Source organism: Marinifilum caeruleilacunae, assembly GCF_013141825.1.
Taxonomy (GTDB): domain Bacteria; phylum Bacteroidota; class Bacteroidia; order Bacteroidales; family Marinifilaceae; genus Marinifilum; species Marinifilum caeruleilacunae.
Genome location: NZ_RZNH01000038.1, coordinates 1 through 51,252, shown reverse-complemented (window position 1 = coordinate 51,252; position 51,252 = coordinate 1). Strand labels below are relative to the sequence as shown.

The window sequence follows — 51,252 nt, the reverse complement described above, 5'->3', positions numbered from 1 at the left end:
TTTTTCATCAATGGAAAAAGTAYGAGCCCYTGCGGCTTGAGCAGTTATTGGCATCCTTTCTTTTMTCCTTAGATGAGAAAAGAAACAAAAGAATCAAGCCAATCGGATGCTGCTCGCCTTTTCATGGCATCGGTCTGCCCCGCATCGCGCCCGATCGGCACCTCCCGCTCGAAATTTATCYCCTAAGATTCATTAAATGTTATTTATAGAGAAGGTCGTCTCTTAAAAGCTTGCAGTCTCATCCGGGCATTGGAAGTTCAGAGCAATTAGGTGCAGTAAACTATTAGTAAGGAGGGGAAGTTTCGAACTTGCTTCGAAAATCACCCCACCGCACTTATAGTTTTCAAGAATAAGTGATTTGAACTTACACGCCCTAGATTTTTTGCTTACTTTTTCATCAATGGAAAAAGTATGAGCCCTTGCGGCTTGAGCAGAAGTGATAATCTTTCTTTTCTCCATAAATGAGAAAAAAACAAAAAAAGCCCGATCAATCGACCGGGCTTTTCAATATCTGAATTTTCAATTATTCTTTTCTATAATCCAATCCAAGCTCAACCATTTGCTCATCGGCAATGGTAGAAGGTGAGTCGATCATTACATCGCGTCCCGAGTTGTTTTTAGGGAATGCAATTACATCGCGAATGGATTCGATTCCTGCAAACAATGATGCCAAACGGTCGAAACCGAAAGCAATACCACCATGAGGAGGCGCACCATACTGGAATGCATCCATTAGGAAACCAAACTGAGCTTGCGCTTCTTCGTCGGTAAATCCAAGATGCTTGAACATTTGTGCCTGCAATTCTGTATCGTGAATACGAATAGAACCACCACCAATTTCAACACCATTAATAACAAGGTCGTAAGCATTGGCACGTACTTTTCCAGGATCGCTTTCCAACATGTGGAAATCGCTCGCTTTTGGAGAAGTAAATGGGTGGTGCATTGCGTGGAATCTTTTTGAATCCTCATCCCATTCCAATAGTGGGAAGTTCACAACCCACATTGGCTTGAATACCGAGTTATCGCGTAAGCCCAACTGAGTACCCATTTCCAAACGCAACTCGCAAAGCTGCGATAAAGTAGCCGATTTGTCACCTACCAAAACAAGGATCAAATCACCCGGCTTCGCATTACAAGCTTCTGCCCATTTCTGAAGATCTTCGGCGCTGTAAAACTTATCTACCGATGATTTAAATGAACCATCTTCGTTGTATTTCACATACACCAAACCTTTGGCTCCAATTTGCGGACGCTTCACAAAGTCGGTTAATTTATCCAACTGCTTACGTGTGTAAGTTGCACATCCTTCAGCACAAATTGCACCAATGTATTCAGCTTCGTCGAATACTTTAAAGTCGTTTCCTTTTGCGATCACACTAAGATCTACAAATTTCATATCGAAACGAATATCTGGTTTATCGCTACCATACCATTCCATTGCATCGGCATACTCCATGCGTGGGAATTTGTAGTCGATATCCACATTTTTAAGTTTTTTGAACAAGTGCTTGGTCAATCCTTCGAAAGTATCAAGGATATCGTCTTGCTCTACAAATGCCATCTCGCAGTCAATCTGTGTAAACTCAGGCTGACGGTCGGCACGTAAATCCTCATCGCGGAAACATTTTACAATCTGGTAGTAACGGTCGAAACCCGAAATCATCAGCAATTGCTTAAACACCTGTGGAGACTGTGGCAAAGCATAAAACTCGCCCGGATTCATTCTCGATGGAACGATAAAGTCACGTGCTCCTTCTGGAGTCGACTTGATCAATACAGGAGTTTCCGTTTCGATAAAGTTCAACTGGTCAAGATAGTTACGAACTTCGATACCCATTTTATGACGCATCACAAGGTTTTCGCGAACGCAAGAACGACGCAAATCAAGGTAACGATATTTCATTCTCAACTCATCACCACCATCGGTATCATCTTCAATTGTGAATGGAGGCAAAGCAGATTTGCTTAACACATCAAGTTTTTCAGCGATAATTTCTACATCACCAGTAGCTATTTTGCTGTTTTTGCTTTCTCTTTCGGCAACTTTACCTGTAATCGCAACAACGAATTCACGACCCAGTTTACGAGCTTGCTCGCACAATTCAGCATTTGTTTCCATATTGAAAACAAACTGTGTAATTCCGTAACGATCTCGAAGATCGACGAAAGTCATTCCACCCAAATCGCGTGCTTTTTGCACCCAACCACTTAATGTTACCGTTTCGTTTACATTCTCAATTCTTAAATCTCCGCAAGTATGAGTTCTGTACATCTTATACCAATTAATGAATTAAACTAGCTTATGGCCTTTAGCCAATAGCATTTAGCATTAAAATTCTACACCAGTTATTTTAAATCCTGTGCTCAATTCGTGAATCGAGTTCATTCTTTGTCACTGGTTTTGTTAACTTTGCGAAAATACTAACAATTTGTGAAACTGAATAGCTTTCATTAACAGATTTGTAAAAAAGATTTTCTATGAATTCGACCGATGCAATTACACCATTTTCTGATGAATATTTTATGAAACAAGCCATGCAGGAGGCCTACAAAGCCTTTGAGGCCGACGAAATTCCTGTGGGAGCTGTAATTGTAAGCAATAATCGAATCATTGCCCGATCGCACAACCTTACCGAGCGCCTGAACGATGTAACTGCCCATGCCGAAATGCAAGCCATTACAGCAGCAGCCAACTATTTGGGTGGAAAATATTTAAAAGATTGCACCCTTTATGTAACATTGGAACCTTGCAACATGTGTGCAGGTGCTTTGGCATGGTCGCAAATTACCAAAATTGTGTACGGAGCCGGCGACGAAAAAAGAGGTTTTTCGAGATTTTCGCCCTCTCCCCTTCATCCACGTACCGAAGTAATATCAGGAATACTGGAAGAAGAAAGTGCTGAACTCATTAGAAGTTTCTTTGCAAAAAAAAGAAATTAGGTTCAAAAAATCCAAACAGATCATAAGCCATTTACAAAAAAAGATTACTTTTGTTCTCGATTTCAAGATTTCGGGCAAATTAAATTTGCCCCTAAAGAATTGAAAGCAACTACTTCCAACCAATTTTAAAATCCATTCTCTTTTTTTAGAAAGCGAGTAAAGCGTAATGCTACTACTGTGTAATTATAATTATGCAGAAAACTGTTATCTTTATTAGTAAATATTTAAAAGAGGATATACCATGAGTGCACACAACGAAGCAAAAATGGGCGAAATTGCCGAAACTATACTTTTACCAGGCGATCCATTACGAGCAAAATACATTGCCGACAACTTTCTGGAAGATGTTGTTTGTTACAACAAAGTAAGAAACATGTTGGGTTTCACAGGAACTTATAAGGGGAAAAGAGTATCGGTTCAGGGAACAGGAATGGGAATTCCTTCGATCTCTATCTACACTCATGAGTTGATTAACCAATATGGTGTTAAAAACCTAATTAGAATTGGTACTTGTGGTTCTTTTAACCATGATGTTCACGTTCGCGATGTAATTTTATCGATGACTTCGTGTACCGATTCTTCTATCAATAAGAATATTTTTAAAGGAATGGATTATGCTCCTTGTGCTGATTTTGGCTTGTTAAGCGATGCACACAAGGCTGCTGTTGAAAAAGGTGTGAATGTTAAAGTTGGATCTACTTTAACTTCTGATGTTTTCTATCACGATCTTGACAACAATCCTGAACCATTTAAACTTTGGGCAGATTACGGAGTATTGGCTGTAGAAATGGAAGCTACTGCTTTGTATACTTTGGCTGCTCGTCATAATGCTAAAGCTCTTGCTATTATGACTGTAAGCGACCATATCCTTACAGGCGAAGAAACAAGTGCTGAAGAGCGCCAAACCACATTGAATACAATGATTGAAATTGGTTTGGAAACTGCAATTAGGCAATAATTTAGATCAGATACATTTTTATGTACGGGATGGAGGAGCTATCGGGGCTCCTCTTTCTTTTTTTACCCCTGCTCTCAAGAATTTAAAATCACAAAAAAGCCCATATCTTTTCAGACACGGGCTAGCTTTATATTGAATTAATTACTATTCTTTGATAGTAAATCCTAATTCTTGCATCTGCTCCCAAAAATTCGGGTAGGATTTTTTCACCACTTCCGGATCATCAATGGAAACATCATCTCTTAGCATTGCCACGGGTGCAAATGCCATGGCCATTCTATGGTCGTGATAGGTTTCGATCACAATCTTCTCATCCTCCTCTTTTCTTTCACCATCCCAGGCCAACTCACCTTCTGCCGGTTCGTGAAGCACGTAACCCAACTTGCCCAGTTCAGTAATCAAGGCATAAATTCTATCTGTTTCTTTAATCTTTAGGGTTTCTAAACCTTTAAAATGGAAAGGAATTCCTTTCAGGCAGGAACAAACTGCAAAAGTTTGAGCCAAATCGGGCATTTGCAAGAAATCAAAAACCAACTTTTTGCAATCGCTCTCTTTTTTCTCAATAAACATTCCTCGTTTCGAGAATTGCGTTTTCACACCCAATTTTTCGAATACTGGCACCAAGCCCGAATCGCCCTGGAAACTTCTTCTTCTCAATCCATCCAAATACAATTTACCTTCGGCAGCCAGGGCCATAAACGACCACCAGTACGATGCACCCGACCAATCGCCCTCAACCGTATACGGAATGCAGTTGTAGCTCTGCTTGGCAACGTAAATTTCCTGACCTTTAAACTCCGATTTCACACCAAACTCCTCCATAATATTCAGGGTCATTTCGATGTAGGAACGCGAAACAATATCTCCCTTCAGCTTAATGCGCAAACCACTTTCCAATGTTGGTGCAATTAATAAAAGAGCCGAAATGTATTGCGAGCTGGTATCTCCTTTTAGCTCTACTTCCTTACCGGTGATATTGGAACCAAAAATCTTTAGAGGCGGATATCCCTCTTTTTCCAGGTAAGAAATTTGTGCGCCCAAAGAGTTCAGCGCATCCACCAAAACACCAATGGGTCTTTCCTTCATACGATCGGAACCGGCTAGGGTCCATTCTCCTACAATTTTCGACAAATAAGCCGTAAGGAAACGCATGCTTGTTCCCGCATGTCCAACATCAAAAGTATTGGTATTCGATAACAAGATTTTTTGCATGACTTTCGAATCGTCGCAATCCGAAAGGTTTTTAATCGACTCAAAACTATAGCTCAAGGCATTAATAATCTGAACTCGATTCGAAATACTTTTCGATGATGGAAGTACAACTTTTCCTTCCAGAACTTTATTGGGTTTAGAAATGGAGTATTGCATTTTCTATTGCTTTCCTGGTTAAAAAAATAGGCCAACAATTAAAATGATTGTTGGCCGACATATCATTAAAAGTACAATACTTTAAAAATGGAATAAAGAATCTACTTCGAATTCGGTATTTAGCTTATCGCGACCTTTTAGGAAGTCAAGCTCTACAAGGAAATTTACAAAAGCTTTGTTCACGCCACATTTCGATAGCAGGTTGATAGAAGCTGCTGCTGTACCACCAGTTGCCAACAAATCGTCGTGCAACAATACCACATCGTCTTCGTTCAATGCATCCTGGTGGATGTGAATTTCGTCGGTACCATACTCTAAGGTATATTTTTCGGAATAAGTGGCTGCAGGAAGCTTACCTGGCTTACGAATTGGTACAAAACCAGCATTTAATTTGTATGCCAATACAGTTCCCAAAATAAAACCACGACTCTCCAAACCAACTACTTTGGTAATTCCCCTGTCCTTATATTGTTCGTATAATGTTTCTACCAATGTTGCCAAATGCTTTTCATCTTTCAACATTGTAGTAATATCTTTAAAAACGATTCCTTCCTTTGGGAAGTCAATCACATCTCTGATTGAATCTTTTGCTTCTTGAAGTCTTGCTTCCATTTTTAGTTATTTTTCTTAGAGTAAACGCTCTTTTCCGCATTATCGACAACACGCAACAATCCGGAAGGAGTGGAACATTCACCCCCTCATCACTTAATTATTCGAAATATTTACTTGATAAAGTGTGGGATAATCCCGGGTAAAAATAGAAAAGTCCGTTTAAATAAACATGCTAAAATGAAAAAATCGTTCAATCTTTTTACAGATATTTAATTTCACACTATCAACTACATTCCTGAATATATTTTTCCTCCTCTTCTTGCCTGATATTTATTAGTTCTTACCTTTGAATTAGAATTCGAATTACACCTACAGCATATGACAATCAACAATCAAAATCGCGCAAGCTGGATCAAACTTTTTTATTATCTGGTTACATTTTCGTACCTGGCCAGCATTGTTTTGCTTCTGTATTTGAACATTAACAAACCTTTTATCACCATAGGAATTATAAGCGTAGTATTCTTTACTGTCATCATTTTTAGCCTGCATCTCAACTTCAACTACATTATCTATAAGGAAGGCGACGATAAAGTCATTCTTAGGTATTATCCGCTTCATCCTTTTCACGATAATTTCAAATCCATAGAAATTCCGAAAAACGCTTTGGCAAAGTTCGAAATCGAAAAGAAGACTTTTGGCTTAAAACCAAATCTTACCTTGTTTCAAATTACAGATAGAGGAGTTGCCAAGTACCCGGCGGTTTGTTTGTCGGCACTTTCAAAATCCGAAAAGGAGAAAATAATCGCCTCTCTTTCGAGATCAAGCGTAGAAAAATAGTTCTCGCGCACACTAATACATACATTATATCGTTAGTCAAACGATTAACAAATACGATTAAGATGAAACGAGCATGATTATTTTGATCTTGCGACTTCCATCTGGCAAAAAGTAAGAAAATTATAAACAGATGAAATTAAAATCTCTGATAGCAGTTTTGCTATGCACATTATCCTTGCAGACCATTGCTCAAGACAAGGATCTTAGATTAAACATTGGTATTCCTTTGGGGAAATATGGCAAATTTGACCACAACTTTGCAGGTTCAGATGAAAGCAACTCCCCTTCCATATTAATACAGCTTGAAAAAGAGTGGAAAGATAATTTAAGTATTGGTGCCTATATTGGCTATGCGGGCCAGAAGCATGAGTACAATTTTGGTCACAGCGAAACAAGTTTCAATTTCTACAGATTTGGGAGTGTACTTACCTATGAGTTGAACGATTGGTTGAACGATATGAACATTTCTACCGGCTACGATGTTGACTTGTACACTTCGGTAAAAGCGGGATTAACCCTGGAACACAAAAAGTTTGAAAACCTGGAGCCCGATGCGAGTTCGAATCCTGTTTATTCCGATAACACTTCCAACGATTTGTTGTTCGACCTGGGAATTGTGCTGGGTGCGCGTTACCATTTTTCCAACCAGTTTGGCTTGTTTACAGAGCTTGGATGGGCCAATGCCGGATTTTTAACCATCGGAACCACTTTTACTTTATAAATATTTTGTAAATTCAACTCCATACAATTGTATTCCTATATAATAATGTATGGACAAAATTTATAAACTAGCATTAAGTTTTATCAATGGCTTTGGTCCGGTTACCATTAAAAAAGCCATTGCCTATACCGGGAGTTTGGAGGCTTTCTTTAGCGAAAAGAAACAGAATCTCACCAAAATTCCCGGAATTGGCCATGCAATTATTCAGAAACTAGATAGAAAATCAGCTCTTCTTCATGCCGAGGAAGAGCTTCGCTTTATCGAAGAGAACGAAATTGAACTGGCTTTCTACCTCGATAAAAATTATCCACAACGATTACTCAACTGTTACGATTCTCCTTGCATACTATATTATAAAGGAAATGCAGATTTTAATGCCAGCAGACAAATTAGTATTGTAGGCACCAGAAATGCCAGTGATTACGGCAAAGAGCAATGCCTGAAGCTAGTAAAAGACTTGTCGGCCAAATCGGTAAAAACAAGCATTATCAGCGGATTGGCCTATGGCATAGACATTTGCGCACACAAAGCGGCTATGCAAAATCAGCTTCCCACCCTGGCAGTGGTTGGGCATGGTTTTCACCAGATGTATCCTGCACAGCACAAAAAATACGCCGAGGAAATCATTCATAATGGTGGTGCCATAATCAGCGAGTTTCATTCGAAAAGTAAATTCGATCCCAAAAATTTTGTACGTCGCAACAGAATCATCGCAGGCATGTCTGACGCATGCATTGTAATCGAATCGGCACGAAAGGGAGGATCGCTGCTTACTGCCGAAATTGCAAACTCCTATAACAGGGATGTTTTTGCCTACCCCGGGCGATCTGGCGACAGGTTTTCGGAAGGCTGTAATTTCCTGATAAAGACCAACCAGGCACACCTAATGGATACTTGTAAAGACCTCGACTATGTTTTGGGTTGGGAAGATGAACCCAAGGCAGCACAAGGGATACAGGCCAAACTCTTTGTTGATTTAAGCGAAGAAGAGGAGGCAATTATTGCTGTTCTGAAAAAATCAGAAAAAACATCCATCGACATCATTTGTGTGGAATGTTCATTCCCGATGAGTAAGGTGTCAAGTTTGCTCTTAAAATTAGAATTTGATGGCATTGTTTCCTCTCATCCGGGAAAAATCTACTCCCTAAATCCATGAAAATTGTCATTTTTTACGCCTTCATGTTGTAGAACAGAAGTCTTCAGTTTGCATCTACCTCATTTTCTGCACTTTAAAATTTACGAAAACGTTGTAAAAAAAATAAGCATTTAATTTGTGGTTCTTAAAATTTGTATACATTTGACACCAAGAACTAATAATTAAAACACAACAAACAATTTTAATTTCATAACAAGTTTGGATATGGAAGCAAAAATAATTGAATTCATGGATAGCCTTAAGGCTACAACTCCAGGTGAAGCGGAGTTCCATCAGGCAGTACAAGAAGTAGTAGAAACTGTATGGGAAACTTATGATTCTAACCCTAAGTACAAAGCTGCTAAGATTCTTGAAAAAATGTGTGAGCCTGAGCGCGTAATCATGTTCCGTGTACCATGGATCAACGACAATGGCGAAGTAGAAATCAACCGCGGTTACCGTGTTGAATTTAACAGTGCTATCGGACCATACAAAGGTGGATTACGTTTTCACCCTTCGGTAACTTTAAGTGCGTTAAAATTCTTAGGTTTCGAACAAACTTTCAAAAACTCATTAACTACTCTACCTATGGGTGGTGGTAAAGGTGGTTCTGACTTCAACGCTAAGGGAAGATCAGATAACGAAATCATGCGTTTTTGCCAAAGCTTCATGACTGAACTTTGTAAGCACATTGGTCCTAACACTGACGTACCTGCTGGTGATATTGGAGTTGGTGGTCGTGAAATCGGTTACATGTTCGGTCAATACAAGAGAATCCGTAACGAATTTACTGGTGTATTAACTGGTAAGCCACTTGAGTTTGGTGGATCATTGATTCGTCCGGAAGCTACAGGTTTCGGTGCTGTTTATTTTGCTCAGCACATGGTTGCAGAAAACAACGAAACTTTAGAAGGTAAAACTGTTGCTCTTTCAGGTTTCGGTAACGTAACTTGGGGTGCTGCTCTTAAATTACACGAGCTAGGTGCTAAAGTTGTTACTGTATCAGGTCCTGACGGATATGTATACGACAAAGAAGGTTTAGATGCTGAGAAGATTGAGTACTTATTGGATCTTCGTGCTTCAAACAACGACGTTGTAGCTCCTTACGCTGAAAAATTCGGTGCTGAATTCTTCGCTGGTAAGAAGCCTTGGGAAGTTAAGTGTGATATCGCTTTCCCATGTGCTATTCAGAACGAGTTGAACGAAGAAGATGCTAAGCAACTTGTTGCTAACGGTTGTAAATACGTGGTAGAAAGTTCTAACATGGGTTGTACTGCTGAAGCTCTTGCTTACTTGGTTGAAAATGCTGCATTTGCTCCTGGTAAAGCTGCTAACGCTGGTGGTGTTGCTGTTTCTGGATTGGAAATGTCTCAAAACTCATTGCGTTTCAACTGGTCAGCTGAAGAAGTTGATGAGAAATTGGGTCGTATCATGAAAGATATTCACGATACTTGTGTACGTTTCGGTAAAGAAAACGGTCACATCAACTACGTTAAAGGTGCTAACGTTGGTGGATTCGTTAAAGTTGCTGAAGCTATGCTAGCTCAAGGTTGCGTATAATACAAAATCACGCCTAAAACCTGAGTTCGATTTAAAATATTCGACACAGAAAGTCATATTTGTTCAAGGTTTGATTTAAAAATTATAAAAGAATACTGGTGTATTTTGCAGAATTTTTAAAGCGAAAATTGAATGAAGATGACTTCCTAACAGGTTTCTCGATTTTTTGCATAAATCGCTTCATATTTTTTTGAATTATCCCGATAGTTCTTCAAAAATCTGAATCAATTTCTACTAAAAAATCATAGAATCTGTGTACATATTTTAAATCGATCTCAGGTTCATATATAAAGAAGCCGGCTCTGCCGGCTTTTTTTTCAACCAATTGGCAGGTGTAAAAAGCAAAATCCCCTCTCCCGCGAACATTCGACTACACTCAATCTTTGATTCCCTTTGTATTCCAGTTTCGATTCAATAAGTTTGCACAAAAAGTAAAGAGCATGAATCTAATCGATACACATTCACATATCTATTCCAAGGAATTCAATGGCGACATTCAGGAGATCATTGAGAATTCGAAAGAGGCAGGAGTTGAAAAAATTCTTCTTCCCAATATCGATTCCGAATCTATTGAACCCATGCATGCATTGGAGGAGATGTTTCCGGGATATTGCATTCCGATGATGGGCTTGCACCCAACCTCGGTAAAGGAGAACTATGAAGAGGAGCTTGCGCTTTGCAAAAATTGGTTGGAATCAAAAAAATACTGTGCGGTTGGAGAAATTGGCATCGATTTGTATTGGGACAAAAGCTTCGTAAAGGAACAGCAAATTGCGTTCGATACCCAAATCAATTGGGCACTGCAATACAATTTGCCAATTGTGATTCATTCCAGGGAATCTTTCGATGAAATTTTCGAAATCCTGGATAATTACAAGGATTCACAATTAAAGGGAGTATTCCATAGCTTTTCAGGAAATATTGAGCAGGCCAATAAAGCAATCGAATTGGGTTTCTTACTTGGAATTAATGGCATTGTTACATTTAAAAACTCGGGCTTAGATAAAACTGTTGCCCAGGTTCCACCCGAAAAGCTCATGTTGGAAACCGACGCACCTTACCTGGCTCCGGTTCCAAAAAGAGGAAAAAGAAACGAAAGCTCCTATGTGAGATATACAGCCAATAAAATTGCCGAAATTTATCAGACCGATATCAGTAAGGTAGCTGAAATCACTAGCCGAAATGCTAGAAATTTGTTCAAACTATAACACGATTACCCATGGACAAAAAACAAACTTCTATACTAATACTATATACAGGTGGAACCATTGGAATGGTGAATGATCCTGAAACAGGTTCATTAATTCCATTCGACTTCGACCACATTTTAAAGCAAGTTCCTGAATTGAAAGAATTCGGGTACGAACTTACCTCCATTGCTTTTGATCCTTTAATCGATTCTTCAAATTTAAATCCTGAAGTATGGGTTAAAATTGCAGAACTGATCAAAGAAAATTACCAAAAGTATGATGGATTTGTCGTACTGCACGGAACCGATACCATGTCATTCTCGGCATCGGCCCTAAGTTTTATGCTTGACAATTTACAGAAGCCTGTTATTTTAACCGGTTCGCAATTGCCAATCGGAACCTTGCGCACCGATGGAAAAGAAAATTTAATTACCGCCATCGAAATTGCTGCTGCCTATAAAAATGGCCAGGCCATGGTACCCGAAGTTTGTATAGTATTCGAGAACCAGTTGTTCAGAGGCAATCGTACCACAAAACACAATGCAGAACACTTTAATGCATTCTATTCGTACAATTATCCTGATTTGGCAAAAATCGGAATCAATATTAATTACAATTATTCGGCCATCCATTACCCGAGCCATCCGCAGGATTTGGAAATAAGTACCGATTTTGATACCAATATTGCCATTTTAAAAATATTCCCTGGAATTACAAAACAGGTAGTAGATTCCATTTTAAATATTGATGGATTAAAAGGAGTTGTAATGGAAACTTATGGCGCAGGAAATGCTCCTACCGACAAATGGTTTATCGACTCCATTAAAACTGCCATCGATAAAGGCATCATTGTATACAACATTACCCAATGCGCTGCAGGAAGCGTAGAAATGGGGCTGTATGAGACAAGTTTAGAGCTTCTTAACGCAGGAGTAGTCAGTGGTCACGACATCACCACTGAGGCTGCAATCAGCAAACTCATGTTCATCCTGGGCAAGAAGTTAAACATAGAACAAACCAAATTGCTTTTAAATAAATCTTTAAAGGGCGAATTAAGCCAGTAGAATATTTGTTTTTCACATTTTTTTTGTAATTTGGTGCACTGTTTAAAGCTTTCTATATTACATAAATCCCAAAACAGGGGCCTTTGAAAGCATTGAAAACAGAATAGTTTTAAAGAATAATATACAAACAACTAAGAAATTAGTTGTTTATGAGATCGCAATCGTTTAATTTTGTAAAAAATAATTTCGTTAATTAAAATTTGAAAAACAGACTATGAAAAAGTTATTTGCATTTATAGCAGTTATCGGGATGCTATCATTCAATGTAGTTGCTCAGGACGAGACAGCAGAAACTACCGTAGATACAACTCAGGTTGCAGAAGAAACTACTGTTGAAGAGCCTGCAGCTCCAGTTATGGAAGAAGAAGCTATCGAAAGCACATCTTTCCACAAAGTTGTTAAGAAGCAATTCATCCAAGGTGGTGCAATGTTTATGAGCTTCGTATTGTTAGCTCTTATCTTAGGTCTTGCTTTGTCTATTGAAAGAATCATTTACTTGAACCTTTCAACTACAAACACTAAGAAATTAATTGCTAACCTTGAGGATGCATTAAACAACGGTGGTGTTGAAGCAGCTAAAGAAGTATGTAGAAATACTCGCGGTCCTATCGCTAGCATTTTCTACCAAGGTCTTGACCGTATTGATGAAGGTATCGAAGTAGTAGAAAAATCAGTTGTTTCTTACGGATCTGTTCAAATGGGTCTTTTAGAAAAAGGTCTTTCTTGGATTTCTTTGATGATTGGTTTGGCTCCTATGTTAGGATTTATGGGTACAGTAATCGGTATGATCGGTGCATTTGACTCGATTCAGTCTATGGGTACTATTTCTCCAGCAGCTGTAGCAGGTGGTATTAAAGTAGCCTTGATTACAACTGTATCTGGTTTGATCGTAGCTATGATCCTACAGGTATTCTATAACTACTGTACTGCTAAAATTGACAGTATCGTAAACAACATGGAAGATGCTTCTATCTCTCTTCTTGATATCCTTGTAAAGTACAACATGAAAAAATAATTATAGACTATGTCAAATACATTGAGTAAATATTTAAATATTCTTACCATTGTAATGCTTGGTCTTACTGCCGTATTTGTGGCCATGTTTTACTTTGGTGGAGAAATCCCAAATCAGGCGTATCCAACTCCTGTATACAGTGATCTTTTGATCAACTGGGCGAAGATTCTTTGCTTCGCAACTGCAGGTTTATCAATCCTTTTCCCAATTATTCAATTGGTAACTAACCCTAAGGGTGCTGTTAAAGGTTTGATGGGATTGGTATTGCTAGGATTAGTTGTTCTAGTATCATACAGCATGTCTGATGCTACATTGTTAGATTTACCTGGTTACACAGGAACTGACAATAACCCTGCTTCACTACAGTTTGCAGATACAGTTTTATACACCATGTACATTTTAGGTGTTGGCACGGTTCTTGCAATTGTAGCAACTGAAATTATTAGAAGATTACGTTAAGAATATGATCCGGATTTACGGATTCGGATCGCAATACCTTTATTATGGCAAGAAAAACACCAGAGATTAACTCAAGTTCGATGGCCGATATTGCATTCTTGTTGCTTATTTTCTTCCTAGTATCAACTACGATGGATGTGGATACTGGTATCTATAAAAAGTTACCTCCTATCCCAGAAAAAGATCAAGTTGAGGATGATGTTAAGGTTAAGAAACGTAATGTTTTAGCGATATTGGTGAACCGTAACGACGAGTTGTTGGTGAATGGTGAACTACTTGATATTTCACAATTGCGTGAAAAAACCAAAGAGTTTATCTTGAATCCAAACAACGATGAAAATCTTCCTGAGAAACAAATTAAAACAGTTCCTTATTTTGGAGATGTTCCTGTTTCGAAAGGTTTGGTTTCATTGCAGAACGACCGCGGTACGAGTTACGAAATGTATATTAGAGTTCAGGATGAGCTTGCAATTGCTGCTCGTGAATTGAAAGACGAAAAAGCAATGCAAAAATGGAGCAAGAAATACAGCGAGTTGGATGATGATCAACAAGATGCTGTGAAGAAATATGTTCCTATGGCGATTTCTGAGGCTGAACCTAAAAACGTAGGAGGGAAAAGATAATGTCAAAATTTAGAAAAGACGGTGGGAAAGAACTTCCTGCAATTTCAACGGCATCCCTTCCTGATATTGTATTTATGCTTCTATTCTTCTTCATGGTATCAACTACCATGCGTGATGTAGAATTGAACGTAAGCTATGTACAGCCGCAAGCGAAGGAGCTAACTAAGTTGGAGAAAAAAGACTTGGTAAGTAACATTCACGTTGGTGTTCCTTTGAGAAAGTTCCAAAAAACTTTTGGTTCTGAATCAAGAATCCAGCTAAACGATCAGTTTGCAACTGTTGACGATATTCAACAATTCATTGCTTCGGAAAGAGAAGCAAGAAAAGAAGAGTTACGTAACAAGTTGACAACTTCTCTTAAAGTTGACAGATACACTAAAATGGGTATCATTGTTGACATTAAACAAGAGCTAAGAAAAGCAAGTGCTTTGAAGCTGAACTACTCAGCATTACAAGGCGCAGAAGAAAACTAAAATTTTCGAGCTTAAGATATAAAAAGGAGTCCTTTAGGGCTCCTTTTTTTTTATGCCTTTATTCGCCGACCTTTAGACTTTTAGACCTTTAGACCTTTAGACGATTCGACTTTAAACAAAAAAGGCCCGGAATAACTTCCAGACCTTTAGTGATCCCGGCGGGATTCAAACCCACGACCTTCAGAACCGGAATCTGACGTTCTATTCAGCTGAACTACGGGACCATTATGAGCACAAATTTAAAAAATTATTTTGTTCTCCATTCCTACTCCATTGCACAATATAAAATTGATTTTCACGAACTCTCCTAATGTACTACTAACCAATTTTTAATAATAATCTGAGTTCACTCAAAAACACCGCTTTTATTTCTAAACTTTTACTAATTTTGCGGACTAAATACATTGAGGTAATCATATTTTATTAAAATATTACAATGGAGTACACATTTAAAGAAATAGAACAAAAATGGCAGAAGTACTGGAACGACAATAAAACCTATAAGGTGGATGTCGATGCAGACAAGCCAAAATTTTATGTGCTTGATATGTTCCCATACCCATCAGGAGCGGGATTACATGTTGGTCACCCACTCGGATACATCGCATCTGATATCTATTCCCGTTACAAAACCCTCAAAGGCTTTAATGTACTCCACCCAATGGGATATGATGCATATGGTTTGCCGGCTGAGCAGTATGCGATTCAGACCGGGCAGCATCCTGCGATTACAACTGAGCAAAACATTACACGATACAGAGAGCAATTAGATAAAATTGGATTCTCTTACGATTGGGACAGAGAAGTTCGCACTTGCGACCCTGAATATTACAAGTGGACACAGTGGGCATTCATTCAAATGTTCAACCACTATTTCAATAACGAAACAGAAAAAGCTGAATCAATTTCGGCATTGGTAGAAAAATTCGAGGCTGAAGGAAATGCAAACGTAAATGCAGCTTGCTCAGAAACTGAAATTTTCACTGCAGAAGAATGGAAAGCTTTATCGAATACAGCACAACAGGAAATTCTTTTGAACTATCGATTGGCTTATTTGGCCGATACCATGGTAAACTGGTGTCCTGAATTGGGAACCGTGTTGGCCAACGACGAGGTAAAAGATGGATTCTCTGAACGTGGAGGTCACCCTGTTGTTCAAAAGAAAATGCGTCAGTGGTCTCTTCGTGTATCTGCTTATGCAAAAAGATTATTGGATGGTCTTGACAATTTGGAATGGACCGATTCATTAAAAGAAATTCAGAAAAACTGGATTGGTCGTTCTGTCGGTGCTGAAGTAAACTTCGGCGTGAAAGATTCAGACATCAAGATGGAAATCTTCACCACACGTCCTGATACCATTTTCGGTGTTACCTTCATGGTATTGGCACCGGAAAGTGAATTGGTGGATACCTTAACCACCCCGGAGTGCAGAGAAAAAGTAGATGCTTACATCGAAGCTACCAAGAAAAGAACTGAAAGAGAACGTTTGGCCGATGTGAAAACCGTTAGTGGTGAATTCACGGGAGCTTATGCAGTTCACCCTTTCACAGGAGAAGAAATTCCAATCTGGGTAAGCGATTATGTATTGGCAGGATATGGAACTGGTGCAATTATGGCCGTACCAGCTCACGATAGCCGCGACTATGCATTTGCGAAGCATTTCGAATTGCCAATTATCCAGGTGGTTTCTGGTGGCGATATTTCTGAGGAATCATACGATGCCAAAGAAGGAAAATCGATGAACTCGGATTTCCTAAACGGATTAGATGTGAAAGATGCCATTGTAAAAGCCAACGAAGAGGTTGAAGCAAGAGGCTTAGGAAAGAAAAAAATCAACTATCGATTGAGAGATGCAATCTTCTCTCGTCAGCGCTATTGGGGAGAACCATTCCCAGTTTATTTCAAAGAGAACATGCCATACATGATGGAGATGGATCACTTGCCTTTGGAATTGCCAGAAATCGATAAATATTTACCAACCGAAAGTGGAGAACCACCTTTGGGACGTGCTAAAGACTGGACCACAGCAGAAGGTCACCAAATTGAATTGAACACCATGCCAGGTTTTGCCGGATCATCGGCTTATTACCTACGCTATATGGATCCACGCAACAACAATGCATTGGTATCGAAAGAAGCAAACGAATACTGGCAGGATGTTGACTTGTATATTGGTGGTACCGAACATGCGACGGGTCACTTGATCTACTCTCGTTTTTGGAACAAATTCTTGTTCGATATCAACGAAGTATGTAAGGATGAGCCATTCAAGAAGTTGATTAACCAGGGAATGATTCAAGGTCGTTCGAACTTTGTATACAGGGTAAAGAACAGCAATAAATTTGTTTCTTACGGTTTAAGAAAAGAGTACGATACAACAGCAATTCACGTAGATGTAAACATCGTGAAAAACGACGTATTGGATACAGAAGCTTTCAAGGCATGGAGACCTGAATTTAAGGATGCAGAATTCATTCTTGAAGATGACAAATACATTTGCGGATGGGCCGTTGAAAAAATGTCGAAGTCGATGTTCAACGTTGTGAATCCTGATGTAATTGTAGAAGAATATGGTGCTGATACACTTCGTTTGTACGAAATGTTCCTTGGACCATTGGAAGCTCACAAGCCTTGGGATACAAATGGTATCGATGGTGTACACAAATTCCTGAAGAAATTATGGAGATTGTTCCACAATGGTGAAACATTCGAAGTTTCTGAAGCAGATGCAAGCAAAGATGAATTGAAAGTGCTTCACAAAACCATTAAGAAAATCCAGGATGATATTGAGAGATTCTCTTTCAACACATCCATTTCGGCTTTCATGATTTGTGTGAACGAATTAAGCAGCTTAAAGTGTAACAACAAGTCGGTATTGGAAGACTTTCTGAAACTATTGGCTCCTTTCGCTCCTCACATTTCTGAAGAACTTTGGAGTCTGTGTGGAAATAGCGAGAGTATTACCAAAGCAAGTTTTCCTGAGTTTAATGAAAGTTTTGTAGCAGAAGACACACATTCATACCCAGTATCATTTAATGGTAAAATGAGGTTTAAGTTAGAGTTATCATTAAGTATGAGTAAGGATGAGATTGAACAGGAAGTTCTAAATTGTGAACAAGCTCAAAAATGGATTGATGGGAAAACACCTAAGAAAGTGATTATTGTTCCTAAAAAGATCATCAACATAGTAGTATAAGCAGAAAACAAATAGTTTAAATAACACAAAAGGCTTCGTTTTCTTGGTAAAATGAGGCCTTTTTTCTTACATCTAAACACTAACACATCAATGAAAATATCAATTTCTGAAATAAAATCGTACGCGATTATTACTTTGGGATTGTTCATCTACAGCTTTGGATGGACAGCTTTTCTTATTCCTTCTGAGATTGTAGCAGGAGGCGTTGGAGGTATTGGTACCATTATTTATTATGCCACAGGAAAAGCAATCCCTGTAGGTTATTCATTTTTTGCCATTAATTCGGTTTTGATATTAATTGCACTCCGTATTTTGGGAAGTAGGTTTGGAATCAAAACCATATTTGCCATTGTTGTAGGCTCGGTTCTCTTAGCATTACAGCAACGTTGGATTACCGAGCCTTTAGTCGACGATAAATTTATGGCCAGTATCATTGGTGGTATTCTGGCTGGTGTTGGTGTTGGCATCACGATCACGCAAGGTGGAAGTACAGGAGGTACGGATATTGTTGCCATGATGATCAACAAATACAAAAACGTTGGCCCGGGTAGAATTATTCTTTACATCGATATTTTCATTATTGCATCGTCGTATTTTATATTTAAAGACATTTCAACCATCGTTTATGGGTATGTTGAAATGGCAATTGCTGCTTATACCATCGACATGATGATTTCCGGTTCAAAGCAATCGGCTCAACTTTTTATCATATCCCAACAACATGAAGATGTTGCTGAGAAATTGAGCGAAGTAACCGGTCGCGGACTTACCATGGTACATACCACTGGTTGGTATACCCGCGAAGAAACCAAAATGTTGATGATTGTTGTTCGAAAACATGAAACACAGCATGTATTCAAGGTAATTAAAGAAGTAGATCCGAAAGCATTTATCTCCATGGGAAGTGTAATGGGTGTTTACGGATTGGGTTTTGAAGAAATTAGAGCGTAAAACAGAGAAAATGGCGAATCAAAAAATCAGTTTATCAGAAAACATTCGTACCTATTTTATTATTACGGTAGGATTGCTAATTGGTGCATTGGCCTGGACCGGTTTTATTATCCCGGCAGGGATTGTAGGTTCGGGAGTAAGTGGTATTGCTACCATGATTTATTTCGTGACGGGAATTAAGGTAGGTTACAGTGTATTTTTAATCAATACGGTTTTCTTGCTGGTATCCTTGCGTGTTCTTGGTTTCTCTTTTGGAATCAAAACTCTGTATGGCATTACTGTCATCTCTTTTTTCCTTTGGTTGTTCCAGTCTATTATTACCGAACCCTTAGTTTCCGATCGGTTTATGTGTGCCATTATTGGTGGAATTATGGCTGGAGCAGGTGCCGGAATGATTTTATCGCGTGGTGGGAGTACAGGCGGAACAGATATTCTGGCCATGATGATCAACAAATACAAAAACTACAGTCCTGGTCAGTTGCTTCTCACCATTGATGTGATTATTATCTCCTCTTCTTACTTTTTGGAACAATCGATAGAGCAGGTAGTTTATGGTTTTGTTACCATGGGGGTGAGTGCATATTGTGTGGACATGATTATTGAAGGAAGCAAGCAGTCAGTTCAGATTGTTATTTTTACCCAGAAACCTGAATTGATTCGCAAAGAAGTAATTCATGGTTTGGATCAAGGCCTTACCATTATTAATGCAACTGGTGGATACAGCAAGGAAGATGTAAAAATTCTGATGGTATTGGCTAAAAAGCGCGATTCGCAATCCATCTTAAAAATGATCAAACTTGTAGATCCTGATGCATTTATTTCCCTTGGAAGTGTGATGGGTGTTTACGGGCAAGGCTTTGATAAAATCAAATCTTAACAATCAGCCTAAATTTTAATTATTAAAAAAGCTTAAATAGTAGAATTGATCGCCTCTTTCAGTTGTATGACTATAAAAATAGTTATACCTTTAGGCTCGAATTCAAAAAAGCCAAGATGAAAAAGTTCTTCAACTATAAAACACTTCTTATTGCAGGTGCCGTATTAGCAGGTCTAATCTTATTTAAAAAATTCAAGTCTGATGTTCCCGAAGAGGTAAAATCGGAAAGTCACCAGGCAATTGATTCCACCGAATTGGTTCCTGTTAATATGAAATACGGCTTTCCAATTGATGAGTTTGATGTTGAAGAAAGCAAAGTAAAAAGAAACCAAAGTCTCTCTACCATTTTAAGACAGTACGATGTTTCTTTTGCTGCCATCGATAAAATCGCAAAAAAGGCAAAAAAAGTATTCAATGTTCGCAGAATTAAATCGGGACGCGAATACTCGGTACTTTTTACCAAAGACAGTTTACAAACACCGGAGTATTTCATTTACGAAAATACACCTGTAGAATATATCGTATTCGATTTGCGCGATACTCTTCATGTTTACAAAGGAGAAAAGGAAATCGTTTACAAACGCAAGCAAATTAAAGGCACCATAGAAAGCTCGCTGTGGAATGCCATGGTTGAGGCCAAAGCCGATCCGGTCTTGTCTATCGAATTGTCGGAAATTTACGCCTGGACCATCGATTTCTTTGGCATTGGGAAAGGCGACGAATTCAATATTATTTATGAAGAAGCGTTCGTAGATGATGAACCCATTCATGACATCACAGTAATTGCGGCAAATTTTATTCACCACAAATCGGACAATTATGCATTTGCCTTTAGCGAAGGCGAAAAGGATGGCTTTTTCGATGAAGAAGGAAAAAGTCTGCAAAAAGCATTTCTAAAAGCACCTTTGCGTTATTCCAGAATTAGTTCAAGATTTTCGAACCGACGTTTTCACCCGGTATTAAAAAGATACAGGGCGCATCATGGTATCGATTATGCAGCGCCAACCGGAACTCCTGTTCACACCATTGGCGATGGTCTTATCATTAAAAAAGGATACCAGAAAAATGGTGGTGGCCGTTACCTTAAAATCAAGCACAACAGTGTTTACACAACCACCTACATGCATTTATCACGATTTGCAAAAGGAATGAAATCGGGAGTAAGAGTAAAACAAGGCCAAACCATTGGATACGTAGGTTCATCAGGACTTTCAACCGGTCCACATCTTGACTTTAGGGTTCATAAAAATGGATCGCCAATTAATCCATTAAGAATGAAATCGCCACCAGTTGCACCGGTAAAAGAGGAAAACAGGGCTCAATTTGAAACACTAAAAAACAAATTGATGCTGGAATTAAAGGGATTCGATGATATTCCTGAACAATTCCTACAGGATTCAGTTACCAACAATCTGGCAATTCAATAAAAAATAAAATGGAGCAATTACTTTAAAGTAGTTGCTCTATTACTTTAGGGAAGTGCTCATATTCCAGTTTGTGAATTTTCTGAGCTACATCTTCGGGAGTATCCGAACTTTCCAATGCACATTTGGCCTGGAAAACAATTTCGCCCTCATCGTATTTTTCGCTTACCATATGAATGGTAATCCCCGATTCCTTCTCCTGGTTGGCAACAACAGCCTTGTGTACATTCATTCCATACATTCCTTTCCCTCCGTATTTTGGCAATAAAGCAGGATGAATATTCACAATACGATTGGGGAACATTTGAATTAAATTTTCAGGTAATAACCATAAAAATCCGGCAAGCACCACAAAGTCAACTTTCATTTCTTTAAGGTAATCAATCACAATATTTGATTCCTTAAAGTCCTTTTTTGAGAAAATAAAAGAAGGAATTTGCAATTTTTCAGCTCTTTTTATCACATAAGCATCGGAATTATTTGTAAGAAAACAAACAATCTCAACATCTGTTTTCTCTTTAAAATATAAGGCAATATTTTCAGCATTAGTTCCTGATCCCGAAGCAAATACGGCAATTCTATTCATGGTAGTTTAGTTGTTTATTTTGTGTACCCAAAGGTATATAAAAGGCATTGGATGTAAAATAATTTCGCTGGAAAAGGAAAAAGAATTACATTTGTCCCCAACTTTGTGAAAAAGATTTGAATTATTTCAAGTAAATTTATTTCTTTGCACAGTTGAAAATTAATTAGTTTAATATTAATCATTTAAATTTTAAAGTTATGTCTGATATTGCATCTAGAGTAAAAGCTATCATTGTTGATAAGTTGGGTGTAGACGAAACTGAAGTAACTCCAGAAGCTAGCTTCACTAACGATCTAGGAGCTGACTCATTGGATACAGTTGAGCTAATCATGGAATTCGAGAAAGAATTTAACATCGCTATTCCAGATGATCAAGCAGAAAACATCGGTACAGTAGGTGACGCTGTTTCTTACATCGAAGAAAACGCTAAGTAATTATTAACCAGACCCTTTTTTATGGAATTTAGAAGAGTAGTAGTAACTGGGCTCGGAACAATTAACCCAATCGGTAATAGTATTGCCGAATATTGGGAGAATTTGGAGAATGGAGTAAGCGGTGCCGGAATGATCACTCATTTCGATGCTTCGAAATTCAAGACTCAGTTCGCCTGCGAGGTTAAAAATTTCGATGCTAAAGAGCATTTCGATCGCAAAGAGGTTCGCAAACTGGATTTATACACTCAGTATGCACTAGTAGCTGTTAAAGAAGCTATGGCTGATTGCGATTTAAATCTTGAGTCGGAAGATTTAACAAAAGCCGGAGTAATCTGGGGTTCTGGTATCGGCGGTATTAAAACTTTCTTAGATGAAGTTAAAGGATATGCAAACGGGGATGGAACTCCTCGTTTCTCTCCGTTTTTCATTCCTAAGATGATTTCGGATATTGCTGCCGGCCATATTTCGATGAAGTATGGATTCCAAGGACCAAACTACGGTACAGTTTCTGCATGCGCCTCCTCTTCACACGCTATTATTGATGCGATGAATTACATCCGTCTTGGTAAAGCTGATATCTTTATCACGGGTGGATCTGAAGCATCAGTTAATGAAGCAGGATTAGGTGGTTTTAATTCAATGCAGGCATTGTCTACCAACAACGAAGAGTATGCAACTGCATCTCGTCCTTTCTGTAAATCTCGTGACGGTTTCGTTATGGGTGAAGGAGCAGGCTGTTTAATTCTTGAAGAATACGAACACGCTAAGGCACGTGGAGCAAAAATTTATGCTGAAGTCGTTGGTGGAGGAATGTCCGGTGATGCTTATCACCTTACTGCAACTCACCCAGAAGGTAGAGGAGCCATTAACTCAATGACAATGGCTTTGAATGACGCAAACTTGAAACCAGAAGATGTCGACTATATTAACGTTCACGGAACATCAACTCCAGTTGGTGATATTCCTGAGACTAAGGCGGTACAATCTGTTTTCGGCGAGCATGCATATAATTTAAACATTAGTTCTACAAAATCGATGACAGGACACTTGTTAGGTGCTGCTGGATCTGTTGAAGCAATTGCTAGTATCTTAGCAATCAACAACCAAACAGTTCCTCCTACCATCAATCACAAGGAGCAGGATCCGGAAATCGATGAGAAACTAAACCTTACACTTCACAAAGCTCAAAAGCGCGAAATCAGAGCTGCTTTGAGTAATACTTTTGGTTTTGGCGGACACAATGCATCCGTAATTTTCAAATCATTCAGTAAATAATTTGTGATTAAGTCTATTATTCAATCCATAAAACTTTTTTTCTTTCCTAGAAGGGAGTTTTATGGATTGTTATTTGATTTTTTAGGGTTTTATCCCAATAAACCCGACTTGTATGAACTGGCTTTCATACACAAATCGGCTAGTATCCCAAAAGACGGTTACAATATGAATAATGAGCGCCTGGAATACCTTGGCGACGCAATTCTTGGTGCCGTAATTGCCGATATCTTATACAAGTACTTCCCAAATAAAGATGAAGGATTTTTAACACAAATCCGCTCTAAAATTGTGAGCAGGGAATCCTTAAACAAGCTTGCGCTGAAGTTAGGCCTGGATCAACATGTGGTGTCCAATGTAAATATGAACAACAACAAACATATTTACGGAGATGCTTTCGAAGCCTTAATCGGAGCAATTTATCTTGACCAGGGTTACCTGAAAACACGCATTTTTATCGAAGATAAAATCTTTAAGAAATACATTAACCTTGAAGAAGTAGTAACTGTTGAAACCAATTTCAAGAGTAAACTTATTGAGTGGGCTCAAAAGAACAAAAAAGATGTTTATTTTGACACACAGGAGGATGGTGTTGACAAAGCATTGCGTTTGCCTTTGTTTATTTCTGAAGTAGAAGTTGAAGAGGTAAAAATGGGTAAGGGAATTGGTACTTCCAAAAAAGAAGCACAACAGAAAGCAGCACGTGAGGCGCTAAAAAGAATCAACCAGAAAGAGCTGGCTTCCTAATTTCAATTGTTTTATTAATTACACCGTATGATTTAGGTTTGAACAAACCTGAACTGGGCTTGCTATATGCAATTCGAAGATAATTTTGGTGACTTAGAGGCACAAAAAAAAGGACGGTAACCACAACCGCCCTTTCATCTAACTATTAACCAAAATTTTTAATCAAGGAGATTGTTCCTTATAGATTCGCTCTCCGATAGCAAATATAGTATCAAATTATAAATCTCAAATAGCTTTTCAGTAAAAATTTGTTAAAATACCGATTTTTTGCCTTAATTATAATCAATCCTAATTTAGAGAAGCCTAAATCCTTAGTTTTTTTCCTAATAACAGACTTAATTTCCTGAACAGTAACAAACTTACACATCTTGTGTGTTAAAGATTGTTAAGTCATAATACTGGCATAATGATTTTTTTATCTTTGTATACATGAATCAGAAGTACATTTGGTTGGTTACGGTTGTTTTGTGTATCTCTTTATTTGGATTGATATTGGTCCAGATAAAATACTTTCAATCGGCATCAAAAATTAAAGAGGAACAGTTTAGCCTGATGGTGAGCAAGGCCCTGGATCAGGTCGTTTCAAAATTAGAACATGACGAAAAGGTTCAAACCATTTTGAAAGGCAACGGGTCAACCAATAGAGGAGATATTTCAACTTTCAACGAAAGTTCTACCATTTCCTTTAATATGGATGCAAAGCATCACAGGGCAACGGTTAGCATTTCGCACGAAAATAAAAACATCAATATTGCCGAAGGACCACTTAAGGCCGGCGGACTGGGATTAATTCCTGAACAATTTAACAAATCGCTCTCAAGCAGCAATCCCGGCATTAGTCAGTTTGCCGCAAAACTGCACAACGAAGGTCTGAAGTTGAGCGATCGTATCGATTTGAATGCCTTGCCAAAAATCATTGAGCAAAAATTGAAAGACAATGGCATTAAGTTGAACTTTGAGTATGCCATTAAGGTAACCAACGGAAAATTTGAGGCTGCGTCGAAAAATTATTTCAGAAATCCATCGGCACATCGAATTACGAAACCATTGTTCCCGAACGATTATTTCGCGAATTCCAATGTTCTGCATGTTTATTTCCCCGGACAGCAAAGGTATATGGTACAATCCTACTCTATGTTATTGCCATCTTTCTTCCTGACCCTGGTTCTGATTTTGTGTAGTGCCTTTACCATTTTTATCATTTTCCGTCAGAAGAAATTGTCGAAAATCAAGAATGATTTTATCAACAACATGACACATGAGTTCAAAACTCCAATTTCGACCATTTCGCTGGCATCGCAAATGCTAAAAGATAACAGTGTAACAACAACTCCTGCTTTTATCGATCACATTTCAAAAATTATTAACGACGAAAGCAAGAGACTGACCTATCAGGTTGAAAAAGTATTGCAAATGGCAATTTTCAACGAGGCCAGAATGAAATTGAAATTAAAACCAATTAATGTTCATAAAATAATTCAAAATTTATTACCTAACTTTACTATTAGAGTTGAAGATAAAAGTGGTAACATGTATCAAAATCTGGATGCCAGCAACGATTTAATTATGGCCGATGAAGTGCATGTTAGCAACGTTATCTCAAACCTGTTGGATAATGCAATTAAGTATTGTAAAGATACGCCCGAAATTAGCATTAGCACGAGGAACAAAGACAAGGGTGTTGTTATTTCGATTACCGATAATGGAATTGGGATCTCGAAAGAAGATCAGAAAATGGTATTCGAACGTTTCTTCCGTGTTCATACAGGAAATGTGCACAATGTAAAAGGCTTTGGACTGGGTTTATCCTATGTGAAAAAAGTAGTGGATGCACACCATGGTGAAGTTAATGTTGATAGTGTTCTCGAAAAGGGATCAAAATTTGAAGTATATCTTCCTCTAAAAAAATAGACGCAATGGAACAAGTTAAAATCTTATTAGCCGAAGACGATGCAAATCTAGGCCTTTTGCTTAAAGAATATTTAATCGCTAAAAATTATAATACCACGCTTTGCGAAGATGGCGACAAAGCTTACGACGAATTCTTAAAGAATCCATTCGACTTATGCATCTTCGATATCATGATGCCTCATCGCGATGGTTTCACTTTGGCAAAAGACATCAGATTAATCAATAGCGAAATTCCAATTATCTTCCTTACTGCAAAATCGATGAAAGAAGATGTTTTGGAAGGCTTTAAACTGGGTGCTGATGATTACATGACCAAGCCATTTAGCATGGAAGAACTTTTGGTGAGAATCGAGGCTGTTTTAAGAAGAACTGCTGGTGTAAAACCAGAAAACAACCAGGAAGAATTCAAACTTGGACGCTATACTTTCGATGCCAAAAAACAATACCTGGTAGATGGTGACAACACCATTAAACTAACTACCAAAGAGTCGGAGCTTCTAAAACTTCTTTGCAACAATGTAAACAAAGTATTGGAGCGTAACCTGGCTTTAAAAACCATTTGGTCTGACGATAATTATTTCAATGCCCGTAGTATGGATGTTTACATTACCAAGCTTCGTAAACACCTAAAAGAAGAGCCTAGCATCGAAATTATCAATGTACATGGTAAAGGATACAAACTGATTATGTAATTGCCTTATATATCAAAAAAAAGCTGCTTTTTAAGGCAGCTTTTTTTATAGGAATGAATTTCTATTCTTTTTCCTTTTTTGTCTTTTTCCTCTTGATCTTTTTCACCTTTTTTCCATCCTTCTCTTCTACTTCCACCTCTACTTCAACTTCCACATTATGGTCGCCCGAAATTTTTTCGATCCAAACATTATCATCTCCTGAGCTCTTGATCTTAATAATTTTCACGCCATCCTCTTCGCTAATTTCAACATCGTCGTCGTCGTTAATAATGATCACCTTTTTCCCTTTTCCCCCGTGGAATGGCATCACACGCATTTTGTGCTTGCCACCATGTAGCATTTCGATGTGGATATCTTTGGAAATACATGAATCGCCCGAATGAAAGAATACATTTCCTTCCTTATCCGAAAACTTAAATTTCTTCATCATTTTCTTTACATCTCCATCGAATGTAGAATCGGTACTAAACACAAAACTTTCGATTTTTTTGGAATGCGTTCCGTGCTTCTTGTCATCGCCCGAAAACCAAACCATATGCTTTCTCATTAATGAATCAGGCACACCTTTTAATTCAATAATTTTCATGATTTCATCATGATCTTTGTGCTCATGAAAAATGGTATCTATTACAGTTTCTTTTCCATCTTCAATAACTTTTACCTTAACATGTACTTCATGCTTTTCCTTTTTCTCATCTTTTTCCTGAGCCTGGCTACTTTGTGCCACAAGTAAAAAAGCAGAAAACATCATTAATAAGAGTGATAATCGTTTCATAATAGTTGTATTTAAATTTGACCTTTATTATCTATTTTCAAAATTATCATACAACTGAAAAAAAGGCAGTTAAGCTTTAGCTAAAAAGAGTTAAAGAAAGGTTAAAGTGTTTAGATAAAAGTTAGAAGGAGAAAGGCAAAAGCAACAGTTGTAAATTATATTAACACCTATAATCTGGACCTATTGCATAAAAAAACTGCCCGAAAATTCGAGCAGTTTATATCTTATATCATAAGGCATTTTGCTTTTGGCTAATACCTATAAGCTTATCTTAGTCTAATTTCAGAACCGCAAGGAAAGCTTTCTGTGGTACTTCTACATTACCCACCTGCTTCATACGCTTCTTCCCTTTCTTCTGCTTCTCTAAAAGTTTACGCTTACGCGTGATATCACCACCATAACATTTTGCAGTTACATCCTTACGAACGGCTTTAACAGTCTCTCTCGAGATAATCTTAGCTCCAATCGCACCCTGAATGGCAATATCGAACTGCTGACGTGGGATCAACTCTTTCAGCTTCTCACACATTCTTCTACCAAATGCCTGTGCATTGTCGAAATGAATCAAAGTAGAAAGGGCATCTACACCTTCACCATTCAACAGAATATCCAGTTTCACCAATTTTGCCGGACGGAATCCGATCTGGAAATAATCGAAGGAAGCATATCCTTTCGAAATACTCTTTAGCTTATCGTAAAAATCGAATACAATCTCGCCCAAAGGCATTTCGTAAGTCAACTCTACTCTATCGCTGGTAAGGTATTGCTGATTGGTCATGATACCACGTTTGCTCATACAAAGTGTCATCAACGGACCAACAAATTCCGATTTAGAAATAATTTGTGCACGAATGAAAGGTTCTTCGATAAAATCCAATGCATTCGGATCTGGCATATCCGAAGGGTTGTGCATCTCGAACTCATCTCCTTTCTTGGTATGTGCAATATACGATACGTTAGGAACTGTTGTAATCACGTTCATATCGAACTCACGATCCAAACGTTCCTGTACAATTTCCATGTGTAACAAACCAAGGAATCCACAGCGGAATCCAAAACCAAGTGCCAATGACGATTCAGGCTCAAAAGTAAGCGAAGCATCATTCAACTTCAGTTTTTCCATGGCAGCGCGCAAGTCTTCGTAATCTTCCGAATCGATTGGGTAAACACCTGCAAATACCATTGGTTTTACTTCCTCGAATCCTTCAATTGCCGAATCGCACGGATTGGCTTTGTGTGTAATGGTATCACCCACTTTTACCTCGGTAGAAGTTTTAATACCTGAAATAATGTAACCTACATCACCAGTCTTCAGAACTTTTCTTGGTTCCTGGCTCAATCGTAACACACCAATTTCATCGGCCTGGTATTCTTTTTCGGTATTTACGAATTTTACCAAATCACCTTTGCTGATTTCTCCATTCAAAATTCGGATGTAGGTAATAATTCCTCGGAAAGAGTTGTATTCCGAATCGAAAATCAAAGCCTGAAGTGGTGCATCAGGATCTCCTTCAGGAGCTGGAACACGCTCTACAATGGCTTCCAAAATTTCTGGTACACCTTCACCGGTTTTACCACTGGCAGCCAAAATCTCACTCTCGTCGCATCCCAAAAGATCTACAATCTGATCTTTTACATCTTCAGGGTTTGCATTTGGCAAGTCGATCTTGTTCAGAATTGGAATAATTTCCAAATCGTTCTCAATCGCCAAATAAAGATTTGAGATGGTTTGTGCCTGAATTCCCTGGGTGGCATCAACAATCAAAAGCGCACCTTCGCAGGCTGCAATCGATCTTGATACTTCATAAGAGAAGTCAACGTGACCCGGGGTATCAATCAGGTTTAAGGTGTACTTTTCTTTATCACGCATGTAATCCATCTGGATGGCATGACTCTTAATGGTAATCCCACGCTCGCGCTCCAAATCCATATCATCCAATACCTGAGCTTGTTTCTCACGATCAGAAATGGTGTTGGTAACGTCTAACAAACGATCGGCCAGGGTAGATTTCCCGTGGTCGATGTGGGCTATGATGCAAAAATTTCGAATGTTCTTCATTGTCAATTACGAATTACGAATTAGAAATTACGAATTGTATATCACAAATTACGAAAGCTTTTCGGTTCTATTCGCAATAGGTAATTATAAATTCCTAATTGAATCCGCAAAGATATTTAATTCCTTGGACTTTGGAAAGTTGATTTGCGAAATCGCATCGAAGAAATTGGGAATTAAGAAAATGTGATGATTCCCAGCAAAAAAAGTAGCAAATTAAAGCTTGAATGCAGCATGACAAGCATGAAAAAATACATTCTCTCCTCTTGCTTTAAAAAGGTAGTAAATAGATTATCGCGCCATCCACGCACCCAATAACTCGCCAAATTCGAAAACCTGCATGCCTACAAAGGTCATCAATGCTAATAGACAGGTCAACTCTTCCTTGCTTAATTTTATTCTCTTCATCGTATTCTAATTTTTTAATTTCTTTTTTAAGTATTTTCCCATAAGCAATAAGCTTATTCCAATACTATTGCACAACAATCCCATTATTATAAACACAGGGTCTGCACCTATTAATATTCTTGTAATTAGGTATACGCCTAATAAACACAACAGTGCAGATAAAGCATGTATAAAAATAATGGTATACTTCATATCTGAATATCTATTTAGACTTTAGTTTGATACCACTTACCATTAATACTGTGGCCAACAAAAAAAAGTATAACCAAATTAATATTCTTACTCGTAGAAATTGATAAAAAGCTATATTCCTGTGTTTTCACCGACAAGATTGTATCGAAAAAAAACACCAGGCATAGTGTTCCCAGTAGGAAAAATATGTTGGTGATAAATTTAAATTTTTTCATTTTAAAACTGCTTTATAAACAATTGTAAATATCCTTTAAAGCTATTCATTAATACCCTAAAATGACAAAAGGTAACCATTAATTAATGTTAAATATTCTCATTTTTTTCATTTCCAAGGCACAACACCTCTATTTATCAGTAATTTATAAACATATTTTTTTTATCGTTGCTGTGAACAGCTTACAATTGATTCAGTTCTAAAAAAATTAAACTTTTTTGTAGGGTAACATTCCCCAACATCGGTTCATGTATAAACGAGCTCAAAAAATAAAATTTAGAATTGAAAAATTAACGATCACGAAACGAGCAAGTGTAATCATCTATAACTCCTACAAAGTTTGATGATTTGAAAAAGCCGCTTTCGTGTAGCAACTAAAAAAAATTACATCTTATGAAAAAACTATCATTTATTCTGTTAGCTGGATTAGCAGTTTCATTTTTCTCTTGCGACAATCACGATGACATTGACGAAATTAAGCCCGAGGAACAAGTTGTACTCAACAACGATATTGAAACCGTAATTTCTACCGAAGAAGCTTCGGAGGCAGTAATGGAAGTTGCAGATTACGAAGTAGATCTGTTTTCGTTTATGCAGAGTGAATACACCGAACCTACAAGCACAAAAGAAGGTAACGGCAACTACTATGGAAACTACTGCAGAGAGTGGCAACGCTATATGAGTGAAAAAATGCCTGAGGTAACAGTAGAATTTGGCGAAGACGGAAGATTCCCAATGACCATTACCATTGAGTATGATTCAATCGAATTGACGAATGAAAAAATTATCGATGGTATCATAAAAATTGAAATGACAGCTGCTCCTTGGACTGATGGTGCTGTTCGCGAAATTACCATGGATCTTGTAATTGATTCGGTTGAAATTAATGGAGAAAAACGCGTTGAGTTTACAGGTGAGAAAGGTGTTTCTAAAAAATGGGAAATTACCAGCGAAATTACTTTCACTTATCCTGATGGAACCGAATTGTTCCGCTCTGCCGAAAGAACCAGGGAATGGATTGCCGGATTGGATACCAAATGGGATTTAAGCGACGATAAGGTTCAAATTACAGGTAATGTTACTTGTGTTGACAGCGAAGAAAACGAATACACCAAAGAGATTGATGAAGAAAATCCGCTAATTAGAATTGGTACATGCAGACTAATTGTGAGTGGAACGGTAATTTTCTCTCAGAATGGTGAACAATTTGCAACTTTCGATTATGGTGATGGCGAATGTGACAACATTGCAACTTATACCTACATCGACGAAAATGGTGAAGAAGTGACCAAAGAAGTTGAAATTGGCAAGCACAAAAGAAACAAGAAGAACAATAACGATTAAGCATAAAATAAGTAGGTTATAAATGCAATGGGTGCAGGAAAGATATTTTATCACCCTGCACCCAAAATTCGCACAAAACCATTATTTTTACCCTAAACCAATCCTCTAGCCTTGACACAAGAAGAATTTAAAATCTTATTTGACAAGCACTTCGACAGCATCAGGAACTATATTTACTATCGTTCGGGTGATGAAGAATTAGCAACTGACATTGCTCAGGAAAGCTTTATGAAAGTGTGGGAGAAGGATCTGTCCTACGACGAAAAGCCCATAAAATCGTTATTGTATAAAATAGCCAGCGATATTTTTATCAGCAAATACCGAAGAGATAAGGTCGCTCAGAAATACCTGGCAAAACTGGAACCTTCGATCGATAATCATTCGCCCGAAGAACAAATGCAATACGAAGAATTAAAAAACAAATACGAGCTGGCACTAAGCAGCTTATCCGAAAAACAACGAACGGTATTTTTAATGAGTAGAAACGAAGGATTAAAATACCAGGAAATTGCAGACAGACTGGAACTTAGTGTAAAAGCAGTAGAGAAAAGAATGACTTATGCATTGTCGTATTTAAGAAATGCTTTAGGAAGATAATGGAAAACAATCATAAAAATATCACCCCTGGTTCGGATATGGATTTTATCAATTCACTTCCGAAAATTGATGTGAAATACTCAAAATCAAAAGAGGAGGTTTGGAAAGAACTTTCGGCAATGACTTCTGCTCAAAAGCCAAAGGCCAAAACCATCAGACTTTCGTGGATGAGATATGCAGCAGCAGCTTGTATTCTATTGCTGCTTGGCTTTGCAGGATTCACCTATTTCTATACCAGTACCACTTATTGCCCAAAAGGCAAACATTTATGTGTTACCCTGCCCGATAACTCAAAAGTAGAATTAAATGCAAATTCGAGCCTGAGCTACAAGCCTTACATGTGGAAATTTACCCGCAAAGTAAAGTTTGAAGGAGAAGCCTTTTTCGATATCACAAAAGGAAGCAAATTCGAAATTGAATCGAAATATGGAAAAACCTATATCCTGGGAACCAGCTTTAACATCTACGCAAGAGGCAACGATTACAAGGTAACCTGCTATACTGGGAAAGTAAAAGTGGTGTCTACCCTTACCTCCGATAAAATACTACTATTGCCAAACGATCATGCTTTTATTACCAAAAATGGGAAACTAGAGGTGTACAAAGATGAAAAGGCAAAGGAAAAAGTATTATGGCGCAATCACTTCTTTTTATTTACCGATACTCCTTTGAAACATGTATTTGAAGAAATTGAGTTGCAATACGATATAAATATTGTGGAAAAAGGTAAATTTGATGAGATTTATACCGGTAACTTTGGTAAAGGAATGACCGTAGAACAAGTTTTGTATAATGTTTGCAAACCCAATGGTCTGGAATTTGTTAAAGGGCCACGCAACAATTATATTATAACTTCAAACAGCCAATAAGTGAGAAAATGTATCGCCCTAATCTTTTTTTTCGGACTATTAATAACGAATGCACTTGCTCAGAAAATTGAAATTAAAGCCAATAACAAGGCTTTAAGCGATATTCTTATTGAGCTAAGGGACCGATACAACTATCAATTCTCATACAATTCCGAACTTTTATCGAGTTATCAGATCAGTCTGGATAAAAGTTTTCCCAACAAGGAGAAGGCAATTGCTCACTTGTTGAAAAAATTTCCATTGAATTATGAGATATCCAACAATGTGTACCTCATATTTCCTGAAGAAAAAATTTACCAATACCGAATTTTAGGTCAGATTCTGGATAAGGAAAACCTGGAACCTCTGCCCTTCTCGCATATCACCATTAACGATCATCCCATGGCTACCGACGAGCTTGGGAATTTTTCGTTTACATCTACCACCGATAGCACCTTTAGAATTTTAGCTTCCCATTTGGGATATTTCATTCACGATACCATTGTTTCGTACGATCAAACTCACCAGCTTTTGCTTACCGCTGCCAGTACCGACCTGGAGGAAATTACGGTGACCGATAAAATTGTACAAACCTTTATCAAGGAAAGCAACCAGGCTGGAAATTTAAAGCTAAATCATAAAATTGCCGGTTTTTTACCTACCAATAACGACAATTCGGTTTTTGAGCTTTTGCGTCTGCAACCGGGAATTCTGGCTGCCGGGGAACAAAAAGATTACTTGATTATCTGGGGATCCTACGAAGGAGAAAGCCAGGTTTTATTTGATGATATCACCCTATGGGGATTGAAGAATTTTTATGAAGATATTGGTGCGGTAAATCCTTTGGTGGTAAAAAATATTGAAGTATTAAAAGGAGGTTTCGATGCCAAATATGGCGACCGTGTTGGTGGCATTGTCCATATCACCGGTAAGGATGGAAGTAAGGTAAAACCTACCTTAAACCTCGCCCTGAATAACATTACCGCAAGCGGATCTTACGAACAGCCCATAGGTAAAAAATCTTCATTACTTTTTGCTTTTCGCCACACTTATTACAATTTATTCAAAGATGAGCAAATTAAATATGCCACTTCGAATGTAAACACCGATGAATTAAACGAAATTATTCCTGATTTTATCGATTTGGATGTGGCTCCGGATTATCGTTTTAGAGATGCCAACCTGAAATTCTCTACCAAATGGGACAATGGTGATCAGCTAAACATTAGCCTACTGGCAGGAGAAGACAGGTATTCCTACGATATTACCAATGATTTTCTGACCACTTCGCGACGACATGTATTTGAAGGCTCCTACCAGAATGGTGGTTCGTTGAAATACAATAAGGTGTGGAAAAACGGGAACTCCAGTTCCATCTCTGTTTCCAGATCGGAAATGGACAAAAATACCACGGAGCAAACCTTAATCGAAAGAATCAGAATTGATGAGATCAATGTGCGTAGAGACGATAGATCCTACAACAATATCAGGGAATACAATGCAAAATTCCAAAATCGATTTACCCTTAGCGAAGATCAGATTATCGAGGCCGGATTGCATTATACCAACAACGCGGTTGATTTGCAGGAGGACTCTTTAGGCATCAACATCCTGCACATGGATTCGAAACTGGACAAAGTGGGAGGTTATTTTCAGAACATCCTGAATGTGAGCAATGGTGTGAGTATTAAAGCGGGTTTCCAGGTAAATTACCCAATTAACCTGCAGAAATTGTATTGGGAACCCCGAATTTCGATGAGTGTAAAAGTTACCGATGAACTTTCGTTTAATGGCGCCTGGGGATTGTACAAGCAGTTTATTTCTAAAAGTTCGGTGCTAAGTAGAACAGGGAAATACCGATACATCTGGGTAGGTGCCGATGAAGATACCGTACCAGTCCTGGAATCGATGCACAATGTGCTTGGCGGTTCCTATCATAAAAATGGCTTTACTTTTAGTTTGGAAGCCTACCACAAAAGAACCGACGGACATACCCGTTACTACCGTTGGAGAAACGAAGGAAACATATCGCTCGGGAAGAGTAAAAGTTATGGACTCGATTTTTTCGCCAAAAAGGACTTTGGCGAGCATACTTTCTGGATATCTTACACATTGAGTAAAACCACCGAAAACTTCGACTATTTCAGGGAAGAAGGAGAATACATCAGGGCATTGCAGGACCAAAGACACGAAATTAAAACCGCTGGTCTTCTGGCTTTAAAACCATTCTACCTTTCGGCCAATTACATTTACGGTTCCGGTTTTCCGGAATATTTGGGATACAATAACATAGTTGCCGAACCCAACTATCAGCGGTTGGATGCAGCTTTGATCTACAAATTCTCGCACAAAAAAATAAAATCTGAACTGGGTGTACTTTTCCACAATGTTTTGGATCGAAAAAATACCACCTACGAATCTTTCGAGAGAATACCGCTGAGTCAGATCAACAGCATTAGTGTGTATACCGAATCGGTTCCGTCCTCCATACGATTGTATTTTAAGATTACAATTTAGGGCAAAAAAATACCATGTTGAATGAACATCCAACATGGCAATCACAACTAAATATTAAAACATAATCAAAAAGATGGTCAAAATCAGGAAACCATTTAAGTTTTGCCCTTTCATGATACTAACATGATATTGGCAGAAGGTATAACAAGAAGAATCTAAGCGTTCTGATAAAACATTGAATGTTTCTTAAAAAAGTATAATCACACCTAACTTACTTTTAAACTACTAATTCTAACGGATTGGTTTATTTGTTATCCAAACAAGCCAAAAGAAATCAATTTTTCATCGCTCTACCGTCACAACTTAGCTTCTTCATGTTGGTTAATAGTCAGATCCTTAAAAGCACAAGGGGGATAGTGCTTCTAGTTCACTGTCTGAAGTAATTGAGTTAACAATTACAAATGGTTTCAAAGAACAGTATCACCGGAAACTTCTTCGAAACAACTCTTTAGCGAATCGATTCGTTTCCCGTAAATTGGAGCCTGGGTAAGACTATAAGTATTATCCATTTTAAGGTTTAGCTGGTGTTTAAAACTTTCCAGTTCCTCTTCACTCGATAAATCCTTTATGGATTCCGCCAAACTTTTCAGATCAACCAAATCAGCAAACTTCTTAATAATGAAACTTTTGATTTCATTCAGCTGATTTTGATTCAATAAATTCGAATCCTGATCCACTCCTATACACTCAAGAGCTTGATTTAGTCCGTTAACTGTTTCAAGTTTATCGGATTTTATTAATTTTGATAACAGATTTGTTGTATTCATGTTCCGTTTCAAGATTGTTTAATTGTATCATTCTCTTGATTTGATACATCAAAAATACGCCCGCAAGCAAATTTTTGAAAATCGTTTTTCGTAACAATCTACGAAGTTCAAGCAATATGAAAGTTAAAAACCGTACTGTTTACCAAACAGTTAACTTATATTTCCATTACAATGCCTAAACAACAAATAGACCCTCTGTTTCAATTAATTAAATCGATTTCGAAATCTGAAAAGCGAAATTTTAAGTTGTATGCTAATCGAATTAGCAGCGATAAGGAGACTAAATTCTTGCAACTTTTTGATGTTTTGGATAAGATGGAGGAATACAATGAAGTCACCATTCTAAAAAAAGCAAAAGGCATAAAGCAAGCACAATTGCCAAACCTGAAGGCTCATTTGTACAAGCAATTGCTTACCAGTTTGCGTTTGACTCAAATTAATCACGATATCAGTATTAGTATTCGTGAGCAGATTGACCATGCCAAAGTACTATACAATAAAGGACTTTACCAGCAAAGTTTGAGAATATTGGATAAAACCAAAGCACTTGCTCGTAAAAACAAAAAGAACATCCTGGTGTATGAGATCATTCAGTTCGAAAAACTGATTGAGTCGCAATACGTAACCAAGAGTATAGAGAATAGGGCCGAAGAAATTACCCGCGAGGCCACAGAAATAAGCAAAACAATGGACGGGGTTGTCTATTTCTCAAACATGTCCATTCGCCTTTACGGATTGTATTTAAAGGTTGGGTACGTGCGTAACGAGAAGGATCTTTTCATGGTAAAGGAATTTTTTAATACCAACCTCATTCCTCACAATGTTGAAAACCTGAGTTTCTTTGAAAAGCTATACCTTTTTCAGTCCTACGTATGGTATTACCTGATTATTCAGGATTTTTTGATGTGCTACAAGTACGCAAAAAAATGGGTGGACCTGTTCCTTTTGAATCCTGAAATGATTAATGTTCATATGGATTTGTATTTGAAAGGTTTAAATAATGTGTTGGTGGCTTTGTTTTACACCAATCACGTAAGTAATTTTAAGAAACACTTGCGCTTACTAAGAAAGCTGGAAGGTGCAGACCAATTCAAACACAATTCGAACCTGAACATTCTGCTGCACATGTTTTTGTTTGTGCACCGTATTAACCGTCATTTTATGGAAGGGACTTTTGATAAGGGTTTACACCTGATACCGAAAATTGAAAGTTTCCTGGAAGAGAATAAGGTTGGCATGGACAATCACAGGGCTTTGGTTTTTTATTATAAAATTGCCTGCCTTTATTTTGGAAACGGACAATATCGTGAGGCCATAAAATATTTGAACCGCATTTCGGATGTTCGCGATACTTCCTTGCGTGGCGACATTCATTGTTTTGGAAGAATTCTAAACCTGATTAGTCATTACGAATTGGAAAATACCGAATTGTTAGAGTACCAGATTCGCTCGACTTACCGATTTTTGGCAAAAATGGAAGACTTGCAGGAAGTACAAAAATACATTCTGCGATTCTTGAGAAAACTCAGTTCCATAAGTCCTGATCAATTAAAAGAGGAGCTGAAAAAATCGAGAAAAGACCTTCAGCAATGGGTGAACGATCCGTATGAAAAAAGAGCCTTCCTGTATTTAGATTTGATTTCGTGGTTGGATGCCAAGATTGAAAACCGACCGGTTCAGGATGTGATTATGGAGAAAATCAATAAAAACAGAAGATAAGATTAGGGGGACTCATAGAATCCCCCATTTTTTTTTACTTTTTCTTATAGATATCGGTGGATATGTAATCTTCCGGATTTACATTTTTGCCATCCTTTTTAAGTTCAAGATGCAAATGTGGTCCTGTAGAGGTACCCGATGAACCAATGGCTCCCAATACCTCGCCAGCCTTTACCTTTTGTCCTTCCTTTACCGCGTAGGAATCCATTTGCGAATACAGGGCCGACAATCCGTTGGCATAGTCTACAATTACAAATCGTCCGTGTCCCTTTCCTTGTTCAAAGGCCAGGTTCACTTTTCGCACAACACCATCGGCAATCGAATAAATATCTGTTCCTTTAGGTGCAGCAATATCAATCCCTCGATGAAACATTTTCTTCTTTAGAATAGGATGCATGCGTTGGCCATATCCCGAAGTCATATAAATTTTATTTCCTGTTGGAACGGGTTGGTGAAATTGATCTGGTTCATAGTATCCTTCAAAATTTCCTTCTAAAGCAGCAGGAGTAGATGTAATGAAACCAAAAGATAGAACGGAAAAAAACAGGATTGGGAAAACCAATATCAATTTTAAATTCGTTATTCTGGAGCTTTTTATTTTTTTTATCATTTTAATTCTCTTTAATGTTAATGATGAATTGAATGCACTGGTAAGGGCAAAATTCATTCGCCCTTCGATATTTTGTACCAGGGCATTCTGGTATTCAATTTTATCGGCCCCCAAATTAATACAAGCTCTGTCTGCTAAATATTCATGCATCTCAACCAATGAGTGCTGAATAAAGTATATGAAAGGATTAAACCACATGAAAATCTTTACCATTTCAACCAGTATCAAATCTAGAGTATGATATTGATTTACATGAACCGATTCGTGCAGAAGAATATGATTTTGTTCAGATTTACTTGTAATTCGAGGATTCAGAAAAACATAGCGAAAGAAAGAATAAGGCGAAGTATTTTCCTGAACAGATACAATTTTTAAATTGTTTTGATGTACAATTTCATTGGCAAAAATTGTTTTTAAAATTTTTGTTAGATGTTTTGATATGCGAAGAAATGAGATCAGAACGCCCAACAAATAAACCAATAACAGAATCGAAATTGGTTTGAGTTGAACTGATTCCTCGGCCAATTGTATTCCTCCTGTAATTTCTGCTTTAAAATTTGTAGCGGTATCCAGGGTAAACTGATTCACCACCATGCTTTTTTCAGGATCGATGGAAAAGGACAGCAATGGTATCAGTAAGGAAATAAGAACGGAAAACAGCAAGTAAATGCGGTTGCGCATTACAAAAGTATCTCTTTCCAATACAAACTTGTATAAGAAGTAAAGAGCAGTCATGCACAATGAGCTTTCAATAAGGTATTGCAAGAACTCAGTCATTTTCTTTTTTGTTTTGAATTTGTTCTTCAATCAGCGATTTCATTTCTTCTAATTGCGAAAGCGATAAATCCTGCTCCTTGGCAAAGAATGAGGTAAACCCTCCAACCGAATCGTTGAAAAAACTTTTAATCATTCCTTTCATAAAATCGCGGGTATACACTTTCTTACTTACTAGTGGATAGTATTGATTGACCTTCCCGAAGGTTTCGTATCCGATAAAACCTTTTTTTACCAAGACTCTAACCACTGTTGATATGGTTGTATATGCAGGTCGTGGTTGCGGAAACTCTTCAATAATATCCTTTAGGAAAGCTTTTTCAAGCTTCCAAAGGTATTGCATAATCTGTTCTTCTGCCTTCGTTAATTCTTTCATGCTACTAATATATGACTATTTTTATAGTCGTACAACTATTTTGATAGTCATAAGTTGATATTTTTAGTTTTTTTAACCATTTGCGTCTTTTAAATGCTGAGCATAATACTTACATTTAATCAGTACAAAATCAATAAACAAATCACACAATGAAGTACTTACTATCCCTCTGCACCATTATCATTTTAAGTAGTTGTGCAAGTTCTTACCTTAGTTCAGAAAAACTTACTGATCCTGAAAAAGTATATCGAAAGATTTTCGTTGTAAATGTTTTCGACAATGTGGAGTTTCGCCAGTTTGATGAAGCGAATTACAAAAAAGCCATTCAGAACAGGTTTAACGAGATGAGTTCGCTTAGCGTTAGGAAACTAATGAAAGAAAAAATTCGCAATAATTTTGATAACAATCGAATCCGATTGACTTTTGCAAGCGATGAATTCAAGATCAACCAGGAGGTAAATTACCAGGATTTTATGAGCAAGGTGGAAGAAGCTTCGGATGCGATTCTTTTGGTGAATCAGTCGGTTTTTTACTATGAGAAGGAGATCGAATCAGACAGTGACGGAAACATTACCACCAACACTACACCGGCGGGAACTTTTTTGACCTATTTGATCGATGCCAAAACAAAGGAATTAATCTGGGTGGGAAGATTCGATTCTTCGGGAACTGTTCTGGATGATAAATATTCTTTGTACAATAACATGTGTAGAAAATTACACAAGTCATTAATCAAGGAACGTTTAATTCCAAAACCCATACAGACAAGACAATAAAAAAAAGCGGCCAAGGCCGCTTTTTCTGTATATTGAATGTTGTAAATTCTTACATCATACCTGGCATACCACCACCCATTGGAGCAGCTGGCATTGGAGGATTTTCTTCTGGTTCATCAATTAGAACACACTCAGTAGTTAAGAACATACCAGCAATAGAAGCTGCATTCTCAAGAGCTACACGAGATACTTTAGCTGGATCGATTACACCTGCTTCGAATAGGTTTTGGTATTCGTCCTGACGAGCATTGTAACCAAAATCTTTCTCTCCCGCTTTTACTTTATCAACAACAACAGCACCTTCGCCACCTGCATTTGCTACAATCTGACGCAATGGCTCTTCAATGGCACGTTTTACAATCTCGATACCAGTTGTTTCATCTTCGTTCTCACCTTTTAAGCCTTCTAAAGCTGCGATAGAACGAATGTAAGCAACACCACCACCAGGAACAATTCCTTCTTCAACAGCAGCACGAGTAGCACTTAAAGCATCGTCTACACGATCTTTCTTCTCTTTCATTTCAACTTCGGAAGCAGCACCTACATAAAGTACAGCAACACCACCGGCTAATTTTGCCAATCTTTCCTGAAGTTTTTCTTTATCGTAATCAGAAGTTGAATTCTCGATTAAAGTTCTGATTTGAGCAACACGAGCATCGATGTTAGCTTTTTCACCAGCACCGTTTACGATGGTAGTATTTTCCTTATCGATGGTAATTTTTTCTGATTGACCAAGCATTTCAAGAGTAGCCTGCTCAAGTTTCATTCCTTTTTCTTCAGAAATTACAACACCGCCGGTAAGAATTGCGATATCTTCCAACATCTCTTTTCTTCTGTCACCAAAACCTGGAGCCTTAACAGCAGCAACTTTTAATGAACCTCTTAAACGGTTTACTACCAAAGTAGCCAAAGCTTCACCTTCTACATCTTCTGCAATAATCATTAATGGACGACCCGATTGAGCAGCTGGTTCAAGAACTGGCATCAATTCTTTCATTGTAGAAACTTTCTTGTCGTATAACAAGATGTATGGGTTTTCAAGATCAGCTTCCATTTTATCACCATCAGTAATGAAATATGGCGAAATGTAACCACGGTCGAATTGCATCCCTTCAACCACTTTTACGTGAGTTTCGGTACCTTTTGCTTCTTCAACGGTAATCACACCTTCTTTCTTCACTTTCTCCATTGCTTCCGCGATAAGGGAACCAATCATTTCGTCGTTGTTCGCAGAAATTTTTGCAACCTGCTTAATTTTATCAAAGTTATCACCTACTTCCTGAGCCTGATCTTTGATGTTTGCAACAACAGCAGTAACGGCAGCATCAATACCACGTTTTAGATCCATTGGATTTGCACCTGCAGTTACGTTCTTTAATCCAACATTTACAATCGACTGAGCCAATACAGTAGCAGTTGTAGTACCATCACCAGCATCATCACCAGTTTTAGAAGCTACCTCTTTTACCATTTGAGCACCCATGTTTGCACCCGGATCAGACAATTCGATTTCTCTTGCAACACTTACACCATCTTTGGTTACCTGTGGAGCACCAAATTTACGATCGATCACCACATTTCTACCTTTTGGTCCCAAGGTTACTTTAACTGCATTTGCCAACTCGTCAACACCTTTTTTTAATAGGTCGCGAGCTTCAATATTGAATTTAATTTCTTTAGCCATTTCTTTAAATTTTGAAAATTCTTTTTTGTTTCAAAAACTGATGAATGAATTTCAATCAGTTTCTAAGATTACACGAAATATAAAACATCAGATTGCGACATTAACAAGTAGTCTTCACCTTCAATATTCAATTCAGTTCCTGAATATTTTCCGTAGAACACTGTGTCACCAGCTTTAATTTCCATTGGTTCATCTGTTTTATCAGATCCAGTTAAAACAACTTTACCTCTTAGAGGCTTTTCTTTTGCTGAATCTGGAATGATAATACCGCTAACAGTAGTTTCTTCTGCTGCCAAAGGCTCAACCAAAATCTTTCCTGCAAGGATTTTACCTTTTAATTCTGCCATTTTTCAAAATATTTAAGATTATTATTATCGAATTTTACGGATTCTTTTCTTTCACAATCTGTGCCAAATCCAATTCATTGTCAATATTTCCGAATTGATTCGAGAGAATTTGACGATTTACAATTCAGAAGAATAAATATACTGAATTACAGGAAAATATAAGCACAAAAAAAATGTCAGCATGATATGACATACTGACATTTTTATATTGTAAGAATCTCTCTTTCTATTATTGAGCTGTATCCTGTTCTGTTGCTGCAGCATCCGTTGGGAAAGCTGGCATTTCAGGAGCTGTTTCAGTCTCGTTCAATTGTTGTTCAATTTGAGATCTGTCTTCACGAATTTCTTCGCGAGGAATTGTTATTGCTGCTACTAAACAAAGGAACAATAAACCTCCCGCAAGAGTCCATGTTGCTTTTTCAAGAAAATCGGTAGTTTTCTTAACTCCCATAATTTGGTTTGAAGATGAAAAGTTAGATGCCAATCCACCTCCTTTTGAGTTTTGTACTAATACAATTAAGATTAGAAGTACACAAACAATCAAAATCAATACTGAAACAAAGGTATACATACTTATTTATTTACTATTTTTTAATTTTTCTATTTTCTCAATCTGACTCGCAAAGTAAACGTTTTTTTCGGGATTTTTCAACTCTAATTTACGATAAACAGCTATTGCTTTATCAAACAGCCTCTGTTTCACGTAAATAGCCGCTAAAGTTTCACTCATAAAACCGTCATTTTCACGTACACTTTCGGCTGAAATATCCTCTTGTTTATCAGCTACTTTAATATTTCGCTTTATTGAAGGTTCATTTTGAATAAAATTATCAATAAGATCAAGATTACTCTTCTTGGATTTTACCTCTTTATTCGGCTCCGATTCTTCATTTTCATCCCCTTTCTTCACGACTTCCATCCAATCGGTAAAGCTATGATTCTCCTGCTTCGAATTTTCTTCTTCTTCCTCTTCGCTTTCTTTCAGAGTATACAAATTACCTCCATAACCAATATGATACACTTCGGTTGCAGCAACCAATAGGTCTGAATCTGACTTTTCCTCTTCTTTCTTTTCTTCAGGAATTGATTCCGATTCCACAGGTGGTGCAAGTGCATCGCTCAGCTCCAGGATTTCAGCATCCTTTTCCGATTGTTCTTCATTAGAAATCACAGGCTCTGTGCTCTCAACAATACTTACATCGTCCGAAAGTTCAAATAATTCATCGCTTTCAGCTTCTTCGGTCTTAGCTTCCAAAACCTCAGGCTCAGAAAGGATTTCTTTTGCAACAACAGGCAATTCCTCCACTTCTACTACCGTTTCTTCCACTTCTGCTTCCTGGAAAGGAACGAGCTTTAATCGATCATTTAAAAGCAAATACAGCTGTCGTCTGTTCGAAATATGAAGGGATGAATTTCTTAACTCCTCCTTAAAACGAATGCTTTGGCTATCGTTCAGGTTCTTTAGCAGTAGCAAGTGAGCCACTTCAAAAAATGGATATTTCTCCACCAGGTATTTGAGTTCCCTGTGGCTGTATTTATCCATTGTTTTTGAATCTTTAACCCAATCTTGTATTCTGCTATGTTCCATAATGTTTACCAGTTTACAACTGCTTCGTTGTAAATATCATCAATAATTTGCTCTAAGATATCGTCTAAAAGGCCTTCCTCTACATCGGTTAACTGCTGTGCACTATCGTAATCAGCAAAGGCTGAAAAACTCTTGTCAAAGTCGTTTTCGCTTTCTATTTCGTTCGTAAATCGAACTTTAATGGTAACCGTTAAACGGTTAGTCGCTGCAATTTCACCAGCTTTAATATCCAATGCCTGCGTTCTGTAACCTGTAATCTCACCATCAAAATTCAGGTGCCCTTCTCCATCAACAATCTCGTCCAGTGTTGTCTGACTTCTGAATTTCTCCTTCAAGTCTTCTGTAAATCGATTACTTAAATTCGGATTTACCAATGGTGCACGATTTGGAAAATACTGCACCGAAAATGTTTTAACATGTTCTGATAATGTTCCACCAGTAAACGAATAAGAAACCTTACAAGCCACAGCTGCAGCTGCAATACAAAGGCTCAAAAAAAGTACTTTAATAAACTTCATATATGAAAAATAAAAATAGCAATAATTTATAATAATTAGCCAATATCGTATTCCTTGATTTTACGATATAATGTTCTTTCTGATATTCCCAGATCCTGAGCTGCATATTTACGCTTTCCATTGTGTTTATCCAAAGCTTTTTTAATTAACTCAATCTCTTTTTCTTCAAGCGATAATGATTCTTCAACAAAAACCTCTGTATCCTGAATCACCGAATCATCGGGCGTTGAAATATTAACGGTTGGTTGTTGTACTGGCTGATGTTGAACAATATCCATTTCCTGATCTTCGTAAAGCTTACGAATCAGCATGGCATTGTCTTTTTGCAAGTCAGCGGAATCACCTCCCTTTTGCATTAAATCAAATACCAGTTTCTTTAAATCCGACATGTCTTTTTTCATATCGAACAAAACCTGGTACAGAATTTCCCGTTCCGATGAGAAGCTTTGCTCCTGCTTTTTGTTTTCGGTATAAATTGCCGGCAACAAGTGCTCATCACTCATTGGAAGGTAAGTCTGCAAATTCTCGGCATTAATCTGTCTTTCCTTTTCTATAATGGAAATTTGCTCCGTAATATTCTTTAACTGACGGATATTTCCTGGCCAGCGGTACGATTTTAACAATTGCTGTGCACCATCATCCAATCGAAGTGGTGGCATGCGGTATTTCTCAGCAAAATCCTGGGCAAATTTTCTGAACAGCAAATGGATATCCTCCTGTCGCTCACGCAAAGGAGGCATGCTAATCGGTACTGTATTTAGTCGATAGTACAAGTCTTCGCGAAACTTACCATCTTTTACCGATTTTGGAATGTTCACATTGGTTGCCGCAACAACTCTCACATTGGTTTTCAACACCTTCGACGAACCAACTTTAATAAACTCTCCTGTCTCCAACACACGCAACAATCTCACTTGCGTGGATAAGGGAAGTTCGCCAATTTCATCCAAAAAGATGGTTCCTTTATCGGCAACTTCAAAGTATCCTTTACGGTCGGATAAAGCGCCTGTAAAAGCACCTTTCTCGTGTCCAAACAATTCAGAATCTATGGTTCCTTCAGGAATGGCTCCACAGTTTACAGCAATGTAAGGTGCGTGTTTTCTTGAGCTAAACTGATGTATGATTTGAGGAAAAACTTCCTTACCCGTACCACTTTCACCTGTTATCAAAACAGATAAATCGGTAGGAGCAACCTGAGTGGCAATATCAATTGCACGATTCAAGGCATAAGAGTTTCCAATAATTCCAAATCGTTGTTTTATTTTCTGAACTTCCATTCAATCTAAAGTTTCGAAATTACATACAGAGCATGAAATTTTTTCATACTACCTGACAAAATTACAATTTTTTAGTTTGAATCGAATCTACAATCATTCTGAATATGTATAAAGAATGTTAATTTTAGTATCCTTTTCGATCTGTTAGCGTAAGAAATACATAGTTCCGACTTAAAAACGACTGCTATGGCTTTACAACTCGACAACCTTAAAGAATCAAATGAATTTTTAAACATTCTGTTTGATAATATTACCTCCGCACTTTTTATTGTAGATCAATCGGCAAAAATTGAAAACGTAAATGATTCCTTCTCCATTCTCTTCCAAAAAAGAGAGGATCAGGTAATGGGAGAGCTTTGCGGAAATGCTTTAGGATGTGTTTTTGCGGTAGAGGAAGAGAAAGATTGTGGAACAACAAGTTTTTGCTCGAAATGTAAATTAAGAAAAGACATCCTCAAAACAATGTCGGAAAAGGTTCCAACATACAGAAACAAATTAAGTCGAGATTTTTACACATCACAGTCAAAGGATTCCAAGCATTTTCTTTACTCCACCAAGTACATACAATTCGACGGGAAAAAGTATACTTTAATTATTGTTGATGACCATACCGAGTTAGAGAATCAGAAAAAAAAGCTGATACAGCAGAACGAGGCACTTCAAACATTAAATGAACAAAAATCAAAATTTCTGGGTATTGCAGCTCACGATTTAAGAAATCCCATTGGCGCCATCAATTCATTTTCTGAAATTCTGTTAGAATCTGGCGGTGAATTTCCTGAAGAAGAAAGAGAAGAGTTTTTAGGTTTAATAAAAGACAGTAGTCAATTCTCCCTTCAACTTTTGAATGAACTTCTTGACATTTCAAATATTGAAAGAGGTAAACTCCAACTTACAAAAAACGAGGAAAATATTGAATCTATCGTGAATGATGTGGTAAAAATTAACAAGGTTTTTGCACGTAAAAAGAACATTAATATCGTCAGCTGCTACAATATTCAGGATATCGAAATACAGCTCGATAAGAATAAAATAGAGCAGGTATTGCACAACTTACTAAGCAATGCTATAAAATACTCCAATGAAGATACTAAGATCGTGGTTAGTCTATCCCAAGATCAATCGCAGGTCGAAATTAGCATAAAAGACCAGGGTGTTGGGATTCCCGAATCGGAATTGTCGAAACTTTTTACCGAATTTGGAACCACCAGTGCAAAAACAACAGCCAATGAAAGCAGTACTGGTCTTGGCCTGGCAATCGCTAAAAAAATTGTGAATGGTCATGGTGGAGAGATCATTGCCAAAAGTAAATTGAACGAAGGTTCTGAATTTTTATTTACTTTGCCAATGTAAATTATAAGATCAACAGTAAATGAAATTCATAGGAATTATTCCAGCCCGATATGCTTCAACCAGGTTTCCTGGAAAACCATTAGCCGATATTCATGGTAAAACAATGATTCAGCGTGTTTATGAACAAACTTTATTAGCCATTGATGAAGTTTGGGTAGCAACCGATGACGATAGAATTCAAAAGGCCGTAGAAAATTTTGGAGGAAATGTGATTATGACTTCTCCTGACCATCAAAGCGGTACGGACCGAATTGCGGAAGCCCTTTCGAAAATATCAGAATCGAAAGGAACACAATATGATGTTGTGATTAACATACAAGGCGATGAACCATTTATTCAGCCTGAACAAATCGAATTGGTAAAAAAATGCTTCGAGTCGGAACAAACTCAAATCGCAACTCTTGTGAAACAAATCAGTAATCAGGAAGAAATTTTTGATCCCAATAAAGTAAAAGCAGTCATTAGCAAAAGTCAAAAAGCACTATACTTTAGCCGTTCTCCTATTCCATACTTAAGAGGAGTAGAAAAAGAAAATTGGCTTGATAAAGGAACATTCTACAAACATATTGGAATGTATGCCTACAAAAATGATGTATTGAAACAAATTACCCAAATCGATCAAAGTAGTCTTGAGCTATCCGAATCGCTGGAACAACTACGTTGGCTCGAAAATGGATATTGGATTCAGACAGAAGTCACCAAGCATGAATCGATTGGGATAGATACACCAGAAGACTTGGAACGAGTTAAGGAAATGGGACTATTATAGTCCCTTTTTTATGCTTTAACTTTTTTTTAAGGATTATTAGGGAGACCTTAACCACCTTCATCCTTTGCAGATTGTAAATTTGTAATGTATCTTCAAATACAATTGCAAGTTTTATGAGTAAAAGACTAATTACAGGATTAATCATCTTAATGAGCATTTCCCTACTTGGAATTATTGCGGTTCAAATTCTTTGGATCCGTAATGCCATTTCCATAGAGGAAAAAACTTTTGCCTCCAATATCAATAAGGCTCTTCATAAAATTGTATTCAATCTCGAAAACAAAGAGAATGTTCTACTGCTTTCTGCAGGCTTACACGATGAAGTTTTCGAAAAATCAGAAAATAGCGAAATTCGTGAGTTCAAACACTTCATCGAAAGAGGAAAAGGTCATGATATTGTAAAAATTAAAACACAACAAACCATTACGGGTAAATCTATCAATAGAGTCGATACCGATTCCCAGGTAATCATCATGAACACCAATGGAAAGGCATTCAATTTCTGGCATCCAAAGCACGAAAAAGATTCCTCAATTAATATTGATATTCATGTTGAAACACAAGACACCATCATCAGGGCCATACGAAAGGAGAAACAAATAGAAAATTTGTTTGACAAAGTGATCTTTGAATACAAAACTAAAGATGTATCCATAAAGGACAGAATTAAAATGGATAAACTTCCGGATTTGATTCATACTGAATTGAAAAATTACAACATAGACTCCGACTTTAATTTTGCAATTTTTTCAGGCGATTCATTACAGCTTGTTCATTCTTCCGACAGCAGCTATACCGAAGATTTAAAAAAATCAGATTTTCAGATGCAGCTCTTCCCTAATGATATTTTTGTTACCCATCACATTTTATCTTTAGGTTTTGTTAATCGGTTTAACCTGATTTACAAATCCATTTTACCTCTGCTGATTTTATCAGGGATATTTACCTTATTTATTATCGTTGCATTTTTTAATGCGGTACTCTTAATTTTAAAACAGAAACGAATTAGTGACATCAAATCAGATTTCATTAATAATATTACCCATGAGTTTAAAACTCCAATTGCAACAATTGGATTGGCATCCGATTCCATTAACAATCCAAAGGTGATTGGAGACCCTGATCGTATTCGATATTTCACAGGCATTATTAAAGATGAAAATTTTAGAATGAACAAGCAGGTTGAGAACATTCTGCAACTTTCACTTTTTGGCAAGCATGAGCTCAAATTAAATTTACAATCGGCGCATTTAAATGAAATTATTCAGAAAGCAGCAGAGCACATCCAACTTCAAATCGACGAGAAAGAAGGTCTAATATCAACAAACTTAATGGCCGTAAATGATGTAACCAATGTAGATGAAGTCCATTTTTTAAATGTTCTTTTCAATTTGTTCGATAACGCCATTAAATACTCCAAGGATAAGCCTGAAATTTCAATTTCAACAGAAAATAAAGAACAATTAATTGTACTTACAGTGCAGGATTCAGGGATTGGAATGAATTCAAAAACGATTAAACGTATTTTTAAGAAATTCTATCGTGCCGAAACCGGGAATATTCATAGCGTAAAAGGTTTTGGCTTAGGATTGAGCTACGTCAAATTGGTTATCGATAGACACAATGGATCAATTGATGTGTCGAGTAAACCAGGCGTGGGAACAAGCATTCAAATATCTTTACCTTTAAGTAAAATATAATGGCAGATCCGATTAAAATATTGCTCGTAGAAGATGAAACCAATTTTGGTGCAGTAATGAAAAATTACCTTGAGATTTCAGATTTTGAAGTAATGCTATGTGTTAATGGTAAAGATGGTTTAAGTGCATTTATTGCACATAATTTCGATATTTGTATATTGGATGTTATGATGCCTGAAATGGATGGTTTTACATTGGCAAAAGAAATCAAGCGGCTTAATGCTGATATGCCTATAATATTTCTTACTGCAAAAACTTTAAAAGAAGATATTATCCAAGGTTATCGCTTAGGTGCTGATGATTATATTACCAAGCCTTTTGATTCCGAGCTTTTGATTTATAAAATAAAGGCAATCCTTGCCAGGAATAATAACATTTCATCAAGTAACAATAATAACATATACACCATTGGCAAGTTTACCTTCGATGCAAATCTTCGTATTCTACGTATCGGTAATGAAGAACAAAAACTTTCTCCTAAAGAAGCTGATCTGTTAAAACTATTGGCCGAAAACCTCAATCAAATTCTACCTAGAGAAACCGCATTAAAAAGCATTTGGGGCGATGATAATTTCTATACAACTCGAAGTATGGATGTATATGTTACCAAGCTCAGAAAGTACTTAAAATCAGATCCTGATTTATCCATTGAAAATATCCATGGAAGTGGATTTAGGTTGTTGCAAATAAATGCGCCATATCAATAGTCCTTCGACTCCGCTCAGGAACCTTTGGACAATGCAATTATTTCAAGTTAACATCCGACTCCGCTCAGGAACCTTTGGACAATGCAATTATTTCAAGTTAACATCCGACTCCGCTCAGGAACCTTTGGACAGCATAATTATTGTGGATAGCTGGTGGCTGAGAGCTGACAGCTGAAAGTTTGTTGACTTTTGGGCATAAAAAAAGAGTCTCACTCCATAAGGAATAAGACTCTTTAAAGGTTGGCGTCGACCTACTCTCCCACATCTCTGCAGTACCATCGGCGCTAACGGGCTTAACTTCTCTGTTCGGAATGGGAAGAGGTGGAACCCCGATGCTATAAACAC

General features: G+C 37.5%; 46 protein-coding genes, 1 tRNA gene and 1 rRNA gene. 31 read left to right on the top strand and 17 right to left on the bottom strand.

Annotated elements, in window-relative coordinates:
• Window positions 1-523: 523 nt before the first annotated feature.
• Window positions 524-2,275: an aspartate--tRNA ligase gene (gene aspS / locus ELS83_RS17995; protein WP_171596935.1), complete on the bottom strand. Its 1,752-nt coding sequence runs from the start codon at window positions 2,273-2,275 to the stop codon at window positions 524-526.
• Window positions 2,276-2,481: 206 nt separating this feature from the next.
• Here aspS and ELS83_RS17990 point away from each other — a divergent pair, with 206 nt between their 5' ends.
• Entirely contained in the window at window positions 2,482-2,943 is a 462-nt protein-coding gene (locus ELS83_RS17990) for a nucleoside deaminase (protein WP_171596934.1), read from the top strand.
• A gap of 241 nt (window positions 2,944-3,184) precedes the next feature.
• Window positions 3,185-3,901 (top strand): purine-nucleoside phosphorylase, encoded by a 717-nt coding sequence (gene deoD, locus ELS83_RS17985; protein WP_171596933.1) that lies wholly within the window; start codon window positions 3,185-3,187, stop codon window positions 3,899-3,901.
• A 144-nt stretch (window positions 3,902-4,045) separates the two neighbouring features.
• Here deoD and ELS83_RS17980 read toward each other — a convergent pair whose 3' ends face one another.
• Together ELS83_RS17980 and ELS83_RS17975 are read right to left on the bottom strand one after the other, a co-directional pair.
• Window positions 4,046-5,269 (bottom strand): 3-phosphoshikimate 1-carboxyvinyltransferase, encoded by a 1,224-nt coding sequence (locus tag ELS83_RS17980; protein WP_171596932.1) that lies wholly within the window; start codon window positions 5,267-5,269, stop codon window positions 4,046-4,048.
• A gap of 81 nt (window positions 5,270-5,350) precedes the next feature.
• Window positions 5,351-5,881 carry an adenine phosphoribosyltransferase gene (locus ELS83_RS17975; protein ID WP_171596931.1) on the bottom strand — a complete coding sequence of 177 codons (531 nt, stop codon included), beginning with the start codon at window positions 5,879-5,881 and terminating at the stop codon, window positions 5,351-5,353.
• 318 nt (window positions 5,882-6,199) lie between these two features.
• Between ELS83_RS17975 and ELS83_RS17970 the strand changes: the two genes are divergently transcribed.
• The 10 genes from ELS83_RS17970 to ELS83_RS17925 all read left to right on the top strand — a co-directional run bounded on the left by ELS83_RS17970 (window position 6,200) and on the right by ELS83_RS17925 (window position 14,901).
• Window positions 6,200-6,661, top strand: a complete 462-nt coding sequence (locus ELS83_RS17970) for a hypothetical protein (RefSeq protein ID WP_171596930.1) — start codon at window positions 6,200-6,202, stop codon at window positions 6,659-6,661.
• Between the two features lie 130 nt (window positions 6,662-6,791).
• Window positions 6,792-7,382 (top strand): outer membrane beta-barrel protein, encoded by a 591-nt coding sequence (locus ELS83_RS17965; RefSeq protein ID WP_171596929.1) that lies wholly within the window; start codon window positions 6,792-6,794, stop codon window positions 7,380-7,382.
• Window positions 7,383-7,431: 49 nt separating this feature from the next.
• The gene (dprA, locus tag ELS83_RS17960) at window positions 7,432-8,538 is read left to right on the top strand and encodes a DNA-processing protein DprA (RefSeq protein WP_171596928.1); all 1,107 of its coding nucleotides are present in this window, start codon (window positions 7,432-7,434) and stop codon (window positions 8,536-8,538) included.
• A 204-nt stretch (window positions 8,539-8,742) separates the two neighbouring features.
• Window positions 8,743-10,077, top strand: a complete 1,335-nt coding sequence (gene gdhA / locus ELS83_RS17955; RefSeq protein ID WP_171596927.1) for an NADP-specific glutamate dehydrogenase — start codon at window positions 8,743-8,745, stop codon at window positions 10,075-10,077.
• Between the two features lie 440 nt (window positions 10,078-10,517).
• Window positions 10,518-11,285 carry a TatD family hydrolase gene (locus ELS83_RS17950; protein WP_171596926.1) on the top strand — a complete coding sequence of 256 codons (768 nt, stop codon included), beginning with the start codon at window positions 10,518-10,520 and terminating at the stop codon, window positions 11,283-11,285.
• A gap of 11 nt (window positions 11,286-11,296) precedes the next feature.
• Entirely contained in the window at window positions 11,297-12,331 is a 1,035-nt protein-coding gene (locus tag ELS83_RS17945; protein ID WP_171596924.1) for an asparaginase, read from the top strand.
• 214 nt (window positions 12,332-12,545) lie between these two features.
• Complete coding sequence (locus ELS83_RS17940) at window positions 12,546-13,346, top strand: MotA/TolQ/ExbB proton channel family protein (protein ID WP_171596923.1); 801 nt, start codon at window positions 12,546-12,548, stop codon at window positions 13,344-13,346.
• A 9-nt stretch (window positions 13,347-13,355) separates the two neighbouring features.
• On the top strand, window positions 13,356-13,805 hold the full coding sequence (locus ELS83_RS17935; RefSeq protein WP_171596922.1) for a hypothetical protein: 450 nt from the start codon (window positions 13,356-13,358) through the stop codon (window positions 13,803-13,805).
• Between the two features lie 44 nt (window positions 13,806-13,849).
• A complete protein-coding gene (locus tag ELS83_RS17930; protein ID WP_171596921.1) occupies window positions 13,850-14,428 on the top strand; it encodes an ExbD/TolR family protein in 579 nt (192 codons plus the stop codon).
• The gene (locus ELS83_RS17925) at window positions 14,428-14,901 is read left to right on the top strand and encodes an ExbD/TolR family protein (RefSeq protein WP_171596920.1); all 474 of its coding nucleotides are present in this window, start codon (window positions 14,428-14,430) and stop codon (window positions 14,899-14,901) included. Before ELS83_RS17930 ends, ELS83_RS17925 begins: the two co-directional genes overlap by 1 nt.
• Window positions 14,902-15,051: 150 nt before the next feature.
• On the opposite strand, the gene ELS83_RS17920 is transcribed toward ELS83_RS17925, so the two are convergent.
• Window positions 15,052-15,125 (bottom strand) — tRNA-Arg (locus tag ELS83_RS17920).
• A 212-nt stretch (window positions 15,126-15,337) separates the two neighbouring features.
• Here ELS83_RS17920 and leuS point away from each other — a divergent pair.
• From leuS to ELS83_RS17900, 4 genes are all read left to right on the top strand, one after another.
• Window positions 15,338-18,097, top strand: coding sequence for a leucine--tRNA ligase (gene leuS, locus ELS83_RS17915; RefSeq protein ID WP_171596919.1), 2,760 nt, complete (start codon window positions 15,338-15,340; stop codon window positions 18,095-18,097).
• A gap of 90 nt (window positions 18,098-18,187) precedes the next feature.
• Entirely contained in the window at window positions 18,188-19,048 is an 861-nt protein-coding gene (locus ELS83_RS17910; protein WP_171596918.1) for a YitT family protein, read from the top strand.
• A gap of 10 nt (window positions 19,049-19,058) precedes the next feature.
• Entirely contained in the window at window positions 19,059-19,925 is an 867-nt protein-coding gene (locus ELS83_RS17905) for a YitT family protein (RefSeq protein WP_171596917.1), read from the top strand.
• A gap of 116 nt (window positions 19,926-20,041) precedes the next feature.
• Window positions 20,042-21,352 carry a M23 family metallopeptidase gene (locus tag ELS83_RS17900; RefSeq protein WP_171596916.1) on the top strand — a complete coding sequence of 437 codons (1,311 nt, stop codon included), beginning with the start codon at window positions 20,042-20,044 and terminating at the stop codon, window positions 21,350-21,352.
• A 22-nt stretch (window positions 21,353-21,374) separates the two neighbouring features.
• Here the strand turns inward: ELS83_RS17900 and purN are convergent, their stop codons facing one another.
• Complete coding sequence (gene purN, locus ELS83_RS17895) at window positions 21,375-21,935, bottom strand: phosphoribosylglycinamide formyltransferase (RefSeq protein ID WP_171596915.1); 561 nt, start codon at window positions 21,933-21,935, stop codon at window positions 21,375-21,377.
• A 197-nt stretch (window positions 21,936-22,132) separates the two neighbouring features.
• Between purN and ELS83_RS17890 the strand changes: the two genes are divergently transcribed.
• The 5 genes from ELS83_RS17890 (at window position 22,133) to rprY (ending at window position 26,991) form a co-directional block, all read left to right on the top strand.
• On the top strand, window positions 22,133-22,369 hold the full coding sequence (locus ELS83_RS17890) for an acyl carrier protein (protein WP_054718918.1): 237 nt from the start codon (window positions 22,133-22,135) through the stop codon (window positions 22,367-22,369).
• Between the two features lie 21 nt (window positions 22,370-22,390).
• Complete coding sequence (fabF, locus tag ELS83_RS17885) at window positions 22,391-23,644, top strand: beta-ketoacyl-ACP synthase II (protein WP_171596914.1); 1,254 nt, start codon at window positions 22,391-22,393, stop codon at window positions 23,642-23,644.
• 3 nt (window positions 23,645-23,647) lie between these two features.
• The gene (gene rnc / locus ELS83_RS17880; protein WP_171596913.1) at window positions 23,648-24,388 is read left to right on the top strand and encodes a ribonuclease III; all 741 of its coding nucleotides are present in this window, start codon (window positions 23,648-23,650) and stop codon (window positions 24,386-24,388) included.
• Between the two features lie 429 nt (window positions 24,389-24,817).
• A complete protein-coding gene (locus ELS83_RS17875; RefSeq protein WP_171596912.1) occupies window positions 24,818-26,299 on the top strand; it encodes a sensor histidine kinase in 1,482 nt (493 codons plus the stop codon).
• A 5-nt stretch (window positions 26,300-26,304) separates the two neighbouring features.
• Entirely contained in the window at window positions 26,305-26,991 is a 687-nt protein-coding gene (rprY, locus tag ELS83_RS17870; RefSeq protein ID WP_171596911.1) for a response regulator transcription factor RprY, read from the top strand.
• 61 nt (window positions 26,992-27,052) lie between these two features.
• Here rprY and ELS83_RS17865 read toward each other — a convergent pair whose 3' ends face one another.
• Together ELS83_RS17865 and lepA are read right to left on the bottom strand one after the other, a co-directional pair.
• Window positions 27,053-27,766: a hypothetical protein gene (locus tag ELS83_RS17865; RefSeq protein WP_171596910.1), complete on the bottom strand. Its 714-nt coding sequence runs from the start codon at window positions 27,764-27,766 to the stop codon at window positions 27,053-27,055.
• 271 nt (window positions 27,767-28,037) lie between these two features.
• A complete protein-coding gene (gene lepA, locus ELS83_RS17860; RefSeq protein WP_171596909.1) occupies window positions 28,038-29,825 on the bottom strand; it encodes a translation elongation factor 4 in 1,788 nt (595 codons plus the stop codon).
• Window positions 29,826-31,029: 1,204 nt separating this feature from the next.
• Between lepA and ELS83_RS17855 the strand changes: the two genes are divergently transcribed.
• From ELS83_RS17855 to ELS83_RS17840, 4 genes are all read left to right on the top strand, one after another.
• Window positions 31,030-31,980, top strand: coding sequence for a hypothetical protein (locus tag ELS83_RS17855; RefSeq protein WP_171596908.1), 951 nt, complete (start codon window positions 31,030-31,032; stop codon window positions 31,978-31,980).
• Window positions 31,981-32,091: 111 nt separating this feature from the next.
• On the top strand, window positions 32,092-32,577 hold the full coding sequence (locus ELS83_RS17850; protein ID WP_171596907.1) for an RNA polymerase sigma factor: 486 nt from the start codon (window positions 32,092-32,094) through the stop codon (window positions 32,575-32,577).
• Complete coding sequence (locus ELS83_RS17845; protein WP_171596906.1) at window positions 32,577-33,446, top strand: FecR family protein; 870 nt, start codon at window positions 32,577-32,579, stop codon at window positions 33,444-33,446. Before ELS83_RS17850 ends, ELS83_RS17845 begins: the two co-directional genes overlap by 1 nt.
• Window positions 33,447-35,942 carry a TonB-dependent receptor gene (locus tag ELS83_RS17840; protein WP_171596905.1) on the top strand — a complete coding sequence of 832 codons (2,496 nt, stop codon included), beginning with the start codon at window positions 33,447-33,449 and terminating at the stop codon, window positions 35,940-35,942.
• A gap of 407 nt (window positions 35,943-36,349) precedes the next feature.
• Here the strand turns inward: ELS83_RS17840 and ELS83_RS17835 are convergent, their stop codons facing one another.
• Entirely contained in the window at window positions 36,350-36,709 is a 360-nt protein-coding gene (locus ELS83_RS17835; RefSeq protein ID WP_171596904.1) for a hypothetical protein, read from the bottom strand.
• Window positions 36,710-36,880: 171 nt separating this feature from the next.
• On the opposite strand from ELS83_RS17835, the gene ELS83_RS17830 reads away from it, so the two are divergent.
• Entirely contained in the window at window positions 36,881-38,428 is a 1,548-nt protein-coding gene (locus ELS83_RS17830) for a hypothetical protein (RefSeq protein ID WP_171596903.1), read from the top strand.
• A 34-nt stretch (window positions 38,429-38,462) separates the two neighbouring features.
• On the opposite strand, the gene ELS83_RS17825 is transcribed toward ELS83_RS17830, so the two are convergent.
• Window positions 38,463-39,815 carry a M23/M56 family metallopeptidase gene (locus tag ELS83_RS17825; protein WP_171596902.1) on the bottom strand — a complete coding sequence of 451 codons (1,353 nt, stop codon included), beginning with the start codon at window positions 39,813-39,815 and terminating at the stop codon, window positions 38,463-38,465.
• Window positions 39,808-40,188: a BlaI/MecI/CopY family transcriptional regulator gene (locus ELS83_RS17820; protein WP_171596901.1), complete on the bottom strand. Its 381-nt coding sequence runs from the start codon at window positions 40,186-40,188 to the stop codon at window positions 39,808-39,810. The genes ELS83_RS17825 and ELS83_RS17820 overlap by 8 nt, the downstream gene beginning before the upstream one ends.
• Before the next feature lie 149 nt (window positions 40,189-40,337).
• Between ELS83_RS17820 and ELS83_RS17815 the strand changes: the two genes are divergently transcribed.
• Window positions 40,338-40,964 carry a hypothetical protein gene (locus tag ELS83_RS17815; RefSeq protein WP_171596900.1) on the top strand — a complete coding sequence of 209 codons (627 nt, stop codon included), beginning with the start codon at window positions 40,338-40,340 and terminating at the stop codon, window positions 40,962-40,964.
• Between the two features lie 49 nt (window positions 40,965-41,013).
• Here the strand turns inward: ELS83_RS17815 and groL are convergent, their stop codons facing one another.
• The 6 genes from groL to ELS83_RS17785 all read right to left on the bottom strand — a co-directional run bounded on the left by groL (window position 41,014) and on the right by ELS83_RS17785 (window position 46,378).
• On the bottom strand, window positions 41,014-42,648 hold the full coding sequence (groL, locus tag ELS83_RS17810) for a chaperonin GroEL (protein ID WP_171596899.1): 1,635 nt from the start codon (window positions 42,646-42,648) through the stop codon (window positions 41,014-41,016).
• Between the two features lie 68 nt (window positions 42,649-42,716).
• Window positions 42,717-42,995 carry a co-chaperone GroES gene (locus ELS83_RS17805; protein WP_171596898.1) on the bottom strand — a complete coding sequence of 93 codons (279 nt, stop codon included), beginning with the start codon at window positions 42,993-42,995 and terminating at the stop codon, window positions 42,717-42,719.
• A gap of 229 nt (window positions 42,996-43,224) precedes the next feature.
• Window positions 43,225-43,566 carry a preprotein translocase subunit SecG gene (secG, locus tag ELS83_RS17800; RefSeq protein ID WP_171596897.1) on the bottom strand — a complete coding sequence of 114 codons (342 nt, stop codon included), beginning with the start codon at window positions 43,564-43,566 and terminating at the stop codon, window positions 43,225-43,227.
• Between the two features lie 6 nt (window positions 43,567-43,572).
• Window positions 43,573-44,583, bottom strand: a complete 1,011-nt coding sequence (locus tag ELS83_RS17795; RefSeq protein ID WP_488153817.1) for a hypothetical protein — start codon at window positions 44,581-44,583, stop codon at window positions 43,573-43,575.
• Window positions 44,584-44,588: 5 nt separating this feature from the next.
• Complete coding sequence (locus ELS83_RS17790; protein ID WP_171596895.1) at window positions 44,589-45,101, bottom strand: LptE family protein; 513 nt, start codon at window positions 45,099-45,101, stop codon at window positions 44,589-44,591.
• Window positions 45,102-45,136: 35 nt separating this feature from the next.
• Window positions 45,137-46,378, bottom strand: a complete 1,242-nt coding sequence (locus tag ELS83_RS17785) for a sigma-54 interaction domain-containing protein (RefSeq protein ID WP_171596894.1) — start codon at window positions 46,376-46,378, stop codon at window positions 45,137-45,139.
• 186 nt (window positions 46,379-46,564) lie between these two features.
• Here ELS83_RS17785 and ELS83_RS17780 point away from each other — a divergent pair, with 186 nt between their 5' ends.
• The 4 genes from ELS83_RS17780 to ELS83_RS17765 all read left to right on the top strand — a co-directional run bounded on the left by ELS83_RS17780 (window position 46,565) and on the right by ELS83_RS17765 (window position 50,907).
• The gene (locus ELS83_RS17780) at window positions 46,565-47,731 is read left to right on the top strand and encodes a sensor histidine kinase (protein ID WP_171596893.1); all 1,167 of its coding nucleotides are present in this window, start codon (window positions 46,565-46,567) and stop codon (window positions 47,729-47,731) included.
• A 19-nt stretch (window positions 47,732-47,750) separates the two neighbouring features.
• Complete coding sequence (gene kdsB / locus ELS83_RS17775) at window positions 47,751-48,500, top strand: 3-deoxy-manno-octulosonate cytidylyltransferase (protein ID WP_171596892.1); 750 nt, start codon at window positions 47,751-47,753, stop codon at window positions 48,498-48,500.
• 113 nt (window positions 48,501-48,613) lie between these two features.
• A complete protein-coding gene (locus ELS83_RS17770; RefSeq protein WP_171596891.1) occupies window positions 48,614-50,200 on the top strand; it encodes a sensor histidine kinase in 1,587 nt (528 codons plus the stop codon).
• Window positions 50,200-50,907, top strand: a complete 708-nt coding sequence (locus ELS83_RS17765; protein ID WP_171596890.1) for a response regulator transcription factor — start codon at window positions 50,200-50,202, stop codon at window positions 50,905-50,907. Before ELS83_RS17770 ends, ELS83_RS17765 begins: the two co-directional genes overlap by 1 nt.
• 238 nt (window positions 50,908-51,145) lie before the next feature.
• On the opposite strand, the gene rrf is transcribed toward ELS83_RS17765, so the two are convergent.
• A 5S ribosomal RNA gene (gene rrf, locus ELS83_RS17760) occupies window positions 51,146-51,252 on the bottom strand; the annotation flags it as partial.

Bases quoted from the DNA above. Each gene is read 5' to 3' on its own strand.
- rprY (WP_171596911.1), top strand. From the start codon at position 26,305: ATGGAACAAGTTAAAATCTTATTAGCCGAAGACGATGCAAATCTAGGC.
- ELS83_RS17865 (WP_171596910.1), bottom strand. From the start codon at position 27,766: ATGAAACGATTATCACTCTTATTAATGATGTTTTCTGCTTTTTTACTT.
- ELS83_RS17945 (WP_171596924.1), top strand. From the start codon at position 11,297: ATGGACAAAAAACAAACTTCTATACTAATACTATATACAGGTGGAACC.
- ELS83_RS17825 (WP_171596902.1), bottom strand. From the start codon at position 39,815: ATGACTGAGTTCTTGCAATACCTTATTGAAAGCTCATTGTGCATGACT.
- ELS83_RS17910 (WP_171596918.1), top strand. From the start codon at position 18,188: ATGAAAATATCAATTTCTGAAATAAAATCGTACGCGATTATTACTTTG.
- ELS83_RS17930 (WP_171596921.1), top strand. From the start codon at position 13,850: ATGGCAAGAAAAACACCAGAGATTAACTCAAGTTCGATGGCCGATATT.
- ELS83_RS17970 (WP_171596930.1), top strand. From the start codon at position 6,200: ATGACAATCAACAATCAAAATCGCGCAAGCTGGATCAAACTTTTTTAT.
- deoD (WP_171596933.1), top strand. From the start codon at position 3,185: ATGAGTGCACACAACGAAGCAAAAATGGGCGAAATTGCCGAAACTATA.
- ELS83_RS17790 (WP_171596895.1), bottom strand. From the start codon at position 45,101: ATGAAGTTTATTAAAGTACTTTTTTTGAGCCTTTGTATTGCAGCTGCA.
- ELS83_RS17965 (WP_171596929.1), top strand. From the start codon at position 6,792: ATGAAATTAAAATCTCTGATAGCAGTTTTGCTATGCACATTATCCTTG.
- ELS83_RS17940 (WP_171596923.1), top strand. From the start codon at position 12,546: ATGAAAAAGTTATTTGCATTTATAGCAGTTATCGGGATGCTATCATTC.
- lepA (WP_171596909.1), bottom strand. From the start codon at position 29,825: ATGAAGAACATTCGAAATTTTTGCATCATAGCCCACATCGACCACGGG.
- ELS83_RS17805 (WP_171596898.1), bottom strand. From the start codon at position 42,995: ATGGCAGAATTAAAAGGTAAAATCCTTGCAGGAAAGATTTTGGTTGAG.
- dprA (WP_171596928.1), top strand. From the start codon at position 7,432: ATGGACAAAATTTATAAACTAGCATTAAGTTTTATCAATGGCTTTGGT.
- aspS (WP_171596935.1), bottom strand. From the start codon at position 2,275: ATGTACAGAACTCATACTTGCGGAGATTTAAGAATTGAGAATGTAAAC.
- ELS83_RS17835 (WP_171596904.1), bottom strand. From the start codon at position 36,709: ATGAATACAACAAATCTGTTATCAAAATTAATAAAATCCGATAAACTT.
- ELS83_RS17980 (WP_171596932.1), bottom strand. From the start codon at position 5,269: ATGCAATACTCCATTTCTAAACCCAATAAAGTTCTGGAAGGAAAAGTT.
- ELS83_RS17795 (WP_488153817.1), bottom strand. From the start codon at position 44,583: ATGGAACATAGCAGAATACAAGATTGGGTTAAAGATTCAAAAACAATG.
- ELS83_RS17900 (WP_171596916.1), top strand. From the start codon at position 20,042: ATGAAAAAGTTCTTCAACTATAAAACACTTCTTATTGCAGGTGCCGTA.
- ELS83_RS17950 (WP_171596926.1), top strand. From the start codon at position 10,518: ATGAATCTAATCGATACACATTCACATATCTATTCCAAGGAATTCAAT.
- ELS83_RS17765 (WP_171596890.1), top strand. From the start codon at position 50,200: ATGGCAGATCCGATTAAAATATTGCTCGTAGAAGATGAAACCAATTTT.
- secG (WP_171596897.1), bottom strand. From the start codon at position 43,566: ATGTATACCTTTGTTTCAGTATTGATTTTGATTGTTTGTGTACTTCTA.
- fabF (WP_171596914.1), top strand. From the start codon at position 22,391: ATGGAATTTAGAAGAGTAGTAGTAACTGGGCTCGGAACAATTAACCCA.
- ELS83_RS17770 (WP_171596891.1), top strand. From the start codon at position 48,614: ATGAGTAAAAGACTAATTACAGGATTAATCATCTTAATGAGCATTTCC.
- groL (WP_171596899.1), bottom strand. From the start codon at position 42,648: ATGGCTAAAGAAATTAAATTCAATATTGAAGCTCGCGACCTATTAAAA.
- ELS83_RS17975 (WP_171596931.1), bottom strand. From the start codon at position 5,881: ATGGAAGCAAGACTTCAAGAAGCAAAAGATTCAATCAGAGATGTGATT.
- kdsB (WP_171596892.1), top strand. From the start codon at position 47,751: ATGAAATTCATAGGAATTATTCCAGCCCGATATGCTTCAACCAGGTTT.
- ELS83_RS17905 (WP_171596917.1), top strand. From the start codon at position 19,059: ATGGCGAATCAAAAAATCAGTTTATCAGAAAACATTCGTACCTATTTT.
- purN (WP_171596915.1), bottom strand. From the start codon at position 21,935: ATGAATAGAATTGCCGTATTTGCTTCGGGATCAGGAACTAATGCTGAA.
- ELS83_RS17820 (WP_171596901.1), bottom strand. From the start codon at position 40,188: ATGAAAGAATTAACGAAGGCAGAAGAACAGATTATGCAATACCTTTGG.
- ELS83_RS17815 (WP_171596900.1), top strand. From the start codon at position 40,338: ATGAAGTACTTACTATCCCTCTGCACCATTATCATTTTAAGTAGTTGT.
- ELS83_RS17935 (WP_171596922.1), top strand. From the start codon at position 13,356: ATGTCAAATACATTGAGTAAATATTTAAATATTCTTACCATTGTAATG.
- ELS83_RS17785 (WP_171596894.1), bottom strand. From the start codon at position 46,378: ATGGAAGTTCAGAAAATAAAACAACGATTTGGAATTATTGGAAACTCT.
- ELS83_RS17830 (WP_171596903.1), top strand. From the start codon at position 36,881: ATGCCTAAACAACAAATAGACCCTCTGTTTCAATTAATTAAATCGATT.
- ELS83_RS17845 (WP_171596906.1), top strand. From the start codon at position 32,577: ATGGAAAACAATCATAAAAATATCACCCCTGGTTCGGATATGGATTTT.
- ELS83_RS17855 (WP_171596908.1), top strand. From the start codon at position 31,030: ATGAAAAAACTATCATTTATTCTGTTAGCTGGATTAGCAGTTTCATTT.
- ELS83_RS17780 (WP_171596893.1), top strand. From the start codon at position 46,565: ATGGCTTTACAACTCGACAACCTTAAAGAATCAAATGAATTTTTAAAC.
- leuS (WP_171596919.1), top strand. From the start codon at position 15,338: ATGGAGTACACATTTAAAGAAATAGAACAAAAATGGCAGAAGTACTGG.
- gdhA (WP_171596927.1), top strand. From the start codon at position 8,743: ATGGAAGCAAAAATAATTGAATTCATGGATAGCCTTAAGGCTACAACT.
- ELS83_RS17890 (WP_054718918.1), top strand. From the start codon at position 22,133: ATGTCTGATATTGCATCTAGAGTAAAAGCTATCATTGTTGATAAGTTG.
- ELS83_RS17925 (WP_171596920.1), top strand. From the start codon at position 14,428: ATGTCAAAATTTAGAAAAGACGGTGGGAAAGAACTTCCTGCAATTTCA.
- ELS83_RS17875 (WP_171596912.1), top strand. From the start codon at position 24,818: ATGAATCAGAAGTACATTTGGTTGGTTACGGTTGTTTTGTGTATCTCT.
- ELS83_RS17990 (WP_171596934.1), top strand. From the start codon at position 2,482: ATGAATTCGACCGATGCAATTACACCATTTTCTGATGAATATTTTATG.